The 43526-nt window shown below is 45.0% G+C and carries 37 protein-coding genes and 1 pseudogene; 18 read left to right on the plus strand and 20 right to left on the minus strand.

Features of this window, described 5'->3' with window-relative positions; all coding sequences use genetic code 11:
* Positions 1 to 401: 401 nt before the first annotated feature.
* Positions 402 to 1376: a polyprenyl synthetase family protein gene (locus M2137_RS13975; protein ID WP_280767065.1), complete on the minus strand. Its 975-nt coding sequence runs from the start codon at positions 1374 to 1376 to the stop codon at positions 402 to 404.
* 116 nt (positions 1377 to 1492) lie between these two features.
* On the opposite strand from M2137_RS13975, the gene polA reads away from it, so the two are divergent.
* Together polA and M2137_RS13985 are read left to right on the plus strand one after the other, a co-directional pair.
* Complete coding sequence (gene polA / locus M2137_RS13980; protein WP_280767066.1) at positions 1493 to 4258, plus strand: DNA polymerase I; 2766 nt, start codon at positions 1493 to 1495, stop codon at positions 4256 to 4258.
* A 1-nt stretch (position 4259) separates the two neighbouring features.
* Positions 4260 to 5264, plus strand: a complete 1005-nt coding sequence (locus M2137_RS13985) for a BF3164 family lipoprotein (RefSeq protein WP_280767067.1) — start codon at positions 4260 to 4262, stop codon at positions 5262 to 5264.
* Positions 5265 to 5285: 21 nt separating this feature from the next.
* Here the strand turns inward: M2137_RS13985 and M2137_RS13990 are convergent, their stop codons facing one another.
* The 5 genes and pseudogenes from M2137_RS13990 to M2137_RS14010 all read right to left on the minus strand — a co-directional run bounded on the left by M2137_RS13990 (position 5286) and on the right by M2137_RS14010 (position 10986).
* Entirely contained in the window at positions 5286 to 6266 is a 981-nt protein-coding gene (locus M2137_RS13990; RefSeq protein ID WP_280767068.1) for a hypothetical protein, read from the minus strand.
* An 83-nt stretch (positions 6267 to 6349) separates the two neighbouring features.
* Positions 6350 to 7573 carry a 6-bladed beta-propeller gene (locus M2137_RS13995; RefSeq protein ID WP_280767069.1) on the minus strand — a complete coding sequence of 408 codons (1224 nt, stop codon included), beginning with the start codon at positions 7571 to 7573 and terminating at the stop codon, positions 6350 to 6352.
* Positions 7574 to 7846: 273 nt separating this feature from the next.
* Positions 7847 to 8047, minus strand: a pseudogene (locus M2137_RS14000) (helix-turn-helix transcriptional regulator); the annotation flags it as partial.
* Between the two features lie 58 nt (positions 8048 to 8105).
* Positions 8106 to 10157 carry a helix-hairpin-helix domain-containing protein gene (locus M2137_RS14005; protein WP_280767070.1) on the minus strand — a complete coding sequence of 684 codons (2052 nt, stop codon included), beginning with the start codon at positions 10155 to 10157 and terminating at the stop codon, positions 8106 to 8108.
* A gap of 22 nt (positions 10158 to 10179) precedes the next feature.
* Entirely contained in the window at positions 10180 to 10986 is an 807-nt protein-coding gene (locus tag M2137_RS14010; protein ID WP_280767071.1) for a hypothetical protein, read from the minus strand.
* 149 nt (positions 10987 to 11135) lie between these two features.
* On the opposite strand from M2137_RS14010, the gene M2137_RS14015 reads away from it, so the two are divergent.
* On the plus strand, positions 11136 to 11741 hold the full coding sequence (locus tag M2137_RS14015) for a DUF4294 domain-containing protein (RefSeq protein ID WP_280767072.1): 606 nt from the start codon (positions 11136 to 11138) through the stop codon (positions 11739 to 11741).
* Here M2137_RS14015 and M2137_RS14020 read toward each other — a convergent pair.
* Complete coding sequence (locus tag M2137_RS14020; RefSeq protein ID WP_280767073.1) at positions 11733 to 12263, minus strand: RNA methyltransferase; 531 nt, start codon at positions 12261 to 12263, stop codon at positions 11733 to 11735. The two genes, M2137_RS14015 and M2137_RS14020, sit on opposite strands and share 9 nt — an antisense overlap.
* 586 nt (positions 12264 to 12849) lie before the next feature.
* On the opposite strand from M2137_RS14020, the gene nadA reads away from it, so the two are divergent.
* Positions 12850 to 13833 carry a quinolinate synthase NadA gene (gene nadA, locus M2137_RS14025; protein WP_280767074.1) on the plus strand — a complete coding sequence of 328 codons (984 nt, stop codon included), beginning with the start codon at positions 12850 to 12852 and terminating at the stop codon, positions 13831 to 13833.
* A 51-nt stretch (positions 13834 to 13884) separates the two neighbouring features.
* Here the strand turns inward: nadA and M2137_RS14030 are convergent, their stop codons facing one another.
* Complete coding sequence (locus M2137_RS14030; RefSeq protein WP_280767075.1) at positions 13885 to 15072, minus strand: 6-bladed beta-propeller; 1188 nt, start codon at positions 15070 to 15072, stop codon at positions 13885 to 13887.
* A gap of 144 nt (positions 15073 to 15216) precedes the next feature.
* Here M2137_RS14030 and M2137_RS14035 point away from each other — a divergent pair, with 144 nt between their 5' ends.
* The 4 genes from M2137_RS14035 to M2137_RS14050 all read left to right on the plus strand — a co-directional run bounded on the left by M2137_RS14035 (position 15217) and on the right by M2137_RS14050 (position 19907).
* Entirely contained in the window at positions 15217 to 16086 is an 870-nt protein-coding gene (locus tag M2137_RS14035; protein WP_280767076.1) for an AraC family transcriptional regulator, read from the plus strand.
* A 106-nt stretch (positions 16087 to 16192) separates the two neighbouring features.
* Complete coding sequence (locus tag M2137_RS14040; RefSeq protein WP_280767077.1) at positions 16193 to 17101, plus strand: fimbrillin family protein; 909 nt, start codon at positions 16193 to 16195, stop codon at positions 17099 to 17101.
* A gap of 53 nt (positions 17102 to 17154) precedes the next feature.
* Positions 17155 to 18027 (plus strand): fimbrillin family protein, encoded by an 873-nt coding sequence (locus M2137_RS14045; RefSeq protein WP_280767078.1) that lies wholly within the window; start codon positions 17155 to 17157, stop codon positions 18025 to 18027.
* Positions 18024 to 19907: a fimbrillin family protein gene (locus M2137_RS14050; RefSeq protein WP_280767079.1), complete on the plus strand. Its 1884-nt coding sequence runs from the start codon at positions 18024 to 18026 to the stop codon at positions 19905 to 19907. Before M2137_RS14045 ends, M2137_RS14050 begins: the two co-directional genes overlap by 4 nt.
* A gap of 448 nt (positions 19908 to 20355) precedes the next feature.
* On the opposite strand, the gene M2137_RS14055 is transcribed toward M2137_RS14050, so the two are convergent.
* A complete protein-coding gene (locus tag M2137_RS14055; RefSeq protein WP_280767080.1) occupies positions 20356 to 20730 on the minus strand; it encodes a DUF559 domain-containing protein in 375 nt (124 codons plus the stop codon).
* 286 nt (positions 20731 to 21016) lie between these two features.
* Here M2137_RS14055 and cysS point away from each other — a divergent pair, with 286 nt between their 5' ends.
* The 6 genes from cysS (at position 21017) to M2137_RS14085 (ending at position 24927) form a co-directional block, all read left to right on the plus strand.
* Positions 21017 to 22489, plus strand: a complete 1473-nt coding sequence (gene cysS / locus M2137_RS14060; RefSeq protein WP_280767081.1) for a cysteine--tRNA ligase — start codon at positions 21017 to 21019, stop codon at positions 22487 to 22489.
* Positions 22490 to 22568: 79 nt separating this feature from the next.
* Positions 22569 to 22976, plus strand: a complete 408-nt coding sequence (locus M2137_RS14065; RefSeq protein WP_280767082.1) for a PaaI family thioesterase — start codon at positions 22569 to 22571, stop codon at positions 22974 to 22976.
* A 126-nt stretch (positions 22977 to 23102) separates the two neighbouring features.
* On the plus strand, positions 23103 to 23546 hold the full coding sequence (locus tag M2137_RS14070) for a DUF4252 domain-containing protein (protein WP_280767083.1): 444 nt from the start codon (positions 23103 to 23105) through the stop codon (positions 23544 to 23546).
* Positions 23547 to 23549: 3 nt separating this feature from the next.
* The gene (locus M2137_RS14075; RefSeq protein WP_280767084.1) at positions 23550 to 24059 is read left to right on the plus strand and encodes an RNA polymerase sigma factor; all 510 of its coding nucleotides are present in this window, start codon (positions 23550 to 23552) and stop codon (positions 24057 to 24059) included.
* Positions 24056 to 24457: a hypothetical protein gene (locus tag M2137_RS14080; RefSeq protein ID WP_280767085.1), complete on the plus strand. Its 402-nt coding sequence runs from the start codon at positions 24056 to 24058 to the stop codon at positions 24455 to 24457. Before M2137_RS14075 ends, M2137_RS14080 begins: the two co-directional genes overlap by 4 nt.
* On the plus strand, positions 24457 to 24927 hold the full coding sequence (locus M2137_RS14085; protein ID WP_280767086.1) for a DUF4252 domain-containing protein: 471 nt from the start codon (positions 24457 to 24459) through the stop codon (positions 24925 to 24927). The genes M2137_RS14080 and M2137_RS14085 overlap by 1 nt, the downstream gene beginning before the upstream one ends.
* Here M2137_RS14085 and M2137_RS14090 read toward each other — a convergent pair whose 3' ends face one another.
* The 4 genes from M2137_RS14090 to mutS form a co-directional block, all read right to left on the minus strand.
* A complete protein-coding gene (locus M2137_RS14090) occupies positions 24928 to 25635 on the minus strand; it encodes a hypothetical protein (protein WP_280767087.1) in 708 nt (235 codons plus the stop codon).
* Positions 25636 to 25640: 5 nt separating this feature from the next.
* Complete coding sequence (locus M2137_RS14095; protein ID WP_280767088.1) at positions 25641 to 26429, minus strand: hypothetical protein; 789 nt, start codon at positions 26427 to 26429, stop codon at positions 25641 to 25643.
* A gap of 14 nt (positions 26430 to 26443) precedes the next feature.
* Entirely contained in the window at positions 26444 to 26932 is a 489-nt protein-coding gene (locus M2137_RS14100; protein ID WP_280767089.1) for a hypothetical protein, read from the minus strand.
* Positions 26933 to 27114: 182 nt separating this feature from the next.
* Entirely contained in the window at positions 27115 to 29730 is a 2616-nt protein-coding gene (gene mutS, locus M2137_RS14105; RefSeq protein ID WP_280767090.1) for a DNA mismatch repair protein MutS, read from the minus strand.
* 876 nt (positions 29731 to 30606) lie between these two features.
* Here mutS and M2137_RS14110 point away from each other — a divergent pair.
* The 3 genes from M2137_RS14110 to M2137_RS14120 are packed head-to-tail and all read left to right on the plus strand — an operon-like array spanning position 30607 to position 35793.
* On the plus strand, positions 30607 to 33870 hold the full coding sequence (locus tag M2137_RS14110) for a DUF2723 domain-containing protein (RefSeq protein ID WP_280767091.1): 3264 nt from the start codon (positions 30607 to 30609) through the stop codon (positions 33868 to 33870).
* Positions 33871 to 33873: 3 nt separating this feature from the next.
* Positions 33874 to 34485: a polysaccharide deacetylase family protein gene (locus M2137_RS14115; protein WP_280767092.1), complete on the plus strand. Its 612-nt coding sequence runs from the start codon at positions 33874 to 33876 to the stop codon at positions 34483 to 34485.
* A gap of 18 nt (positions 34486 to 34503) precedes the next feature.
* The gene (locus tag M2137_RS14120; RefSeq protein WP_280767093.1) at positions 34504 to 35793 is read left to right on the plus strand and encodes a S28 family serine protease; all 1290 of its coding nucleotides are present in this window, start codon (positions 34504 to 34506) and stop codon (positions 35791 to 35793) included.
* A 75-nt stretch (positions 35794 to 35868) separates the two neighbouring features.
* Here M2137_RS14120 and M2137_RS14125 read toward each other — a convergent pair whose 3' ends face one another.
* From M2137_RS14125 to M2137_RS14155, 7 genes are all read right to left on the minus strand, one after another.
* A complete protein-coding gene (locus tag M2137_RS14125) occupies positions 35869 to 36450 on the minus strand; it encodes a hypothetical protein (RefSeq protein ID WP_280767094.1) in 582 nt (193 codons plus the stop codon).
* 46 nt (positions 36451 to 36496) lie between these two features.
* Positions 36497 to 36985: a sigma-70 family RNA polymerase sigma factor gene (locus M2137_RS14130; protein WP_280767095.1), complete on the minus strand. Its 489-nt coding sequence runs from the start codon at positions 36983 to 36985 to the stop codon at positions 36497 to 36499.
* Positions 36986 to 37093: 108 nt separating this feature from the next.
* Positions 37094 to 37675 (minus strand): GTP cyclohydrolase I FolE, encoded by a 582-nt coding sequence (gene folE, locus M2137_RS14135; RefSeq protein WP_280767096.1) that lies wholly within the window; start codon positions 37673 to 37675, stop codon positions 37094 to 37096.
* Between the two features lie 123 nt (positions 37676 to 37798).
* A complete protein-coding gene (locus M2137_RS14140) occupies positions 37799 to 38299 on the minus strand; it encodes an SPOR domain-containing protein (protein WP_280767097.1) in 501 nt (166 codons plus the stop codon).
* A gap of 9 nt (positions 38300 to 38308) precedes the next feature.
* The gene (tpiA, locus tag M2137_RS14145; RefSeq protein WP_280767098.1) at positions 38309 to 39064 is read right to left on the minus strand and encodes a triose-phosphate isomerase; all 756 of its coding nucleotides are present in this window, start codon (positions 39062 to 39064) and stop codon (positions 38309 to 38311) included.
* A gap of 33 nt (positions 39065 to 39097) precedes the next feature.
* Positions 39098 to 40369, minus strand: a complete 1272-nt coding sequence (locus M2137_RS14150) for a BT_3928 family protein (RefSeq protein ID WP_280767099.1) — start codon at positions 40367 to 40369, stop codon at positions 39098 to 39100.
* Between the two features lie 13 nt (positions 40370 to 40382).
* Entirely contained in the window at positions 40383 to 40928 is a 546-nt protein-coding gene (locus M2137_RS14155) for a DUF1599 domain-containing protein (protein WP_280767100.1), read from the minus strand.
* Positions 40929 to 42974: 2046 nt separating this feature from the next.
* Between M2137_RS14155 and M2137_RS14160 the strand changes: the two genes are divergently transcribed.
* Positions 42975 to 43526: 6-bladed beta-propeller (locus tag M2137_RS14160; protein WP_280767101.1), on the plus strand; the 552-nt coding region annotated here is incomplete at its 3' end.

Here is a 43526-nt window from a genome sequence, read left to right on the forward strand (position 1 = left end):
CTATCACCCCCCAGTCGTTCGCTTCGCTCTCTTCACTGGGGGTTATTAGGAGTTGAAGCCCTTCCGGGCTTTCTGCAAACCTTCAATTTCTTTCCGATTTGAATATTTAAATCTGTGCCATCTGTGCCAAAAACACCTTCTCATTCCCCCCAATTTTTTGTCCATCTCCAAAATCTCGATTGTAAGCAAAAAGGGCTTTTTGCTTACAATCTCATACGTTAAAAAATGTTTCTCCCGGGAGTTTGTCAAAAAAGTCCTGCCTTTTTGCGCGCAAAGTCGGGCGAAAATTACAAATCGTAAGTTGGGGGTTTTTCAAAAAAGGGCAAAAAATGGGTCGTTTATAGGCAAAAAAGAGCTGCTTCCCGTGGCGGGGAAGAGGCAGAAAAAGATCGTTTGAATAGTTATTTTTTACGAGAAATAATGTAGTCGGCCAGCTGAAGCAGGGATTCGCGCCCGTCGTTATCGGGCAGTTGCAGGATCAGTTCGATCGCCTTCGCATGGTATTCCTGCATGCACTGCGTAGCATAATCAATACCCCCACTCTCTTTGGCCCAATCAAGCAGGAATTGAATGTTTTCCGGGCTGAAATCTTTTTGAGCAAGTATGTGCCGGGCTTTTTCAACCTCTTCTCTCCTACCCGTTTCCAAGGCATAAAGCAGTGGCAGCGTCACCTTTCCTTCGCGGATATCGTTACCGGTTGGTTTGCCTATGTTTTCCGCTACAAAATAGTCGAAAATGTCGTCTTTGATCTGGAAACAATAGCCCAGGATCTGTCCGGCTTCCCGTCCCAAGGCCACTAATTCATCGGATGCACCCGACGAAATAGCCCCAATCTCCATACATGCCGACAGTAATGAAGCCGTTTTCTTGCGGATAATCTCAATGTAGGCCTCTTTGTTGAGCACGATCTCATCCACAACCTTCAATTGTTTCAGTTCTCCCTCGGCCAGTTCCCTGCCTAAGGATGAAACAATATTCACAATGCGCAGGTCGCCCGTTAATAAAGAACGGCTCATAGCGGTTGCCAGGATATAATCACCCACCAGAACCGACACCCGATTATCGAAAATAGCATTCAAGGAAGGAGCGCCGCGGCGCAATTTTGTTTCATCGACCACATCGTCATGAATCAGTGTGGCCGTGTGTATTAATTCTAAGAAAACAGCTGAATTAATCACCATTTGGTTCATCTTTCCGCAGGCTTTTGCCGTGAGCAAAACAAGCAAAGGACGGAGTTGTTTCCCGTTTTTATCAAGAATAACATCGATAGCTCGTTGCAGGAAGGGCTCTGAACTTCTTAATGAAGATTCAAATTCAGTTTTAAATTGCAATAGCTCGTTTACAACCGGTTCTTTTATGTTTTTCAGATCGCTCATATAAAGGGAACAAATAATGCCCATTAAAAGATTCCGCAAAAGTAACAAAAACTATCGAGTGAGCCAGTTTTTTCGTACATTTACCCTGATTTCTATCACAAAAAACGTATTATACGATGAAACTATTCCTGATCGATGCTTATGCGCTCATCTACCGTTCCTACTATGCATTCATAAAGAATCCCCGTATCAACTCTAAAGGCATGAATACCTCCGCCATTTTCGGCTTTGTCAACAGCCTCGAAGATGTGTTGAAACGGGAGAATCCATCGCATATTGCCGTTGCTTTCGATCCTCCGGGACCGACCTTCCGCCACGAAGCCTACGAGGACTACAAGGCACAGCGCGAGGAGACGCCGGAAGATATACGCGCGTCGGTTCCGATCATCAAAGATATCATCAAAGCTTATAATATTCCGATCCTGGAAGTCCTTGGCTATGAGGCCGATGATGTGATCGGAACCATTTCCAAACAGGCGGCCGGCGAAGGTTTTGAGGTCTATATGATGACCCCGGATAAGGACTATGGGCAGCTGGTTGGCAAGGATATCTATATGTATCGCCCGAAATTCGGCGGCGATTACGAGGTGATGGGTGTCGATGAAGTATTAGCCAAATATGGCCTCACCTCCACCGAGCAGGTGATCGATCTCTTGGCGCTGATGGGCGACAGCTCCGATAATATTCCGGGATGCCCGGGTGTCGGCGAGAAAACGGCGCAAAAATTGTTGAGCGAATTCGGCACGATCGAAAATCTATTAGACAATACCGACAAACTAAAAGGGGCGCTTCAGAAAAAAGTACAAGAGAACGTCGAGCAAATTCGTTTCTCGAAATTTTTAGCCACCATCAAAACGGATGTCCCGATTCGGTTCGATGGCAACCAATGCAAGCGCGAAAATCCCGATAAAGATAAATTGACAACAATTTACACTGATTTAGAATTTAGAGCATTTATTAACAAATTGACCGAAGAGGCGCCAAAACCGAAAAAAGAGGGCCCGATTCAGGGCGATTTGTTTGGCTTATTTGCGGCCGAAGGGACGGAAGCGCCAAAAAATGAAAACCTCGTGGGCTCAAAATCGATACCGCACAACTACTATATTGCTGATAGTGAAGCGGAAATTGGCAAATTAATCGCTCTTTTGGAGAGTCAGGAAAAATTTGCTTTTGACACGGAAACAGACGGAATCGATCCGCTTAGGGCCGAATTGGTCGGTCTGTCGTTTGCTGTCAAAGAAAAAGAGGCTTGGTATGTTCCTGTTCCCAAAAATCGGGAAGAGGCGACCCAAATCGTAAAGCGCTTCTCCCCTGCCCTCGAAAATGTTAAAATTGGGAAGATCGGACAAAATATAAAATTCGATATGTTGGTACTCCGGAAATACGACGTGAAAGTTTCCGGCCCATTATTCGATACCATGATCGCCCATTATCTGCTCAACCCGGAATTGCGTCATAATATGGATTACCTGGCCGAGACTTATCTCGGATATAAAACCATACCCATCGAGGAACTCATCGGCCCGAAAGGGAAAAATCAAAAAAGTATGCGCGACGTGCCGACGGAGCAAATCGCGGAGTATGCCGCCGAAGATGCTGATATCACTCTGCAACTGAAGAATTATTTCGAACCGCTGTTGAAAAAAGAGGGACTCGAAGCGCTTTTCTACGAGATGGAGATGCCGCTCGTCGCAGTATTGGCCGATATGGAGGCTACCGGCGTGACCTTAGACACGAACGCATTGCGCCAATCGTCGATCGAACTGACCGCTTCGTTAGAAAAATTAGAGCAGGAGATCCACGAAATGGCAGATATGTCCTTCAATATAAACTCGACGAAACAGGTGGGTGAAGTCTTGTTCGAGAGACTGAAAATCGACGAGAAAGCCAAGAAAACCAAGACGGGAAACTACAGCACCAGCGAAGATGTGTTGGAGAAACTGCGCAACAAACATCCGATCATCGGCAAACTATTGGAATACCGCGGATTGAAAAAGCTCCTGAGCACCTATATCGATGCTCTACCGGAGCTGATTCATCCGGTGACAGGTAAGATACATACCTCATATAATCAAGCTGTTACGGCTACGGGACGTCTGAGTTCGACCAATCCAAATTTGCAGAATATTCCTGTTCGGGAAGCATTAGGACGGGAGATTCGACGCGCTTTCACCGCCGACAATGCCGATTCCCTCTTCTTTTCGGCCGACTATTCGCAGATCGAACTACGCATCATGGCGCATCTGAGCGAGGATGTTAATATGATTGACGCTTTCCGGTCGGGTGAAGATATTCATGCGGCTACGGCAGCCAAGATCTACAATGTGCCGGCCAATGAAGTAACCAGCGATATGCGTCGCAAGGCAAAAACGGCCAATTTCGGCATCATCTACGGCATTTCGGTGTTCGGCCTGGCCGATCGCCTCAATATTCCCCGCAGCGAAGCCAAAGAGCTGATTGAAGGCTATTTCCGTACTTATCCAAGGGTACAGGCCTATATGGACGAAAGCATCCAGGTGGCCAAAGAAAAGGGCTATGTGGAGACCCTGTTCAAACGTAAACGTTTCCTGCCGGATATCAACTCGGGCAACGCCATTGTGCGCGGGTATGCCGAACGAAATGCCATCAACGCCCCTATCCAGGGCAGCGCCGCCGACATTATCAAGGTAGCTATGATCCGGATTTTCAAGCGTTTCGAAGAGGAAAAACTACAGAGTAAGATGATCCTGCAGGTACATGACGAACTCAACTTCAACGTCGTCAAAGAAGAGTTCGACAGGGTCAAAAAGATTGTGCTCGAAGAAATGGAAAACGCTATCAGTCTGCGTGTTCCGTTGATTGCCGATTGCGGTGTTGGTAATAACTGGTTGGAGGCTCATTGATATGCGAAATCGACATACAATTATCCCGTTCGTATGCCTGTTTCTCCTCCTGATCGGATGCAAACCCAAAGAGCCGGAGCGCATCTCGCTGGAGGCTATTCCCTTGCAGGCATTGACCATGGAGCGACTGGTGCGCGTGCCCGGGCAATTTCCTCCCCGCCCCTCTATGTTGACCGACGATATCATCCTCCTCACCCACCTTGAAAGTTCCTCTTTTATGGGTGTTTATCAACTGGGAGACTCGGCAATGAGCCGATATAAACTAAAGAAAAAAGGCGATCAGATTCCGGTTCCCAACAGCCAAATCGACACGACTTTCCAATTGTTTAACCAACGGGTGCTGGCAACCTACCAGGTGCAAAACGGAACACTTACCTTAACCGATTTTGTTCGTTTCACCTTTGCCCGAGATAAGTCACCCGAACAGATAGTGACGCTCAACGACGACCTCTACGCCTGCCTTGGAAGCTATCCGGAGGGGCTGTTTGGCCTCTGCAAACGCAAAGAGAAAGAGATGAGATATACCGGTGAATTTCCCACACAAGACAAGGAATTGCGCCGCCTGCTTCATAGTAACTCTTCCGGACGCATGGATAAACAAGGGGATCAAATCGTTTATGCCAACCGTTCAGTAGGTTATATAGCCGCCTTTAACTACTCTTTTGGGCGGCTCAGGAAGCAATGGGATAAGCAACTGACCGACTATGTATATCAAACAAATGAGGGAGGTATCGACTTCGATCGCGACGAGCATCGTTCCGGATTCAGTGATATCTATATGACCGACCGGCACATCTACACCCTCTACTGGGGGCAAACCCGATCGATGGGGCTGGAAGTGCCCAATTCTATTGTTGTGTTCGACCGCAACGGAGAGCCTGTCAGCCGTTTCAGTCTGCCCGATCAGATGACATTCATCGCCGTCGACAGCCAGGAAGAGTATATCTATGCCACCTATTCCCCGCTAATGAACGAGTGTTATCTGGTGCGCTTCAAATTGCCCTGAACCAGCTCCTCTCCTATTCTATCAAGGCAAAGCCGGCAAGCGGAACCTGACCATATAGACCTCCTGTAGCTCTGCCGTATAGGTAGCGTAGGCATTGGCTCCTTTACTGTCGAACTTCATGTAGCTAATCGCCACCGGAAGGATGTAGCGAGCAATCGGTTCGCCTTTGTCACGACTGAAAACAATAATGGAATTAGTTGACTTTTCGTCCGAAAAATCATCGTATCCATTGTATAAAGTATAGACATAGTTGCCGGCAAAATAGACTTCAATAAACCCGGTTTTATGATGGGAATCGAACACAAGTTCCCCATTTTTCTCCTTATATAGAAAGTCGCTCACCTGCGTTTCCCACAATTTGGTGAGTTTTTTGTTGACATACCGGTAGGAAGAGATATACCCAAACTGATAGGATGCATACGCTATCTGATTGCCCGAAATATCGATTCGCCCATTGTAGTAAGGTAAAAAATACAAAGATGTATACTCTTGTGCCACAGGATAATTGCCTGAAAACTTCAATATGCGGGTCGGTTCATGCCATAATCCCCACAGCCCGTTCTGAAAGTAGCCGATAAAGGCGAAATTTTCATCGTCAAGCCGCACCGCTCCCTTGGGTGAATTCTCTCCCATACGCATACGCACATAGTTCGGCAGACGCAGATTTCCCTCTTTCACCTCATATTCGTAAAAGATATTGGTGACAGGATGCAGAAAAGAAAAGGAGGTATCCAGGAAAGAATAACCCGGAATACTGTATGTATCAGTCTTTTTGCGGATATCTGTCCGGGTAACCGGTTCGCCCGAAAGCGAATAGAAACGCAACAGAGAGGCGTTCTGGCTGTAGAGAAGAGCGATAAGCGTATCACCTACCAGTTGGAAATCCGGAGCTGTATACTCATATTCTTCCCCTTGGAACCGGGTGATTGTATCCATAGAAAGTGAAACCGTCGGCACCTCTTCCAACGAAATAAGCTTTCTTTTTGTAGGTTTCCAACTCACATCACAGGCGGTTTGCAACAAAAAGAAAGCTATAAATAGAATATGTAGGCAATATCTTTTCATCATATGCGGTCTAAGAATCTCTATTTCTTTATCTTAGCATAGAGGATATAGTTATTGTCTTCCGGGTCGATTGTTTCTTGGATCTGCGTAAGCCGCGCGCGCATTTTCTCGGAGAGTTTGTCGCCTTTCAACAGGGTTTCGATCCATTCTTCCAGATTACCCGGATCCATATTGAGGGCATAATAGCCTTTGTTGAACACGCCCAAAGGCCAGTCGATCGCCTCGCCACCTAAGATATCATTCTCTATACGGAAATAGGAGCCGCGCAGGGTCTCTTTATCCACAATATAGTAGGCCGGCGTTTTCCCTTCCGTCTTGTGACCATCAGGCCCTGTGACATGTACGATCGTACTGGTGTTGCCCACAAAATGCTTCGCCCATTCCCCATAAGAATGCGGTTCCAATTTGTCTTTTTCAAAGGTGCATGTAAAGCGCGGAATCAATTTACCTCTCTCTGCATCAATATGATATAAACTATCCTGCCGACTCGGCCAGAACCAGAAACTCAGGTCCATAGCAGTTGTGTTTTGTGACGATTCTATCTCATTGCTGAAGTCAAAAGCCATTTCCAAATGGCCACGGGGGATTTCATGTAATACTTCGCCTTGCAGATTCTGCACCCAGGCTACCAACGGAACAGCAGGGAACGGCAACACAGCCACTGTCACCCGATTGCCCTCTACCTTAAACACCCCTTTATTCGAGCGGTAAGGCAATGGAATTGGATCTAATACATTCCCTTGTAAATCATATACTAAGATGGAATTTGTCTGCCACGGCATCAAATAAACACGCTGGTTCTTCTCGTCTAATTGCATAGCGTAAATCATCTGATATTCGCCTGCCCCCTGCCCGATCGCACCTATATCGGAAATAAAATTCCCCTTTTTGTCAAACAATTTACAGGGAATCCGTACCCGGGCATTGTAATCGCCCTGCTGGCTCATCCCACTTTTCACCAGGATATAATTGTCGGATATCTCCACCGGAGAGGGATATATCAACGCCTCATCTTTACTATCCAATTTCAGGATCTCGATATCTTCCATAAAATAGCTGATAGGGAAAATCACCGTATCCTTCAATAAGGCAGGGTTCAATACAATAACTTCCTCCCCTCCTACCAGTACTTTCTCGGCTACCACAGGTGATTCATTCAGGTAAATACCCCGCTTAGCCTGATTACAGGAAGAAAAAACTCCCAGCATGATTGCAAAACATAAAAAGATCTTCTTTGCATCCATCGTATTCGTTATTTAGTGTATATTCATATCAGTAAAAGTATTGCAATATACAAATATTTAATAGAATACGATTGTTGCGTAGGGAATATTCAAAAATCAGTGAAATTAAGGTCACCGATTTGACATTTTGTCAAAATCGCAGGAGTATTTTTCCGAAATGGCAGGAGTATTTTCACAAACTCCCGGGAGAAACATTTTTTAACGTATCATTTTGTAAAGCAAAATGGCTGTTTTGCTATCAAAATGATAATTTAAGAAAAGGATTATTTCATGTCAAACAAGCACTAATTCCATGCCTAATGCTCGGGCAATACGGACAAAACTGGATATTTGTAAATCGGTTTCGCCTTTTTCTATCTTGGCTATATAACTGCGCTTCAAACCTACTTTTTCGGCTAAAGACTGTTGTGTTATTTTCAATTCTTTTCGTTTATCCCGGAGGATGACCCCATAATAATAGGCAACTGCTTCTTTTTCAAATTGTTCACGTGAAGAGGTTACTTTTATCAAAGGATTAATACTCTTTTTAACGCTAAAACTTCCACCTCACCTGTACATTTAGATCCGTTTTATTAGCTCCATCTATCTCTTCCAGGCCGGTTCCTATGAGGTTCCGGTCGTTATAATGGGTATGACCGATTTTGGCGGAGAGGGAAAGAGGCTCGAGAATATCCCAGCGAAAGGTAACGGCCAGGCGCAGACCGCGTCCGTAGAAGGTAGGCATATAGAAGGCATACAACAGGTTACGTTCGTACGAACTGATGCGGGTATTATAATCATCCGTATGAAACCAGGCCAGGTATATATCCCCTTGCAGCGGAAACTCCAAAGGCTTATAGGCTATACTCTGGGCTATCATAAAACCTTTATTGCCCGCATTTTCTTCATACCAGACACCATCCAGCGAACTCTTTCCACGGAAAAGCGCTCCGATAGGGTAGGTGCATTGCATGCGCAGGCGTTGTTGATTGTAGGGAATAATAACCGTATGGTTTTCATCACCTGAATGGTTCTTCTCTTTTTGTTTATATTTATAGCGGATATAGAGGTCAACGCCCTTCGGTGAGGTATAGGTTAGTTGCAACATATATTCTTTTCCGGTGGAAGGTGCATCGATCCCGTATTTCAACCAGGGGAAACGAAAGAAGTCGGTGTATGCAGCCAGTTTCCAAAAGGGTAGGGGAGTCACTTCGATTCCCATATAGATACCCTGTTCGTTCTGCACCGTTCCCGACTGAGCAAACGCGTTGCCAAACAAGGCTTGGTAACGTCGGTCATAATAGCGGTACAACAATAGAAAGGATATATAGGAGGCAGGCTTAAGTTGTAAAGCATTTAGGGTAGCCAAAGCTTTGTTTTTCGAAATAGCCGTCTCGCCATAAAAAGCTAAAAAGCGGTTCTTCCACAAATAATCCACACTCAGGTTCCAATTCCTGTTTCCCCGAAAATAATAAAGATTGTAGGGTAGGGGATTGGGTTGTATTTCATAATGCCCGAAAGAGTAGGAGAGGGCGGTCAAACCGATGCAGAGATTGGGTGTTGCATAACGGATATTGCCACCGAATGTCTGCAGGAGAACGGTTCGTCGCTTCTCCCAATCGCCTACGGTGCGGTGCAGTCCGTCGGTTTTCAGGGTAGTGAAAGTCAATGAATCCACCCCCGCATCCATCTTACGATAGGAATAAAAGAGGCTTAGTTCCATGTCCTTATGTCGAAATGTAGTGCCTATTCCCCGAAAGAAATCCGTTTCATTGGTCGAATAATGCCGCCGAAAACCATAGGTACGCCTGGCTGCCTGGGAAACCATTGCACTCCTTCCGGGCATAAAATCGTTGCTGATCACCAATCCCTGCCCGAAAGAAACCTTATAATCACCTAAGGCAAGGGTTTTCAAGACACCTATATTCTTCTGCAAATAATGAAAAGAATAATAATCATATCCTTTATGATATCCGTTCCAAAATGCCTCGCCCGCATCCTTTTCAGCAACAAGACCCACCTGTATACGTCGGTCGAATGAGTAGTCATAACGGATCGAGTGATAGAAAGGTTCGCCCACATAACGCCGGTTCGGATATTGTTCCAAAACAGAGTCCGGCAGATCCCGATAGCCTCTCTTCTGTTGAAAACCTCTATCATACCTGATTTGCAATTCATTTCGTCCCCTTTTCAACAAGTTCTTAACCGTTATCGGCAGGTTTTCAACCGCCTGACCGGAGACATAGACAAAAGGCAATATCAATGAAATGGTATGGAAATCAAGAGCAGGTATATTCTTCAGTTCGTAAAGAGAGAGGAGAGGGCCATAGCGTTCCCTGTAAACAATAATGTTTTCTATTTGCTCATCTGAGAAAAAAGGGATCTTTCGCAGCTCTTCCACTCCTGCGCGGTTGATATCAAAAGGATTGTCTACCAAAATAGAAAGCTCGGAAAACAATGTTTCTACCTGCCGGGTATCTTCGGTATCTTCGCCCAATTGCTCAATATATTCCATCCATTTATCGGAACGGAAAAAGGATTCCTGCGCATAAACGGAGGAACAGACAAAAAGAAGGATCAGGAGAAGTGTATAGTTGGATTTCATAGTCGGTTGGTTTTCAAGGTGATCAGAAATAAAAAGAAAGCCCTATGCCGGTGCTTACTCCCAACACAGGATGGCTGACAGCCGCCAGATCCAACGAGAAAGAGGAGAAATCATAGCCAATACCAAAGGTGGGATAGAAAGGTTCGCCCGTTATTCCACAACGTAGATGGAAAGAATCGAACACTGTGTACTCCAACCCGGCATTCAACTCAAATGATGTTTCTTTCCGCATCCCGCCCGAAACCATTATCAACAGATGGTTAATTACTTTCCATTCCAGCCCAATTTGAATAAAATAATCTGTAAAAAACTTAGTATCAGTCGTTTTATCTTTTATATGCACAGTAGGCCAATTCATTATAAACAAACCTATCAACAAGTTATCAAACGGCTGATACAAGCAACCTATATCGGCAGAAAACATAATCGGTGTCTCTTCAAACAACTCGGTTTGTAACATCGTATATTGAAAGGCAATGCCCAAATGCCAACGTTCACTGAGTTGTCTGCCCGCGGAAAAGCGAAACAACGTCTGCCGATATGCCTCATATCCAAAAGAAGAAAAAGAGAAACCAACCGGCAAGACGGGATTAGGATATAGAAAATACCCTGTAATCGTACCTAATTCTTTCAATTGATAACGATTAAAATATTGAAAATGAATTGTTTTATTTGTTTGTAATGCCAATAAAGAGGGATTGAACAAAGAAGATTGTGTCGCCATATTCCCACCAATCGCCATGCTCCGCATATCCGGCATGCGCAAATAATCCGAAGCATACAGGCTAATACAACAGAGCATCAGGAAAAAGAGGAGGGACTTTTTCATAATCGCAGGTTTTCAGGTTGTAGACAAACATACTAAAAATAACATAATAAAACCAACATTTTATGGTATAAATTGTTTAATATCAGAGATTAATAAGCAAAATTGTGTAAATATTACCACATGAAACAGAAAATCATATAACTTTGTATATGATGAAGTCAGGAAGAGGATTATTACTTTTATTATTCGTAATCTGTTGTTTTTCAGGGAAAGCACAGAATGTGATTACGAATATTTTACCCGAAGGTTACCAACGCGCTACGCTCGAAGGTAATGATACCATAGCTGTTGTGTCTCTTCGGACAGTCGTTGTATATCCCGAAATCAAATTCAAAAACGAAAAAGAAAAGCAGGCTTATACCAAACTGGTAAGGGATGTAAAGAAGACATTGCCCTTTGCCAAACTGGTCTATGACATACTAATCGAAACATATGAATACATGGAAACCCTGCCGGACGAGAAATCCAAACAGGAACACCTCGAAAAGATGGAAAAAGAGCTTTTCAAACAATATAAACCGGAACTGAAAAAGATGACTCTTACGCAGGGAAAACTATTGATTCGTCTGATCGACAGGGAATGTAACCAGTCGAGCTACAATATGGTAAAAGCTTTCCTGGGTAGTTTCCGGGCAGGGTTTTGGAACTTCTTTGCCGGTATGTTCGGCGCCAGCCTAAAAACTGACTACGATCCGCAAGGGAAAGATGCTATGACCGAAAGGGTAGTGGTATTGGTTGAAAACGGATTAATCTGACAACTGTTTAAAGAAATCCCATATCACTATGCCTGCCGTAACCGACACATTGAGAGAATGTTTGGTTCCATACTGCGGTATTTCAATACATTGATCACAGTTATCAACCACCTCTTGTTGCACTCCTTTCACTTCATTGCCTAAGATAACCGCATACTTTTTGTCTTTATCCAATGTAAGCCTGTCTAACATCACGCTTCCTTCCGCCTGTTCAATAGAACAAACAATATATCCGGCTGTTTTCAACCTGTCAACAGCCTCCAACGTATCCTTAAAATAGATCCAATCAACCGTATCTTCGGCGCCCAAAGCTGTTTTATGTATCTCGGGGTGGGGGGGAGTAGCAGTTATTCCACACAGATAAATAGCCTCTACACGAAACGCATCCGACGTACGAAACACAGAACCCACATTATGAAGGCTTCTTACCTGATCTAAAACAACTATGAGAGGTATCTTACGACTCTCCTTAAACTCATTGGGAGTCAGTCTGTTCAGTTCCGTAATCTTTCGTTTGCGCATGATGAATCACTTTTAAACAAACAAAATTAAACAAATCCGGTGAATAGCCTGTTGATAATATATGGATAAGTAGTAGACAAAAAAGAAAAACTTTCTCTTGTATTACCCGATAATTTGGCTATACCTGTTGGTATTCTGCCCATGCAACTTATTAATACACTATTTTACGGCAGGCTTTAAACAGAGGTCATAAACATATTTTGGTCGAGCTGCGAAAAAAAAATATCTACACCTTCGTTTATCAACAGACTGTTGATAGAAACATGAATAGATAAGAAAATCAAGAAGATAGAAACATATAGCCTGTTTATAACCTATATAGTAGTTTTTATTCGCTACTTAATAAGTTATCCTGCAAGGAAAGGCTATAAAAAGTATAAACCATTTCAACAGGCTATCATTAAAACCATATTTTTTTGAATTTAAAAAAGAAATATAAATATGATAATACAAGGTGGATAAAAGTGTGGAAACCCTGTTCCTAATTTGTCTCGGCCGGATAGGGATAAATTGGCGAGTAGGGCTTATCTTTGCAAAGGTTTGCAAAGACAACAGATTGTGGAACCCGATTAAAAGAGAATAGTATATGAACAATCAGTCAATGGGTTATATAAATAGACCCGTACCGAAAGATATCAATTTAAGAGAAGCAATCGATCAGTTGCGGAAAGAAAAAAACGCCATCATCCTGGCTCATTACTACCAGACAGGAGATATTCAGGATATAGCGGATTATGTAGGCGACAGCCTGGCACTGGCACAGTGGGCATCGAAAACGGATGCGGATATCATTGTGTTATGTGGAGTTCATTTTATGGGCGAGACAGCCAAGATCCTGAGTCCTGATAAAAAGGTATTGGTGCCCGACCTGAATGCCGGCTGTTCGTTGGCCGACAGCTGTCCGGCGCCTAAATTTGCGGAGTTTGTTAAGAATCATCCGGGCTATACGGTGATCTCTTATGTGAATACGACAGCTGCCGTCAAGGCAGTAACCGATGTAGTGGTAACCTCTACCAATGCCAAACAGATTGTAGAGAGCTTTCCGAAAGAGACAAAGATCATATTTGGTCCCGACAGGAATTTAGGTAATTATATCAATAGCATCACTGGACGGGAGATGCTTCTTTGGGATGGTGCCTGCCATGTGCATGAGAAATTCTCCTTAGAAAAGATACTGGAACTGAAGAAACAATACCCCGACGCGGAAATTATTACCCATCCCGAGTGTAAACAACCGATAATTGAGGTCTCCGACTTCGTAGGATCGACGGCAGCCTTAATTAAGTACACGTCTCAGTCGGATAAGAAACAATTCATTGTAGCGACGGAAAGTGGCGTTATTCATGATATGCGGAAGAAGAACCCCGATAAGGAGTTTATTCCGGCGCCTCCTAATGACAGCACCTGTGCCTGCAACGAATGTGAGTTTATGCGCCTGAATACGATGGAAAAGCTATATAACTGTCTTAAATACGAGATTCCTGAGATCTATGTCGATCAGAAGGTACAGGAAAAAGCAATCAAGCCTATCCGTCGGATGTTAGAAATATCCGAGCAGTTAGGCTTGTAATTATCTAAGTGATAAAATATGAAATAAATATTTAGTTTATTATTAAATGAGTTAATCGGAGCTTTTAAATTCATAAATAAACAAAATCGGATTGTTATCTTCTGTCATTCGACCTCCAATAGAAAGTATTTCCTCTATGAATTTTGGATTTATATTGCTCAATTTATTTACATTTTCAGGACGTATAGATATGTTGTCTGCTATCTGTTTAATAAATGAAGGATCATTAAATGAATAAACAATTTTATTTGTGTTTTCAAGTGGGGAGTAAAATGGCAATGGATAATCCCCGATAACATCCCATAGGGAATGTCGCATTTCTCTATAACCTGTCAATATATCCTTTCTTTTATCATATAAGAAAACACCTATATTGCTGTAAAACATCAGATAGTTTTCGTGATCGCTTACATTAGTCATAGAAAATACATATTCGTGGCTACGACACTCATTGCTTATAACTGTCGTTTCTTCTTCTTTTATAAGCCAATCAGGAAACGAATGCTTCTGAAAATCCACATGGTATGTTTCTGTAATTTTTCCATTTGATAATTCGTAAATAGTATTGTCATAACGTCTTACATATAAAATATTTATTCCCCGGTTGAGTGAATTTCCATGTGCATAGAAATAATTTTTTATATCTATGGATTTAAGTTCTTTTTGTGTTTTTCCTGTTTTTTCGTTTAGAATATTAATTTGGTAATCTTCCGTCAGTACATTTTTCTCAAAATAGATATAATCACCATCTGTAGCTATTTGTGAATAGTAATCACTATGTTTTTCTTCTTTTACAAACACACCATTATACGTAAAATACATTCTTTTTTTAGGAATAGCACATAACAGTATAATCTCTTTTTTTATCGTATCAACAGTAAAGTCCGTAATTTGCACATATTCTCTGGGACCTTCTCCTTTACAGTCTATTCTGTTAAGATATTTTCCGGATATATCAAACATAAATATCTTTTCTGATGGTTTATCATAAACAAACAACACATCATCATCCATGTATACTCTTGTTATTTCCGCCAAAAGAGATTCCTCATTTGTTTCCAGTACAACTATTTGCGGAGGCTTGAAATAGATAGTATCCTGCAATGAGTCCTCAATAGAAGATAAACTAATTGTTTTAGTACCTTCAGAACCAACATTTGTTTTTTTCGTATTTTCCTTGCAGCTAAAGAGTAACATGGAAAACGCACACACAATGGTGAATATAGATCTTTTTTTCATGTGGGGATATTATTTATTTTTATCTATTAGACAACCTATTTCCGCATAAGTTGCATATTTGTATATGTTATTTTTTTTTCTGTACCTTTGTATTGATTTAATCGATTAAAAAAGAAGGAAATAAACGCTAATGGGGATTGTGGCATGGAACTATTATATCCAAAAGAACATTTTTCTTGTTATAATTATGAGAAAGGACAGAATGCCAGGCTTGAAATACTGAAGAGAGAGGCTGGCACAAAGATCATCCGGGATCTGGTAGACACGGAGATCGTATTTGTTATAGATGGACATTTCACCTTATCGTACAGTAAATTTATAGATATGGATATCACGAAAGGAAAGATCCTATTCTTTCCTCCGGGCAGCCATGTCGAAGCGAATGTATTGGAAGATACGCATATCATCATTTGTCGCGTGCGGGGGGTGGTGCAGTTGTGTGAATGTTTGAATTTGGAGCAACTCCACCGGGAGTATGGATCGAAGAAAGGCAATGGTTTCCATATGCTGGATATCAATGAACGTATCTATAGTTATATAGAACATTTTGTCGATTGTGTCAACGATGGCCTGAAATGCTCCTATTATTTCGGTACGAAAATGAAAGAACTATTCTTTTTGTTACGTGCCTATTATACGAAAGAAGAGCTGGCAGCTTTCTTTGCCCCCATTCTGGGAAAGGATTCACAGTTTATGAACCTGATGTATCAGAACTACCGAAATGTAAAGAGTGTGCAGGAGTTGGCTAACCTCTCCATGTATAGCCCTTCCGGCTTTAAAAAACAATTCGGTAGGGTGTTCGGCACATCGGCTTCCGAGTGGTTGAGCGACCAGAAGGCGGCATTGATCTTTCAGGATCTGAACAATTCACCCCTGAGTATCAAAGAACTGGCCGATAAATATGGCTTTTCTTCCGTCTCGGCATTCAGTAATTTCTGCTTAGCCAAATTTGGTAAACCACCTGGTAAGATCCGCCAAAAAACAACGGATAAGGAAGAAAATAGCGAAAAGTAGCTAATGGATAAAAACAAGTAACCTTCGGAATAAAAATCCGGAGGTTTTTTGTATCTAATTTTGCAGGGTGTAATAGAGTAAGTAGTAAAAACAAAAACAAAAAGAAATGAAAGTCAATAAATTATTCATCTTAGGATTCGTGTGTCTTATTGGTTCCTTTGCCTCTTGCAGTAAAGAAGATACTCCTCTTTCGGAACAAACAAAAATTGCTTTGAGTAGCGGTATCGATATGGGTATGGTTCCCACAAAAGCCATGCAGGAGGTACAGATTGTTTTGAATGAAAAGCTGAGTTTATTCATTAATAAGAATGCCGGTGCCAATGTGTATAATAATGTGGAGATCACAGCCAATGGTAGCGGTGGCTTTACGCATACACCTCTTTATTATCCTTTAGACAATAGTAGTATCGACCTCTATGCCGTGCATCCTTACAACGATGCCGCCTCATTGACGGAGGCCATGCCTTTCGCGGTGCAGACAAACCAGACAACCAACGCGGGTTATCTGAGTTCGGACTTGTTGTACACCAGCAAAGCCAACATCGGACGAAGTGTCAATGCCATTCAGCTCACCTTTGCGCATAAACTGGCGCAATTGGAATTTACGATCAAAAAAGGAGCCGGTATGGAGCTCGACAACCTGAACACTGTGACGATTACCGGTATGAAAACCAATACGACTATCGACCTGGCAACCGGTGCGTTGGGTGAAGCGACCGGTACGGCTGCCAATATTTCGGCAAACGGTGTGCGCGGAACGGAAGAGGAAGAAACCGAAGTGGCAGGTATTACCGCCATCGTGGTACCCCAGACAATAAATTCCGGTGTGAAACTATTTAAAATCACCATTGGCACTATTGATTATTATTATACAACCACCTCCTCTCTGACATTCGAAAGCGGGAAAAAGTATAACCTCCAGCTCACCATGAATCATACGGGAATCCTGTTGGAATCCGTGATTGAAGCATGGGGCGAAGGGGATACGATTACCGGAGATGGCGAGGCAGAATAAATTGTTTGATACCCATGCGCATCACATATAATCTGATTTTTATACTTGCAGCTTTGGGAAGTTTATTCATACTGGGATGCTCACCCGCGGATGCTCCATTTCCAATCATGGAAGCATCCCGGGTACAGCCCAGAATCGTAGCCAGCATATCGGGTATTTATCCCAAAGGTTTCGAAATAGGAGATAAGATCGGGGTTTTCCCGGTCTATTACAACAGCGAAGGAGAACCCGGCATACTGGGAAACGACGCCTATCCCCTGCATATCCCTTTTACCTATAATGGGCGGATATGGCTGGCGGATGCAGACAAAGCCCTTTATTTAGAGGATGTCCCGGTGGATGTGTATGCTTATTGGCCCTATTGCCTGGTAGATGAAGCAACCGATCCGCAGACTTTTCCTTTCGATTTATCGGGCGATCAGAACGAGAGAGAGGTGGATTTCCTCTGGGCGAAAGCGGAGAATATATCCGGTAAATACAATACCGCCGGACTGATCTTCCAGCATGTGTTGAGCCGCGTCGAAATCAATCTCTATTATGAAGATCCGCAGGAGGTGCCTGAGCTAAAACTGAAGAATACATATACTCAGGCATATATTGATTTAAGTACTGGTATGGCCACTTTTCATCGAAACATACAGGAAGATATCCGCCCGAAGTGGTTGTCGGGTATATCCGGCGATAAACAGTTCTCGTATGAAGCAATCATAGTACCTCAGCAGCTAACGAAGGATACACCCTTTTTATCCGTCAGGTATGAAGGAGAAACGATGTATTTTGTCTTACCGGAGGATATGTTGTTCGAACCGCAATATAATTATGTGTTTAACATTGTCATCGGAACGGCGAAAGAAAATGAGAGCGTAAGGCGCATAACGCCTCAGGCGGTTATTAAAGTAGTCGGAGTAGGCAAGTATAGAGAATGAAAATAAGAATTACCTTTTATATATCGATATGGATGGCTTTTATCCAGTCCTGTTCGGTTGAAACGGGACTGGATACTTCATTGTCCGGCGGAGAGGTAAAAATAAATTCTGTTATTTCTACTCATCCGGTCGGGCGTATGACGGGATTCCATTTCGAATCAAACGATAAGATCGGTTTCTTTCTGGTTCCGTATAATATGGAAAACGGTCTGCCGGGCGATATCGATGCCTCTCTCTATGCCCGCAATGTAGGGTACACATATAATAACCGGGCGTGGCAGGTTATCACGGGCAATTCCGTTGCCTGGCCGGGACTCCGGAAAGCGGATATATATGCCTATTGGCCCTATGACGCTTCGCTGGCGGATGCCCGTTCCCATCTGTTTTCGGTAAAGAGCAATCAGGAGATGGAGGACAACTATGCCGCCAGTGATTTCTTATGGGCAACGGTCGCGGGGTCTGATCCGGTGGAAACGGTGCAACTGACCTTTCAGCACCGGATGAGTAAGATAAATGTCGTTGTTGAGACCGAAGAAACCGGTTTTGAAGACGATGAGGTAGCGGTACATCTTTCCGACCTGGATATGGACGCGCGCATCGACCTGAAAGAGGGTACGCTGTCGGTGGATGAATACACGGCCGTTTCCGATATCAATATGCAACTATTAGGCTACCTGTCAGAAGATGGATTATCGAAACAGGGTTTCCAGGCTATCGTGGTGCCCCAGTTGATTGCCCGGGGAGAGCGTTTGTTGACGATCCATCACAAAGGCATTCAGTATGCTTACAAGGCGGAAGAAGATATCCGGTTTGAGAGCGGATTCACCTATACCTTCCATGTGCGCATCAAAAGTAATATCTTGTATGTAACGGTTGAATCGGTCAACGAATGGCGCGACGGGGGCATCTTTAACGGCGAATTGGTGCGCTTGCCCAAAGTGATAGATCTGTCTTCTTTAGACTGGACAAAATCGAATGTGTACCACATCTATGAAGGGGATGAATTGATTGGGTTGGCGGCCAAAGAATATTTGTTTTCCCGTACGATTTCGAATGTAGACTTTCCGGCTATTATGGTCTATCCCGTCGATGAAACAGGCGCGGTGGATCTGACAAAAGGTTTTATCGCCCGGCAACTGAACAGAAAGATGAACGCGAGTTTCGATTTTGACCTGAATACCGGGCAGGTGCATGGCGGATCGGTCGCCTTCGACACGAATGAGAATGAAATAGCCACCTTTGTCAAAGGGACATCGGCGGCTACCAACAAGGTGGAATTCCTTGCCTCGGGAGAGGTCGCGGGGGTGAACGATTTATACAAAACAACCTTGGTGGCACGTCCCTATCAACTGACCGATGTGGATGGAAATAGCTATCCGATCGTTAAGATCGCGGCCCAATACTGGATCCGGGAAAACCTGAAGACGGAGCATTACCGCGATGGCTCGGCGGTTGAAGTATATTATTATAACAACGACAGAGCTACCTACCGGGACATTTTTGGCGCGCTCTATACCTGGGATGCGATGATGGACGAGCGGGGCATCGCGCCGGAGGGATGGCATGTGCCGACAGAACCCGAATGGTGGGCGTTGCGTGATTATCTCCATCCTTATCCTTCGTATAAATTAAAGAAGAGAGCATTATGGTACACATTCGGTGATACGGATAATGTCACCGGTTTCTCCGCATTGCCCGGCGGACGCCGTCTCAATACCGGCGCCTTCAATGAAATCTACTACTGGGGACAATGGTGGTCGTCCGCCATACGCACCACAACAGAGGGCTGGCGTGTCTACTTCGGCACCGACGGCATCATCGGCAACAGCAACCTGAATAAAAAATTTGCCGAATCTGTTCGCCTGATGCGGGATATATAAAAAGAGTAGGGTGGAGGAGAGCAAATCCCAATATTTTCCAATTTGATATCACCGTGCGTTATTGCACGACAAACGCCAAATGTTAAAATAGCGATTGTAAGCAAAACGGCTGTTTTGCTTACAATCCCATACGTTAAAAAATGTTTCTCCCGGGAGTTTGTCTCCGAACTCCCGCTTTTTTGCGCGCAAACTCCCGCGAAAATTACAAATCGTAAATTGGAGGTTTCACCGAAAATAGATGAATTAACATTAATTTACATTGTTATAAATCTCTGAATCGGGATATAATAGGCGGATTCAAATATGGTAGTAATTGAAGGAGATAGGATCTTCATATAATGTAATGTGTGAAGATCCAAGGAATACCGAAATAAGTATCCAAAAGCTCCCCTTCTTAGAAAAGAAGGGGGTGGACCGCTGCTCGCAGCGGTGGGGTAGTTTGAATTCTTTATAAACAACTATTCCATATCTCTTTGATATCTGCCAATATGCAATCCGGATGTTCAAATACAAATTTGTTTTCATAACGCAAAAAACGAACACCCGCTACCTGCTTTATATATTCCTCTCTGTAAATATCATATTCTTCATTCCCTACATGAGATTGCCCGTCCAGTTCTATCACTAAACGAATTTTCGGACAATAAAAATCAACTATATACTTACCAATGCTGTGCTGGCGATGAAATAGAATGCCATACGGTCGAAGTTCTTTTAAGAGTTTCCATAACCCTTTTTCCGATGGTGTCGCCGTTCGTCTCAATCTTTTACGGTTGCCTTTTTGATCCTTCCGATTCATTAATTTGTCATCTTCATTACGCATAGTTATATAGACTTTGGTTTACGACAAATATAAGCTTTTAATCCGGATCAAACTACCCCACCATCGCAAGCGATGGTCCCCCCCTTCTTTTCTAAGAAGGGGAGCCTTGGATAGTGATTTTCCCCCTTCCTACTCACGATAATCATCCTAAAACACCTTCCCTTCCTCTCCCATTTAAAGACCAAAAAACCAATTGTTCGAAATTATTTTACAATAGAAATAAGATGGTTACAGATGTGAAATTGTTTATCTTTGCCCTTCTTATTTAAAGCAATACAAAGTGGTTATGGAACATCCGTTATTTATTTATAATACGCTGACGAGAAAGAAAGAGCAGTTTATTCCTTTGCATGAGCCGCATGTGGGTATGTATGTCTGTGGGCCAACGGTCTATGGCGATCCGCATTTGGGGCATGCGCGTCCGGCTATTACCTTCGATCTGTTGTTCCGCTATCTGCAGCATCTGGGTTATAAGGTGCGTTATGTGCGTAATATCACCGATGTGGGTCACCTGGAGCAGGATGCCGACGCGGGCGAAGACAAGGTAGCCAAGAAGGCGCGCCTGGAAGAGTTGGAGCCGATGGAGGTGGTGCAGTATTACCTGAACCGTTACCACAAGGCGATGGATGCTCTGCGTGTATTGCCTCCCAGCATCGAACCGCATGCTTCGGGACATATCATCGAACAGATCGAATTGGTCAGAGAGATCCTCGATAACGGCTTGGCTTACGAGAGCCAGGGATCGGTCTATTTCGATGTCGAAAAATACGATCAGAAACATCATTACGGCATCCTTTCGGGACGCAACATTGAAGATATGCTGAATACCACCCGCACATTGGACGGGCAGGAAGAGAAGCGTAATCCGGTCGATTTTGCCCTTTGGAAAAAGGCACAGCCGGAACATATCATGCGTTGGCCGTCGCCCTGGAGCGATGGCTTCCCGGGATGGCATTGCGAATGTACCGCTATGGGACGGAAATACCTGGGCAAACATTTTGATATTCACGGTGGGGGCATGGACCTGATCTTCCCGCATCACGAATGTGAGATTGCCCAATCGGTGGCCTCCCAGGGTGATGATATGGTGAAGTATTGGATGCACAACAATATGATTACCATCAACGGACAGAAGATGGGTAAGTCGCTCGGCAACTTCATTACATTGGAAGAATTCTTCACCGGCAACAGCAATATGCTGGCACAGGCCTATTCGCCGATGACCATTCGTTTCTTTATCCTGCAGGCACACTACCGCAGCACGGTCGATTTCAGTAACGAAGCGTTGCAGGCATCCGAGAAGGGATTGGCGCGACTGTTGGATGCTTACCATGCGCTCGAAAAGATACAACCGGGCACTGAAACCACGGCGGAGGTAAGCGGTTTGCGGCAGAAATGCTTTGATGCGCTCAATGATGACCTGAATTCGCCGATTGCTATTTCGCATCTTTTCGATGCGGCTCGCATGATCAATACGGTGAAAGATGGTAAAGCGACCCTGAGCAAAACAGACCTGCAGGAACTGAAAGAGGTGTTCCAACTGTTCCTGTTTGATATCCTGGGCATACAGGACGAAGCCTCGGCAGGAGGTGATAACTATGACACCTTCAGTCAGGCGATCGACCTCTTATTGTCTATCCGCCAACAAGCAAAAGAAAATAAAGATTGGGCCACTTCCGACCGGATCCGCAACGAACTCACAGCCATGGGCTTTGAGATCAAGGACACGAAGGAAGGAGCGGAGTGGAAACTTAAATAATTATGAATTATGAATTATGAATTATGAATGAAGCGACAAACCATTCATAATTCATAATTCATAATTCAACATTCATAACATGTCTATACACGAATTTCTTCAGGGCGATCAGTTCGCCCTTTTGGCCGGCGTTGAACTGTTGGAAGTGGGCAATGGATATGCCCGGGCACGCATGGAGATCAAACCGATGCACCTGAACGGGGGCGGTGTGTGCCAGGGCGGTGCTGTCTTTACTTTGGCCGATTTGGCCTTTGCAGCAGCCACCAATAGTCATGCGCGGCTTACCTTTTCTATCTCTTCCAATATTAACTTTTTTCGCTCCGAAAGCCGGGGTTTTCTCTATGCCGAAGCCCGGGAGGTGTTCGACCATAAGCGATTGGCACATTGCGAGGTGCGTGTCACCAATGAGGTCGGCGACCTGATCGCTACCTTCAATGGCACCGGTTACCGCAAAGATGCCGTGCTTCCTTTTGAGGCTATTGAATAAAAATAGCTTTTTTTCATTTTCTTTGTCACAACAATTATCTTTACTCCGTCTACCTGTTGAACACCCTTTCCAAGGGGCGCAAACGGGAGGGTGGATGGAATATGAACGTGTTAAAACAAAGTAAATATGAAAAAGTATATCCTTTTGTTGCTTTTATTGGCAGCTACACAAGCCGGATTCGCACAACGTAGTGTGAACGATCTTTTCAAAGAATTTTCCAAAATAAAAGAATCGGAGGGAGTCAAGATTGGGAAACTGACTATGACACTTGCCGGCCTGTTTACCGACACGATGGGCGTGGATAGTATCGAGGCCTATAGCTTCGATAATTGTGCGGAAGAGCTCAAGGAAAAGCTACAGAAAGCAACTAAAGATATAAAAGACAAGGCATACGAAACGATGCTTACCTCCAACGAAGAGGGGAGCCGGGTGAAAATATTGGTACGGATAGAGAAGGAGATGATTCGCGAATTGGTGATAATCTCTACGGGCGAGAGCAATGCCTTAGTGAGGATCAAAGGAACGATCAAACCTTCCGATATTGAACGTGTAACCAAGCAACATAGCTAAAAGGTGACGACGGAACGCTTCAAACAACAGTATCTGCCTCTTCATCCGAAGCTTTACCGGGTGGCCCTGGCCTTAGTCGGAAACAAAGACGACGCGGAAGACCTTCTGCAAGAGGGCTATGGCAAACTGTGGAAAAAGCGGGATGAACTGGATCATATACAAAATCCGGAAGCTTTCTCTGTGATGTTGATAAAGAATCTATGCCTGGACTTCCTTCGTTCCGCCGCGGCAAACAGGCATCTGACGAGTATCGAAGAGAACATGGTGACCACCTCCGTCACACCCGAGCGAGAGATGGAGCGGCGAGAAGCCTTGGAAAAGGTGAAGATACTGATCGAACAATTGCCGGACAATCAGAAACAGGTATTGAAATTGCGGGGATTGAGTGATTGTTCGATGGAAGAGATTGCGGAGATTACCGGCTTTAGCGCTGTGAACGTACGCACATTGCTTTCGCGGGCACGCAAGATAATACGGGAACAATACACACAATTAAACATACACACATTATGAACGATAAACAGATGGATGAACTGATTGACCAGGCGCTTCAAGAAGAGCAGGCATTGCCCGAAGGTCTATCGGAAAGGCTGGAAAACTATATCGATCGGCTGGATAAAGCGGAGAAGCGAGTTTCGATGCGCAAGCGGTCTGTCTATTGGATGGTAGGAGTGGCAGCCTCCCTATTGATTGGTGTGGCGCTCTTTTTCCCGACCGAAACGATCGAAACGAAACCAACAACAGCCGATACCTTTAGTGATCCGGAAGAGGCGGCTGTGGTGGCCGGAGAGGCCCTGGCATTCCTTTCTTTGCAATTCAATAAAGGGGTAAATCAACTGGAAGAGGCCAAACAGGAGGTCGAAAGAGTGAATGAAATAGTAAACAAACAATTCAAAGAAATCAGTAAGTAATGAAAGCGAAATATGTAGTTTTAGTCATTGTATGCCTCCTTTTTTCACAAGCGGGCAGGGCACAAACGAACGATCAGTTGTTCGAAAAATATGCCGATATGGATAACGTAACCTCGGTGTATATCTCCAAAGCGATGTTTCAGATGATGCCTGTTGCCGAGACAGCAGGGTTGAGCCTGATGAATATGAAAGGGAAAGTAGAGTCCTTACAGGTGTTGAATACCGAGCGAATGGATCTGGTTCCTCAGATGCGGAATGAGTTTAGTAAATTGATCAAGAATAGTCATTCGGAGTTGATGCGGGTACGCGATGGGAAAACCAAGGCTACGTTCTATGCCAATATGCAAGGAGAAACGGTGAAAGACCTGTTGATGCTTGCCGACACCGACAGTACTTTCACCGTTATTCAGTTGGTTGGTAATTTCACCTTGCAGGATATACAGGAAATTACACAGGAATTTGAGAAGTAATTAAAACGCACGGAAACCGATTCGCAGGCCCGTCGTAAACGTAACTCCCCGGTAACCCAGGCTGAACATATGACTATCGAAGTCATAACGGTCTTTGTCTCCGGGGATGCCGTATCGGATACCCAGGCCCGCAAAGCCGTCGAGGTGGAACCGTTTGCGCGGTGTCAATTGCACACCGAAGAGCAGGTTGCTGCCGATACGATGAATTTCCTGGGATACTTCGCGGTAGTCGCGCTCATAATAGGTAAGCCCATTCTCTTCAAACTTATAGAAGTCGCCGGCGTAATAATGCGCTTTGAAGTAGTTATAATTAAGACTCGCGCTGACATACAACAGCTTTACCGGCATAGGGAAGTAGTATTTATAGGCCAGATCGATGCCCGCCCCGGTCAGTTTGGTGACATCCTGATCGCTATCTAAGTAGATATTCGACCAGGTCGAGTAGGTATTAAAATCCTCTCCGTCGTGCGGAAGATATGTGCCCGAAAGGCCAACCACCAGCCAATGGTTGGGATTATGCAACTTCTTTTCCACATCGATGCGCAATCCGTTACTAAAAATATGGAGAGGGTGTACGCTAAATACCCAATTATAGGGGATATCATACCCATTCGTCTCCTTTTCCTGCGCCATACTGCCGACAGGAATCCATGCCAGGAAGCAACATAGTACCACCAGGCTTCTCATCATTGTTCTGTTTCTCATCATCTTTTTTAATTATCTTGTGGTGTAACGGCTATTTTGCTGACGAAAGCCAGCTTCTCTGCGGTATAATCAAACTGGTAAAACCCATCGGCGCCGATCAGAAACAACAGGCCGTTCATCGGGATAACGTCGTAGGCATCGATACCATTTGCTTCGGGTATTTTCGAAAGATCATCCACCCAAACCGGATTTTCGGGATCGGATATGTCGAACACCTTCAAGCCATTGTCGCAAACGAATAGCTTCTTGCCGTCGATTCCCAGCCCGCGTGGACGCGTAAAGCTGGTATTCACATTCACCAGATCCGGATTGGTCGGGTCGGAGATATTGTAAATATGCATCTCATTGGCGCCGCGGAAGCACTGCGTATTATCCGAACTAAGCGTCACGTAGGCATAATTGCCCGAGGCAACCACCGGGTCACAACTGGTTATATGCGACACATGCGACATAAGGCTCGGGAAATCCGGGCGCGTAATATTATAAATATACATACCCGACCGGGAACCGATAAACAATAACGTATCCATCGCAAACAATGTCTCCGCGTCGGATCGCAAACTTTGGTCTTTCCCTTTCAGATAAGTGGGTTTTTTAGCGTCTGAAATATCAAATGTTTTCAGATTATGGGTATCGACTGTGTAGAGATTATCACCCTGAATGGTGAATCGAGCCATCGAGCCTCCCTGTCCGGTTTCGTTGCTTGCGTAATAGCCATCCGACTCACTGCAACTTGTCAACAACACAAAAACAAACGCTATCAAGCTACATACATAATGCCATCTATTCTTTTTCATCTTCACTTCTTTTTTTAATTATTTTTCTTCCATTCAATCAAAATATAGTTCTTCGGGCGATTCCCATAATAATAATCATTTGTCGGGGAGAGAGGTTCAGGAAATACATTTTTTTCACGGTGGGAAACTTGTTTGGCTGTCAGGTCGAAGGCCACCAGGTCGACGGCATTGTCCAGATACAGTATATCCCCTTTGATAGCCATATCCAGGCAGCCGGGTACACGGATAAAACCTTCATTTACTGGGCTTGCCGGGTTGCTGTTGTTAATCACATGCACACCTTTGTAGCGCTCGTTGATGTAAATGTAGGGATGTTTGTGGTAGATCTTGCCGGGGTTAATTAACTCCTGCGGCTCGGATTGATAGGCAACAGAACGTTCCAATTCGGCGCGTTCCATGAAGATCGGATTGTACTCTCCTCTTCTTTCCCAACCCCACCAGGTGGCTGAGGTTGTCAAAAAGACAACACTAAATAACAACAACACATTCAGTACTCTTTTCATAATGCTCCATTTAATGTTTAATAATCTTATAGATGTTATTTTTTGAAAAAGTGCTGCATATTATTAAAAAAGTTAAAGAATTAGAGAGGGCAAAGAAGGAATGGATGGTGGTCGCCGCTACGCGGCTTTTTACCTTCGACGTATATATCTCTTAATAAATGTATAAAATGCGTAGCGACTAACTACTTCCCAGTGATGATCTTTCGGATTTCACTTAGTTTGTTAAGTGCTTCTAAAGGGGTGAGGTTATTGACATCCATATTGCGGATCTCATCGCGCACCTGACTGAGTATTGGGTCGTCGAGCTGGAAAAAGTTCAACTGGAATCCTTCGCCTCCGGCGGCTATCTCTTTTATCGGTTTGGCTATTCCGTTCTGGCGGTTTTCCGATTCGAGCTGTTTGAGTATTTCGTTGGAGCGTTTCACGATGCTTTTCGGCATCCCGGCCATGCGGGCGACGTGGATACCAAAGCTGTGTTCGCTTCCCCCTTTGGCCAATTTGCGCAGGAAGATCACCTTATTGCCCACCTCTTTGACGGATACATTGAAGTTCTTGATCCGCTTAAAGGATCGCTCCATCTCGTTCAACTCATGGTAGTGGGTGGCAAAAAGCGTTTTGGCCCGTGCCTGTGGATGTTCATGGATGTATTCTACGATGGCCCAGGCAATGGAGATTCCGTCGTAGGTGCTGGTGCCGCGTCCCAATTCGTCGAAGAGCACTAAGCTGCGCGGGGAGAGGTTATTCAAGATGTCCGAGGCTTCGTTCATCTCCACCATAAAGGTCGATTCGCCCAACGAGATATTATCGGATGCCCCTACGCGGGTGAATATCTTATCCACAATGCCAATACTTGCGCTATCGGCCGGCACGAAACAACCCACCTGCGCCATCAGTACGATCAAAGCCGTCTGTCGCAATAAGGCCGACTTACCGGCCATATTCGGTCCCGTAATGATGAGTATCTGCTGCTTCTGGCTGTCCATATAGACATCGTTGGTGATATAGGGCTCGTCTGCCGGTAATTGCTTTTCGATCACCGGGTGACGACCCGCCTTGATATCGATAGCATCCGATTCGTTTATCTCCGGACGGATATAGTGGTTCTGCTGAGCCGCTTTGGCAAAAGAGAGCAGACAGTCGAGCTGCCCGATCAGATTGGCATTCAACTGGATGGGTGGGATATATTCGGCGAGCGAAAGCACCAGTTCGTTGAATATGCGTGACTCCAAAGCCTGTATCTTTTCCTCCGCCCCGAGTATTTTCTCTTCGTACTCTTTGAGTTCTTCGGTGATGTAGCGCTCGGCATTGACCAAGGTCTGTTTGCGGATCCATTCCGGCGGCACCTTGTCTTTATGGGTGTTACGCACTTCGATATAATAACCGAAGACGTTATTGAAAGCAATTTTCAGGGTAGAGATGCCTGTGCGTTCCACTTCGCGCTGTTGCACCTTCAACAGGTAATCCTTACCCGAGTAGGCAATACTGCGCAAATCGTCCAGTTCGGCGTTGACCCCGTGGGCAATCACGCCTCCTTTGTTGAGCAAGGCAGGCGGATCATTATTGACCTCCTGTTCGATACGTCGGCGGATGGTGTCGCATAAATTCAGTTGCTCGCCGATCCGGGCAAGGCTCGGTTCGCCGCTCTCCATACAGACCTGTTTGATCGGCTCCAACGCGCGCAAAGCCACTTTCAGTTGCACCACTTCACGCGGCGACACACGCCCTACGGCCACCTTGGAGATGATGCGTTCCAGGTCGCCTATCAGCTCCAACTGCCCTTCGATCAGTGTCTTCATCTCCGGATGGCGGAAGAAATGGTCGACCACATCCTGACGTTCGCGGATAGGGCGCACATCTTTCAGTGGGAACAACAGCCAGCGACGCAGCATACGCGACCCCATGGGCGAGACTGTTTTGTCGATGATACTCAATAGGCTCTTGCCTTCGTCGTTCATCGTGCCGACCAGTTCGAGGCTTCGCACCGTGAACTTATCGAGGCGCACGTAGCGGTCTTCCTCGATACGTGCCAGGGAGGTGATATGCCCTATCTGTGTATGCTGTGTGGTGTCTAAGTAATGCAGGATAGCGCCGGCAGCGATCACACCCAGTTTCAGGTGATGCACCCCGAATCCTTTCAGGTTTTTGGTTTCAAAATGCTTCAATAGACGATCGTTGGCGGCATCGGCGCTGAACACCCAATCTTCCAGTTCGAACAAAAAGAAGCGGGGACCAAACGACTCTTCGAACCGTTTGCGGTTATTTCGTTCGATCAATACCTCTTTGGGCGAGAAGTTATGCAGCAGTTTATCGACATAATCGGGGGTACCTTCGGCGGTAAGGAATTCACCGGTCGAGATATCTAAGAAAGCGATTCCGCAACTGTTTTTCTCGAAATGAACCGCCGCCAGGAAGTTATTTTCTTTGTGATTGAGGATCGTATCGTTGATAGAAACGCCAGGCGTCACAAGCTCCGTGATGCCCCGTTTCACCAGCTTTTTGGTCATTTTGGGATCTTCCAATTGATCGCATATTGCCACGCGTTTGCCGGCACGCACCAGTTTGGGCAGATAAGTATCCAAGGCATGATGCGGGAAGCCTGCCATCTCGATGAACTGCCCGCTTCCGTTCCCTTTCCGGGTTTGCACGATGCCCACAATCTCCGCTCCGACCACGGCGTCTTCGCCATACATTTCATAGAAGTCGCCCACTCGGAACAACAGGATGGCATCAGGATGTTTCGCCTTGATTTCGAAGTATTGCCGAATGAGAGGGGTATCGTTTAACTGTTGCTTTGCCACGTGAATCCTTTTTATAGAAAGGCAAAGATAACATCAAGCAGGCAGATTCGGAATGAAATCGGAGAATGCAAAATGTTAATAGATATTAATACGCCTGAAATTTAAAAAACCCCCAATTTACGATTTGTAATTTCGGCAGGAGTTTGCGCGCAAAAAAGCGGGACTTTGGAGACAAACTCCCGGGAGAAACACTTTTTAACGTATGGATTTGTAAGCAAAACGCCCGTTTTGCTTACAATCGCGATTTTAACATTTCGAGAAAAGAGATCACCTCTCCCCCTGCCCCTTTGCTTTACGCCTTCGGCTAAGCGACCTCCGGTTCTCCACAAGAGAGGGGGTGAGTTACTGATTTCTTCAAAAAGGAAAGAAATTGAAGATACAAGGTATATCAGATCAGTATCTAAAAGCTCCCCTTCTTAGAAAAGAAGGGGGGGGACCGCTGCTTGCAGCGGTGGGGTAATTTGAATTCTTTATAAATGTTTTTCCTATTTCTTTGATAGTCACAAATACACAAAACAGAACAAATGTGTGATTTTAAATACATCAAACTACCCCACCATCGCAAGCGATGGTCCACCCCCTTCTTTTCTAAGAAGGGGAGCCTTGGATAGTGATTTCTATAACCTTCACATATTACAAAATTTGAATATCCCTATCTCCTATCTCCTTTCCATCTTACCTTATCTGAATCCCCCTTGTTGTTACATTTTACCCCCCCCTATCGGTTTTGGATATTTTCTCTTTTTTCTTTGATAACTGCTTTTATAATTTATGATCGTTTAGTGCGTTAGGTATTTAGAGTAAATGTTTACCTTTGCGGCATCTCTCCGGGAGGAGTAGACAATCATTATTTCTGATAATTCTATATTTGCAAATATGAGAAAATACAAACTAATCAACAATGTGTTGGGATGGGTAGCCTTTCTGATCGCTACTACTGTGTACCTGATGACCATGGAATCGTCGGCCAGTTTTTGGGACTGCGGCGAATTTATATCTTCCGCGTATAAACTGGAAGTAGGCCATCCGCCGGGTGCCCCTTTCTTTATGTTGACAGCGAATATATTCACCCAATTGGTGTCGGATGTGAAATTGGTGCCGGTCATGATCAACTCCATGTCGGCCATTTTCAGTGGATTCACCATCTTGTTCCTTTTCTGGAGCATCACCCACCTGGCGCGTAAGATCGTATTGAAAGAGGGCGAAGAAGCGACCTTGCCTCAGCTCATCATTATCATGGGTAGCGGACTGGTAGGCGCTTTGGTGTACACCTTCAGTGATACCTTCTGGTTCAGTGCGGTAGAGGGCGAGGTGTATGCCTATTCCTCCTTGTTTACGGCTGTGGTATTCTGGCTGATCCTGAAATGGGAGGCGGTGGCCGATAAGGCACATGCCGATCGTTGGATCGTATTGATTGCCTACCTGATGGGGCTGAGTATCGGTGTCCATCTGTTGAACCTGCTCTGTATTCCGGCCATCGTACTGGTTTACTATTATAAGAAATATGAAAACCCGACGATGAAAGGCACATTGATTGCCCTGGGTATCTCGTTTGCTATCATCGCCCTGATGATGTACGGGGTTGTACAGGGGCTGGTTGAGGTATGCGGTTGGTTCGAGCTCTTCTTTGTCAATACCCTGGGCATGCCTTACAATTCCGGTGTCTTTTTCTATCTGATCATCTTAGTTGCTGTGGTTGCCTGGGCCATCTGGGAAACCATGCGCGCAGAGGTCAATCCGACACGTATGAAGATTGCTTTTATCCTTTCTGTTGCCTTGATGGGTATTCCGTTTATGGGCGATGGTTATATCCTGGGTATTCTATTGATTGCTGCCCTGACTACTTACCTGTTTATGAGTAAGAAGGTGGCGGTAAAGGCGTTGAACACCATTATGGTCTGCCTGATGGTGATCATTGTCGGTTATTCTTCGTATGCGTTGATTATCATTCGTGCGACAGCCGATACTCCGATGAACCAGAACGATCCGAGCGATATCTTTACCCTGCGCTCTTACCTGGCGCGTGAACAGTATGGAAGTACGCCTTTGATCTATGGGAACACCTATGTGGCTGAAGTGGAACGCAAGGTGGAAGGCCGCAATTGTGTGGTCGTTTCCAAAGAGGGGAACCCTACCTGGAGCAAGGTAATCAAGGAAAACGAAAACGAAAAGGATCGTTATTATGTATCCCGCAGGGAAACCGTCTATGAATATATGGACGAGTTTAAAATGCTTTTCCCGCGTATGTACAGTCAGGATGCGCGCCATATCGAAGCCTATAAGGAATGGGCAAACATCAAAGGTACGCCGGTCACCTTTAATTTGTGTGGGGAGACGCGCACGGTGATGAAACCGACCTTTGCCGAAAATATCCGTTTCTTCTTTACCTATCAGTTGAACTTTATGTACTGGCGCTATTTTATGTGGAACTTCTCCGGACGTCAGAACGATATACAGGGACAGGGAGAGATACAGAACGGGAACTGGATCACCGGTATCAAATTTATCGATGAGGTATTGGTTGGGCCGCAAGATGATATGCCTTATGATATTATCAATAATAAGGGGCACAATAAGTATTATATGTTGCCGCTTCTATTGGGTATCCTGGGCTTGTTGTTCCAGGCCTATTCCGGCAAGAAAGGTATCCAGGGCTTCTGGATCACCTTCTTCCTCTTCTTTATGACGGGGATTGCCATTGTGCTCTACCTCAACCAATCGCCTTTGCAGGTGCGCGAACGCGATTATGCCTATGCCGGCTCTTTCTATGCCTTCTCCATCTGGATCGGTTTCGGGGTGGCGGCTGTGGCTCGTTTGCTTAGAGAGTATGTTAAACTGTCGCCTATGGTGGCGGCCGTTATCGCATCGGTGGCCTGTCTATTTGTGCCTATGCAGATGGCTTCCCAAAACTGGGACGACCACAATCGTTCGACACGCACGATCGCCCGCGACTTCGGAAGCAATTACTTGGAGTCTTGCGAACCGAATGCAATTCTGTTTACCAATGGCGACAACGATACCTTCCCGCTCTGGTATGCACAGGAGGTAGAGGGTATACGCACCGATGTGCGCGTATGTAACACCAGCTATTTGCAGACCGACTGGTATATCAACCAGATGAAGAAAGAAGCCTACGAATCGGCACCGCTGCCTATCTCCTGGCAACCAAAAGACTATGTGCAGGGAGGGGCAAGAGATATCGCTTACCTGACGAACCAAATGGATGCGGTTGACCTGAAAGCGGCTTTGAACTTTGTGCGAAGCGATGATCCGAAAACCAAACAGGTGGTTGGACAAGGCAGAACCCTTACCTATATCCCCTCGCAGAAATTAGTCTATCCGGTCGATAAGGAGGCTGTGATTCGTAACGGTATTGTGTCGGAAGCAGAGGCAGATTATATCCTCGATCAGATGGTGATCGACCTGAGTAATAAAGAGATACTCGGCAAACAGGAATTGATCATCCTGGATATGTTGCAGACAAACAACTGGGAACGCCCGATGTATTACGCGCTCACCGTGTCGCCCGACCAATGGGTGAACCTGCGTCCCTATTTCCGTCAGACGGGGCTTGCCTACCAGATCACACCGATGCAAACGGAAGAAACTATTCTGGCGACCGATACGGAAAGGATGTATGACAATGTGATGAACCGATTCCGTTGGGGTGGGGTAGACAAACCGGGTATGTATCTCGATGAGAATGCTATGCGTATGTGTCGGACAGCCCGTATGTCGGTCTTTGCCAATCTGGCGGCGACCCTGCTTGCCGAAGGACAGGAAGAAAAGGCATTGAAGGTATTAGACCGGGGAATGGAGGTATTGCCTCCCGAAAATGTACCGTTAGATTATACGGCTTTGGACTTCGGACAGTTCTATTATGAATTGGGAGAGATGGAAAAAGCAGAAGAGATCATGGAGGGTATCATCGACAATGCTTTCCGCAACCTGAACTGGTATTACCGCCTGAAACCGGGTCATATCGCCTCCATGCAAAGAGAGATACAGCATAATCTGGCGGTTATTCAACAGATACTGCGTGTCAGCAAGGAGTTTAACCCTGAGTTTGTAGAAAAGTATCAGGAAGAATTCGACAATTACCGGATGGCCTGGGCGATGGGCAAACGAACGAACGATTAAGAGATGTTGATTGAGCAACCTCCTCGGCTTTACAGGGCACTGTTCCCTGGGGCGATCTGGCGGCTTCCTGACGCCGAAAAATGTGTGTATCTCACGTTCGACGACGGACCAATCCCTGAGATTACTCCCTGGGTATTGGATGTATTGGACGAATATGATGTGAAGGCAACCTTCTTCTGCGTCGGTGATAATGTGCGCAAACATCCGGATATCTACCGGATGATTCTCGAGCGCGGCCACCGGGTGGGCAATCATACCTTCAATCATATCCAGGGCATCCGTTTCTGGACAAAGAATTATCTCGCGAACGTGGAGAAGGCGGCCGAGCTGATCGACAGCCCATTGTTTCGACCACCGCACGGACATATGCGCATGCCGCAGATCTTGTCTTTGCGTGATACATACCGTATCATTATGTGGGATGTCGTTACCCGCGACTACAGCCCACACTTGACGCCGGGAGAGGTGTTGCGTGTGGTGAAGCGATATACGCGCAACGGCTCCATCATCGTCTTCCACGACTCGTTGAAGGCGGAAGAAAATATGAAATACGCCATGCCTCGCGCCATCGAATGGCTGAAGCAGGAAGGATATACGTTCAAACTTTTTGATTAACCTTAAACACAAATCAGTATGCAACACTTACGTCATTTACTATTTATTTCGCTTCTTTTTATCTCGCTCTTTGCCTCCGCGCAAACAGCCCTGAAGCAAAAACTGGAATCCCTGCCGGGGATCAGTGGTATTGAACAATTAGAATCGGAGTATTACGGGGAGAAATACTTAGTGCGCATCACCCAACAACTCGATCCGCACAATCCGGATGCAGGCACCTTTACGCAACGTCTCGTGGTATGCCATGTGGGTTTCGACCGGCCGACCGTATTGGTGACCGAAGGATATGGAGGCGCGTATGCCCAGAACCCGCGTTACCGCGACGAATTATCCGAACTGTTCAACACCAATATCGTGCATGTCGAATACCGTTACTTTATGGAATCGACGCCCGAACCGCTCAACTGGGACTACCTGACGACGGAAAATTCGGCTTACGACCTGCATAATGTCACTACGACATTCAAACAAATCTATCCCGAGAAATGGATCAGTACGGGCATTAGCAAGGGCGGACAAACGACCCTGCTCTATCGTTCCTGGTTCCCGGACGATGTGGATATCTCTGTTCCTTACGTGGCTCCTCTCAACTGGGGCGTGGAAGATGGACGGCATGAGCCTTTCCTGCGCAAGGTAGGCACGAAGAAAGAGCGCAAGCTGATCGAAGGATTCCAAAAAGAGGTGTTGAAACGTCGCGCAGAGATCATGCCTTTATTGGAAGCGTTTGTCAAAGAAAAGGAGATGAACTTCCGCGTCGAACTGGATGAGGTGTTGGATTATTGCGTGTTGGAATATCCTTTTGCCTTCTGGCAATGGGGCACTTCGGTTGAGGTTATTCCCGCGCTCAGCGTGTCTACGGAAGAAATTTTTAAGCATTTACTGCAGGTGAGCGGACCGGATTACTTCACGACCGATCCCTATATGGCGTCGTTCTTCGTACAGGCCGCCAAAGAGATGGGCTATTACGGATACGATACACGTCCATTTAAGAAACTACTCTCTATCAAATCGAGCAAAGGATACCTGGATCGCATCATGCTGACGGAGACAGCCAAGCCGATAAGCTTCGATCGCGTGGCAATGTATGATAAGGTTTACAACTACCTGAAAGAGAACGATCCGAAAATGATCTGTATCTATGGGGAGGTGGATCCCTGGAGCGCTACCCGCGTGCCCGATTTCAAAGGCAAAGAAAACCTACAGATCTACATCGAACCCCGCGGCAGCCACCGCGCCCGCATCAAGACCCTTCCCACCGATATGCAGGAGAAGGTGAAGGCGCAGATTCTTCAATGGATTGAAGAATAATTATGAATTGTGAATTATGAATTATGAATTACAGAAAAGCGATCTGTCTCATAATTCATAATTCACAATTCATAATTATTCCCTAAATTCCTCCAATTCCTTCAGGCTTTGTTCGATGGCGGCGATGGTTTTGTTTTGGAAGCGAACCTGCAGGAAGCCCAATACAGCCCCTATCAATAAGAAAGCGCCCATCACCCAGAAACGCCAGGCGTCCAATAACAGGTTAGATCCCTGGAACAGGAAAAAGCCTATGACCACTAAGGCGGCAATCAGGATGCCGTAGGTATAATTCCATTTCACAATCCATCGGTAACGCAGCATCAGGCGATTTAATTCGTAGATGTTTTTGGTCTCCGTATTGAAGCGTAAGAGGCAGGACATTTTCCAACTCTCCATGCCCAGGCAGAGCACCATAGCGCCTTCCAATAATAGGAAAGAGGGGAAGGTCATAAGGGTCTTTATCCAAATGACAGGGAGAAGGATGCTGAAGATGGCTATCACAATCAAACCCAATAGGTCGTAGCGGAACAACCGGCTCTGTGCCGAGTTAGCACGGTTCTTTATCATCTCCTGGATGATACGTTTATTCAGGATCTCATTTTGGGCCAATCGCTCGTTGAGGCTTCCCCAGTTTTCTTTTAATTTATCTATATCCATAACGATTCTGTGTATTAAGAAGCTCCAATAAAATTCAAAACAGCTTCTAACTATTCGACATTGTTTTTAGTTTCTCTTTGATACGCATGAGTTTAACGGCTACATTATTACGGGAGAAACCGGTGATCTCGGCTATTTCCTGATAGCTTTTCTCTTCGAGCCAGAGGAGGATAAGCGCCCGTTCCATCGAGTTCAATCGGTTGATCATCCCGTATAACTCCCGGATCTGGGCGGTGTGGCTCTCTTCTGATGCCAGGTTCTCCAGGTCGACCGTGATCGGTACCACTTCCGGTCGCCCTTTCGATTTGCGGAAGAAAGAGACACAGGTATTCAAGCCGATCTTGTAGACCCAGGTCGACACTTTACTCTCACCCCGGAAGTGAGGAAAGGCTTTCCATAGGTTGATCACCACCTCCTGATACAGATCGTTCAAATGATCGGCATCGGTAGCATACATATAACAGACTTTGTAGATTACCCGCTTATAGCTTTCCACCAAAGCCATAAACTCTTTTTCCCGTTGTTGTGCATCCATTTTATTCATCGTATCTACACAATCAGTCGCAGGAAAGAGAAAAAAATTACAAAAGAGAATGGATAATTGATAATGGATAACGATCCTCTATCCATTATCAATTATCCATTATCGAATTAGATTCATGAATTCTTCCCGTGTCTTAGCTTGCTGGAAGAATCCGGTGAAGTCGGAGGTAGTCGTGAGGGAGTTTTGTTTCTCAACGCCGCGCATCTGCATACACATATGCTGGGCTTCGATAACAACCATCACACCCAAAGGGTCGAGGGTGTTCTGGATACAGTCTTTAATTTGTGTTGTCAGGCGTTCCTGTATTTGCAAACGGCGGGCAAAGATATCGACGATACGCGGGATCTTGCTCAATCCGGTGATATAATTGCGTGGGATATAGGCGATATGTGCCTTCCCAAAGAAAGGAAGCATATGGTGTTCGCACATAGAAAAGAAATCAATGTCTTTGACAATCACCATTTGTTTGTAGCCCTCCTCCTGGAACATGGCAGAGCGAAGCACGGCTTCGGGGTCTTCGGTATATCCTTTTGTCAGGAATTGCATGGCTTTGGCTACACGTTCGGGCGTTTTCAGTAATCCTTCGCGGTTGACATCTTCTCCTAAAAGCCCGATAATGGCTTTGTAGTGGGCAACCAGTTTTTCGTCGGCTATCAATGTTTTTTCAGTTATTTTTGGCATCTTTTTTTGAATGAAGAATGAAGAATGAAGAATGAAGAATTGGAGCGGAGCGGAAATCGCTTAGCGAAGCGTAAAGCAATTAGTCCCTTTTCCAATTCTTCATTCTTCATTCCTCATTCTTTATTAATAAATCGGTATTCGTACTTTATCGTTCACTATATACATCTCTTTCCCATAAGCCGGGAAGGCTGCAGTCAGCTCCCTCAACAGATGGTACGCCTCTTCATGCGTGCGGAAGTCGCCGACACGCAGTTTCCAAAAAGGGGCGTCGAAAGAGATATAGGTCGAGAGTTCCGGTAGTAGTTCCTTTACCTCCTTTTCCTTTTGGGAAGCCTCCTCCCGCGAGAGCCGCTGGTTGTTGCCGGAGAACACCTGCACCCGGAAGCCATCGAACACTAAGAACGAGGCTCCATTGTTGTTCTCCACCTGCACACCATATTGCGGAGCGCCCACCAGACGGCGAATATTCTCCGATTGATGGATCACCACGGTTCCTTTTCCCGGCTCGGATTTCTCGAGCGAGTCGAAGATAGATTCCCTGACAACCGTTTCTTCCTGTGCGAAAGAGGCAAAGGTAGAAGCGAACAATAGGAGGATCAGCCAAAAGAACGAATACTGCTTCATAGAATCTAATTAAAAGGCTTCGATAATCGGCATGAATTTGTCAACGCCCAAAGAAGCGCCACCAATCAGGCCACCATCTACATTCGGCTTCGCCACCAGTTCGGCTGCGTTTGCCCCATTCATGCTTCCTCCGTAAAGGATGGTACAATCATCGGCTATCTGTTCGCCATATTTCTTCGCGATCGTTGCGCGGATATGTGCATGGATCTCTTCTGCCTGGTCGGCCGTAGCTGTTTTACCGGTGCCGATAGCCCAAACGGGTTCGTAAGCGATCACCAGCTTCGCGAAGTCTGCCGGAGAAAGATCAAACAAAGAACCTTCCACCTGTTCGTCGACCACCTGGAAATGTTTTCCGGCTTCGCGCTCTTCCAATACTTCACCGATACAGAAGATCGGAGTCAGCCCGTTAGCCAATGCCAGGTTTACTTTTGTTTTCAGTATCTCAGCTGTTTCGTGATAGTAAGCGCGTCTCTCGGAGTGTCCCAGGATCACATATTTAGCTCCGGTAGAAGCAACCATAGCCGCAGATACCTCTCCGGTATAGGCGCCTTTTTCCTGATCGGCACAGTTTTGTGCTGCCACACCGATCTTATCGGTATCGATTGCAGCTGCTACGCTTGCCAGGTGAGTAAAAGGGGTTCCGATCACTACATCACATTTCAGGGTTTTGCCTTTCAAGGCTTCATTTAATCCTTTTGCCAGTTCCAACCCTTCAGCCAGGGTGGTGTTCATTTTCCAGTTTCCTGCGATAATGTTCTTTCTCATAACCTACTAAATATCAATATTTAATTAAAAAAATTAGTCCTTCTTCTTACGGCGACGATTACGGAAATAATCATACACCCAAACAAGCAACAAAGGTACGGCAAAAGTCAATAGGTTGGTAGATAACGGCCTATCTTCTTTCAGTGTTATTTTGCCCGGAGCGAAATAGGGATCCATCACCTCTTTCACCTCCTCTTCGGCAGGAATATCGCGGTAATGCCATTTCCCCAATACCGTGCCCTCTTTGAGCAATACCAGTCCGGGGTTGGAACGGATGATCGTTTTCAACAGGATATCGTCGGCATACAAAAACGAGTAGTCGGCGCCCATATACTCTTTCCAGCGGGTCACGGCATCCGCACCCGAGCCGGTCACGCCATAGAACGACAATCCGTTGTCGAGCGCATAATCATAGACGCTATTGATCTCATCAACATAGTCGTCGTTTGCCTTTTCGAGCTTCGGGAAGATAAGCAGAAAGACCCCCTTTTCGTCCGACAGCACTTCGTCCGCCCGGTCCGTGTCTTGCTCATCATACAGATTGAAAGCCGCTACCGGCGGTATATAGCCCTCTTTGACCAACGTCGTTTTCGATTCTACAAACGCCCAGCCGCTTCCCTCTTCGGGGATATCGTCGAGCGAGAAGGTTTGTTGCTTTCCCTCTTTTTCGTACACAAAAGAGTAGCTATATTCCTCTTCCGCCGCCCCTTCGGGTATACTCATCAGTTCCGGAATATTAGCTCCTATCTTGTAGGGACGGAAATCCAGGATCGGCAGGTGGCGGTAGTTGTGTACCGAAAACAATATACAGAATGAGAAGGCCCAAAGCGCCACAAACCAATAGACCCGGAACGTATATACCTGAAATATTTTCTGGTTGTAGATAAACGCAAAGATAGCGGCCGCCAGGAGCACGACATTCTTTCCGAACGTCTCCCAATTGGTCAGTATCAACGCGTCACCAAAACATCCGCAATCGGATACCGGATCGAACAGCGCCAGGTAGAGCGTCAGCGGAGTCATAAAAGCCATGAAGAGTAGGGTCAATAGCGAAGCATAACGGCGGTAGACACCCAACAGCATACAGACACCCAGCATAAACTCGATGGCCACCAGGTTGAAGGAGACCAACATCGAAAAGGAATCCAATTTCTCCAATCCGAAAGCCATGAGGTAGTCGCCGATCTTAATCGCAAACCCTACCGGGTCGACCGCCTTAACAAATCCCGAGAAAATAAAAACCACACCGAGCAGCAGCCGACTGCACTCGGCAATAACCTTTATAGCTGTCTCTTTGTATTTCATCTATCGCTTACTATTATTCTTCGCCTTCATCGAGTTTGATCAACCCGAAAAGGGCGTAATTGATCATATCCATATAATTGGCATCGACCCCTTCCGATACCAATGTTTGTCCCTGGTTGCTTTCGATCTCCTTCGTGCGGTAGATCTTCATCAGGATCAGGTCGGTATAGGAGCTGATACGCATACTGCGCCATGCCTCGTCGTAGTCATGGTTCTTGGCATACATCAGTTCCTTGGTGGTGGTGATATGTTTATCATACAACGCCAACGCCTCTTCGGCGGTGATATCCGTCGTGTCGGCAAACCCCAGTTCGAGTTGGATCAAACCGATCACCCCGTAGTTGACGATGCCGATAAACTCCGGGCGTATGCCCTCGTCTACTTTGCTTATTCCTTTGATTTCCAGGCTGCGTATGCGGTTTGCCTTGATAAATATCTGATCGGTCACCGATTGCGGACGCATAATGCGCCAGGAAGGACCATAATCCTTCAGTTTTTTCCCGAACAACTCCCGGCATCCGGCGATCACCTGGTCGAATTGCTTATTCGTATCAGCCATAACTTTTGCTTTATGATGCAAATATACCATTCCCGCAGGACTTTTCCGATATCCGCTCCCGATAATTTTATCCAGCCGAAGCCGAACCACTCGGAAATGCAGGGGAGGGAAGAGAGGGTAGTAATTAATGGGTAGTGATTAGTGGTTAGTGCGGGAAGAGGAGAAAATCTTTAGATAATGTAATAATTGAAGATAAAAAGGGTATGCCCACAGGCGTTGAACTCCTAATAACCCCCAGTGAAGAGAGCGAAGCGAACGACTGGGGGGTGAGCGAATGTAGAAACAAACCAACGCCGAAAGGTGTTGAATTAAACAATTGAACCCTTTTCGGGTTCATGAGATGTTAGATCCTTTTATGCATACCCCCAGTCGTTCGCTCTGCTCTCTTCACTGGGGGTTATTAGGAATTAAATCCCTTTCGGGATTTTCCTGAAACATCTTCAAATTCTTTCCTCTTTGAAGAAATCAGTAACTATACCCTCTCTGGTGGAGAACCGGAGGTCGCTTAGCGATAGCGCAGAGCAAACAACGTTCGCTTAGCCGAAGGCGTAAAGCAAAGGGGCAGGGGGAGAGGTGCTCTTCCTCCCCAAATGTTAAAATACGGACTGTAAGCAAAAAGCCTCTTTTACTTACAAATCCATACGTTAAAAAGTGTTTCTCCCGGGAGTTTGCCTCCAAAGTCCCGCTTTTTTGCGCGCAAAGTCCCTCGGAAATTACAAATCGTAAATTGGGGGTTTTGTTGGGAATGGGTATATTAACATTTGTTAAGATGTCAAAAAAGGGTGATTCCCTTGAAAGAGTATCTCTTTTATCTCTTCCCGGAGCTTTTCTTATATTCGTATTCTACCCGAATAGTTTTCTGATATAGTTGCTGTATTTTCTCCTGATAAAAAAGCAAACCTATTCCGTCGATTAGAGAAAAATAAAGACTGCCATACTTGCTTTCTAATACATTTTTATAAGCCACACAGCTTTGCTCCAACTCTAAAAATAATCTTTTTAGTGAGATTTTAATGAGAAATGTTCATCTCAGCAAAATCTCAGCAAATTTTTTTGGTGTTTACAATTATGTTCTTTTCATTTGTTAAGAATTAAAATGAAATAAAGTATTATTATAAAAAAGAAAATTAGTATTTTAACTTTTGTCCCTTCTACTTGGAACGGGATATTATGTAGAGCCTATCAGCAAAACGAGAGTGGTTTCTTTAACGAGACGATCACCGTTAAGTGTAATACGGAGAAATGGATAAAACTGACAATATTGGGTCAAATATTTTAATGCAAAAGAAACTTTGTGCGCCTTCGCGTTACTTGGTGGTAAAAAAACTCGTTATGGTATTATTACCACGAAGTAACGCGAAGGCGCACAAAGGGGAGATCGATCTAAAAAGAGTGGTTCCTTTCGTGAGGTTATTACCGTAAAGTGTAAAATAAATGAATAGATTAAAATTAAAAACCAGAGGACAGGTTATCTGAAATGGATAAATTAGGGGGAAGAATTGCTCCAATGACTTGCAACCATACAGCAATCTCCCCCCAACCAGTCCTACATCTACTAATTTAGAGAAGGAGGTCTTGCAAAAATAAATAAATAAAAGCAAAAAACAACCCATTGAACAAAAGTAGGTAGGTTGTAAACAGTAAAAAATATATTTATAAACAATTTTAAACACAAAAATCATGAAAAAAAAGATTTTTCAGCATCGTTATGGTAACAGTGATAGCTGTTGCAGCAGGATGGAATATATATCAGAGTGAGAATAAAGTCATACTATCGGAATTAGCGTTGGCGAATGTGGAGGCGTTGGCGAATGATGAAAATGGTTCAGGTAGTAGCATACAAGGGGATTGTAAAAGTAGCTTAGTTATTCAGGTCAGTTGTACAGTCACTTGTCCGAATCCTTATTGTGGAATAATTTGGAGTCCGGATCCTCCTGTCCTTAAGGCAGTTTCTCAAAATGTAACAGGAAGTTGTAGTTGTGGGTACACATTTAAATAAACATGATCAGAGAGAGAGAGTTCTCTCTCTGATTCTAATTATCAGTTATGAATAGAAGTATTATAATAATAGTTTTGCTTGTATTGTTGTTCTCTTGTTCGAAAAAGGAAAGAGTATCTTATGAGCCGCCTCTTTTTGAAACGGAGGAAGAATTGAGTGTTGATATTATCAATGATGATTACCTTTTTAGGACAATCTATTTTATTGACATTTACGATTCGTTACTTATAGTTTGTGATCCATCCATTAATCCGATCATTCATATTTTTAATAAAAATAATGGTACTTTTATCGCTTCTGGAGGAGGGAGAGGGAAAGGCCCCGGAGAATTAATTACTCCAATGAGTTTTTCTTTCGACCACAACGAAGGACAACTGTATGTATATGATTTAGGCAAAAAAGCAATTGTTCGATTCGGTATCGATGGAATCATATCCAAAGAAGATGATTATTATGAAGAAATTCGTTTTAACAATGGGCAAAACGTTATCAATCAAGCATTTTATCTTAAAGATCATCATTTTATTTTAAGAAGAGGTGAGGAAGAAACATTTGCCACAAAAGATAGTATATTCGATGTCGTTATTTCAGAAGGTCCA

The sequence above is a fragment of the Parabacteroides sp. PFB2-10 genome, assembly GCF_029893085.1.
Classification (GTDB): Bacteria; Bacteroidota; Bacteroidia; order Bacteroidales; family Tannerellaceae; genus QVMG01.

What these genes read in the sequence shown, in the direction of transcription:
- M2137_RS14150 (WP_280767099.1), bottom strand. Translation starts at nt 40,369, where the DNA reads ATGAAATACAAAGAGACAGCTATAAAGGTTATTGCCGAGTGCAGTCGG.
- M2137_RS14020 (WP_280767073.1), bottom strand. Translation starts at nt 12,263, where the DNA reads ATGCGCAAACGAAAGATTACGGAACTGAACAGACTGACTCCCAATGAG.
- M2137_RS14055 (WP_280767080.1), bottom strand. Translation starts at nt 20,730, where the DNA reads ATGCGTAATGAAGATGACAAATTAATGAATCGGAAGGATCAAAAAGGC.
- M2137_RS14040 (WP_280767077.1), top strand. Translation starts at nt 16,193, where the DNA reads ATGAAAGTCAATAAATTATTCATCTTAGGATTCGTGTGTCTTATTGGT.
- M2137_RS14035 (WP_280767076.1), top strand. Translation starts at nt 15,217, where the DNA reads ATGGAACTATTATATCCAAAAGAACATTTTTCTTGTTATAATTATGAG.
- M2137_RS14085 (WP_280767086.1), top strand. Translation starts at nt 24,457, where the DNA reads ATGAAAGCGAAATATGTAGTTTTAGTCATTGTATGCCTCCTTTTTTCA.
- M2137_RS14050 (WP_280767079.1), top strand. Translation starts at nt 18,024, where the DNA reads ATGAAAATAAGAATTACCTTTTATATATCGATATGGATGGCTTTTATC.
- M2137_RS14030 (WP_280767075.1), bottom strand. Translation starts at nt 15,072, where the DNA reads ATGAAAAAAAGATCTATATTCACCATTGTGTGTGCGTTTTCCATGTTA.
- folE (WP_280767096.1), bottom strand. Translation starts at nt 37,675, where the DNA reads ATGCCAAAAATAACTGAAAAAACATTGATAGCCGACGAAAAACTGGTT.
- polA (WP_280767066.1), top strand. Translation starts at nt 1,493, where the DNA reads ATGAAACTATTCCTGATCGATGCTTATGCGCTCATCTACCGTTCCTAC.
- nadA (WP_280767074.1), top strand. Translation starts at nt 12,850, where the DNA reads ATGAACAATCAGTCAATGGGTTATATAAATAGACCCGTACCGAAAGAT.
- M2137_RS14130 (WP_280767095.1), bottom strand. Translation starts at nt 36,985, where the DNA reads ATGGATGCACAACAACGGGAAAAAGAGTTTATGGCTTTGGTGGAAAGC.
- M2137_RS14115 (WP_280767092.1), top strand. Translation starts at nt 33,874, where the DNA reads ATGTTGATTGAGCAACCTCCTCGGCTTTACAGGGCACTGTTCCCTGGG.
- M2137_RS13975 (WP_280767065.1), bottom strand. Translation starts at nt 1,376, where the DNA reads ATGAGCGATCTGAAAAACATAAAAGAACCGGTTGTAAACGAGCTATTG.
- M2137_RS14100 (WP_280767089.1), bottom strand. Translation starts at nt 26,932, where the DNA reads ATGAAAAGAGTACTGAATGTGTTGTTGTTATTTAGTGTTGTCTTTTTG.
- M2137_RS13995 (WP_280767069.1), bottom strand. Translation starts at nt 7,573, where the DNA reads ATGGATGCAAAGAAGATCTTTTTATGTTTTGCAATCATGCTGGGAGTT.
- M2137_RS14110 (WP_280767091.1), top strand. Translation starts at nt 30,607, where the DNA reads ATGAGAAAATACAAACTAATCAACAATGTGTTGGGATGGGTAGCCTTT.
- M2137_RS13985 (WP_280767067.1), top strand. Translation starts at nt 4,260, where the DNA reads ATGCGAAATCGACATACAATTATCCCGTTCGTATGCCTGTTTCTCCTC.
- M2137_RS14065 (WP_280767082.1), top strand. Translation starts at nt 22,569, where the DNA reads ATGTCTATACACGAATTTCTTCAGGGCGATCAGTTCGCCCTTTTGGCC.
- M2137_RS14010 (WP_280767071.1), bottom strand. Translation starts at nt 10,986, where the DNA reads ATGAAAAAGTCCCTCCTCTTTTTCCTGATGCTCTGTTGTATTAGCCTG.
- tpiA (WP_280767098.1), bottom strand. Translation starts at nt 39,064, where the DNA reads ATGAGAAAGAACATTATCGCAGGAAACTGGAAAATGAACACCACCCTG.
- M2137_RS14155 (WP_280767100.1), bottom strand. Translation starts at nt 40,928, where the DNA reads ATGGCTGATACGAATAAGCAATTCGACCAGGTGATCGCCGGATGCCGG.
- M2137_RS14090 (WP_280767087.1), bottom strand. Translation starts at nt 25,635, where the DNA reads ATGATGAGAAACAGAACAATGATGAGAAGCCTGGTGGTACTATGTTGC.
- M2137_RS14140 (WP_280767097.1), bottom strand. Translation starts at nt 38,299, where the DNA reads ATGAAGCAGTATTCGTTCTTTTGGCTGATCCTCCTATTGTTCGCTTCT.
- M2137_RS14095 (WP_280767088.1), bottom strand. Translation starts at nt 26,429, where the DNA reads ATGAAAAAGAATAGATGGCATTATGTATGTAGCTTGATAGCGTTTGTT.
- M2137_RS14125 (WP_280767094.1), bottom strand. Translation starts at nt 36,450, where the DNA reads ATGGATATAGATAAATTAAAAGAAAACTGGGGAAGCCTCAACGAGCGA.
- cysS (WP_280767081.1), top strand. Translation starts at nt 21,017, where the DNA reads ATGGAACATCCGTTATTTATTTATAATACGCTGACGAGAAAGAAAGAG.
- M2137_RS14005 (WP_280767070.1), bottom strand. Translation starts at nt 10,157, where the DNA reads ATGAAATCCAACTATACACTTCTCCTGATCCTTCTTTTTGTCTGTTCC.
- M2137_RS14015 (WP_280767072.1), top strand. Translation starts at nt 11,136, where the DNA reads ATGATGAAGTCAGGAAGAGGATTATTACTTTTATTATTCGTAATCTGT.
- M2137_RS14080 (WP_280767085.1), top strand. Translation starts at nt 24,056, where the DNA reads ATGAACGATAAACAGATGGATGAACTGATTGACCAGGCGCTTCAAGAA.
- M2137_RS14070 (WP_280767083.1), top strand. Translation starts at nt 23,103, where the DNA reads ATGAAAAAGTATATCCTTTTGTTGCTTTTATTGGCAGCTACACAAGCC.
- M2137_RS14120 (WP_280767093.1), top strand. Translation starts at nt 34,504, where the DNA reads ATGCAACACTTACGTCATTTACTATTTATTTCGCTTCTTTTTATCTCG.